At 41.5% G+C, this 57,671-nt stretch carries 48 protein-coding genes (2 of these 48 only partly in view); 7 read left to right on the top strand and 41 right to left on the bottom strand.

Going from position 1 to position 57,671, the window contains the following annotated elements:
• A protein-coding gene (locus tag MKX34_RS15700) for a glycerophosphodiester phosphodiesterase (RefSeq protein WP_052097044.1) crosses the window boundary here: on the bottom strand, positions 1-353 show its 5' portion. It extends 547 nt beyond the left edge of the window; the window shows 353 of its 900 coding nt (coding positions 1-353); it begins with the start codon at positions 351-353; the stop codon falls past the left edge of the window.
• Between the two features lie 326 nt (positions 354-679).
• Here MKX34_RS15700 and MKX34_RS15695 point away from each other — a divergent pair, with 326 nt between their 5' ends.
• Entirely contained in the window at positions 680-1,654 is a 975-nt protein-coding gene (locus tag MKX34_RS15695; protein WP_076141220.1) for a glycoside hydrolase family 43 protein, read from the top strand.
• Between the two features lie 49 nt (positions 1,655-1,703).
• The gene (locus tag MKX34_RS15690; RefSeq protein ID WP_076296684.1) at positions 1,704-2,846 is read left to right on the top strand and encodes a glycosyl hydrolase family 8; all 1,143 of its coding nucleotides are present in this window, start codon (positions 1,704-1,706) and stop codon (positions 2,844-2,846) included.
• 83 nt (positions 2,847-2,929) lie between these two features.
• Here MKX34_RS15690 and araA read toward each other — a convergent pair whose 3' ends face one another.
• The 3 genes from araA to MKX34_RS15675 are packed head-to-tail and all read right to left on the bottom strand — an operon-like array spanning position 2,930 to position 6,706.
• Positions 2,930-4,354 carry an L-arabinose isomerase gene (gene araA / locus MKX34_RS15685; RefSeq protein WP_038571054.1) on the bottom strand — a complete coding sequence of 475 codons (1,425 nt, stop codon included), beginning with the start codon at positions 4,352-4,354 and terminating at the stop codon, positions 2,930-2,932.
• A gap of 32 nt (positions 4,355-4,386) precedes the next feature.
• Positions 4,387-5,082 (bottom strand): L-ribulose-5-phosphate 4-epimerase, encoded by a 696-nt coding sequence (locus MKX34_RS15680; RefSeq protein ID WP_036677359.1) that lies wholly within the window; start codon positions 5,080-5,082, stop codon positions 4,387-4,389.
• A gap of 16 nt (positions 5,083-5,098) precedes the next feature.
• Positions 5,099-6,706 carry an FGGY-family carbohydrate kinase gene (locus MKX34_RS15675; protein ID WP_076296685.1) on the bottom strand — a complete coding sequence of 536 codons (1,608 nt, stop codon included), beginning with the start codon at positions 6,704-6,706 and terminating at the stop codon, positions 5,099-5,101.
• Between the two features lie 308 nt (positions 6,707-7,014).
• On the opposite strand from MKX34_RS15675, the gene MKX34_RS15670 reads away from it, so the two are divergent.
• Positions 7,015-8,097, top strand: a complete 1,083-nt coding sequence (locus MKX34_RS15670; protein WP_036677364.1) for a GntR family transcriptional regulator — start codon at positions 7,015-7,017, stop codon at positions 8,095-8,097.
• A gap of 255 nt (positions 8,098-8,352) precedes the next feature.
• Here MKX34_RS15670 and MKX34_RS15665 read toward each other — a convergent pair whose 3' ends face one another.
• From MKX34_RS15665 to MKX34_RS15640, 6 genes are all read right to left on the bottom strand, one after another.
• Entirely contained in the window at positions 8,353-8,946 is a 594-nt protein-coding gene (locus MKX34_RS15665; protein WP_038571047.1) for an AAA family ATPase, read from the bottom strand.
• 68 nt (positions 8,947-9,014) lie between these two features.
• Complete coding sequence (locus tag MKX34_RS15660) at positions 9,015-9,923, bottom strand: ABC transporter substrate-binding protein (RefSeq protein WP_076105699.1); 909 nt, start codon at positions 9,921-9,923, stop codon at positions 9,015-9,017.
• Between the two features lie 130 nt (positions 9,924-10,053).
• Positions 10,054-11,028, bottom strand: coding sequence for an AraC family transcriptional regulator (locus MKX34_RS15655; RefSeq protein ID WP_076105698.1), 975 nt, complete (start codon positions 11,026-11,028; stop codon positions 10,054-10,056).
• A 176-nt stretch (positions 11,029-11,204) separates the two neighbouring features.
• Entirely contained in the window at positions 11,205-12,110 is a 906-nt protein-coding gene (locus MKX34_RS15650; RefSeq protein WP_256717622.1) for a hypothetical protein, read from the bottom strand.
• Positions 12,107-12,763, bottom strand: coding sequence for a sigma-70 family RNA polymerase sigma factor (locus tag MKX34_RS15645; RefSeq protein WP_339205348.1), 657 nt, complete (start codon positions 12,761-12,763; stop codon positions 12,107-12,109). Before MKX34_RS15645 ends, MKX34_RS15650 begins: the two co-directional genes overlap by 4 nt.
• A 74-nt stretch (positions 12,764-12,837) precedes the next feature.
• Positions 12,838-13,512: a hypothetical protein gene (locus MKX34_RS15640; protein WP_232061357.1), complete on the bottom strand. Its 675-nt coding sequence runs from the start codon at positions 13,510-13,512 to the stop codon at positions 12,838-12,840.
• A gap of 176 nt (positions 13,513-13,688) precedes the next feature.
• On the opposite strand from MKX34_RS15640, the gene MKX34_RS15635 reads away from it, so the two are divergent.
• Positions 13,689-14,468, top strand: a complete 780-nt coding sequence (locus tag MKX34_RS15635) for a GNAT family N-acetyltransferase (RefSeq protein WP_036677469.1) — start codon at positions 13,689-13,691, stop codon at positions 14,466-14,468.
• Positions 14,469-14,565: 97 nt separating this feature from the next.
• Here MKX34_RS15635 and MKX34_RS15630 read toward each other — a convergent pair whose 3' ends face one another.
• The 3 genes from MKX34_RS15630 to MKX34_RS15620 all read right to left on the bottom strand — a co-directional run bounded on the left by MKX34_RS15630 (position 14,566) and on the right by MKX34_RS15620 (position 19,510).
• Complete coding sequence (locus tag MKX34_RS15630; RefSeq protein WP_076296686.1) at positions 14,566-16,476, bottom strand: alpha/beta fold hydrolase; 1,911 nt, start codon at positions 16,474-16,476, stop codon at positions 14,566-14,568.
• A 135-nt stretch (positions 16,477-16,611) separates the two neighbouring features.
• The gene (gene dhaK, locus MKX34_RS15625) at positions 16,612-18,372 is read right to left on the bottom strand and encodes a dihydroxyacetone kinase subunit DhaK (protein ID WP_076105696.1); all 1,761 of its coding nucleotides are present in this window, start codon (positions 18,370-18,372) and stop codon (positions 16,612-16,614) included.
• A gap of 1 nt (position 18,373) precedes the next feature.
• Complete coding sequence (locus MKX34_RS15620; protein WP_076099237.1) at positions 18,374-19,510, bottom strand: glycerol dehydrogenase; 1,137 nt, start codon at positions 19,508-19,510, stop codon at positions 18,374-18,376.
• Between the two features lie 203 nt (positions 19,511-19,713).
• On the opposite strand from MKX34_RS15620, the gene MKX34_RS15615 reads away from it, so the two are divergent.
• On the top strand, positions 19,714-20,772 hold the full coding sequence (locus MKX34_RS15615) for a PocR ligand-binding domain-containing protein (RefSeq protein ID WP_036677374.1): 1,059 nt from the start codon (positions 19,714-19,716) through the stop codon (positions 20,770-20,772).
• 24 nt (positions 20,773-20,796) lie between these two features.
• Here MKX34_RS15615 and MKX34_RS15610 read toward each other — a convergent pair whose 3' ends face one another.
• The 3 genes from MKX34_RS15610 to MKX34_RS15600 all read right to left on the bottom strand — a co-directional run bounded on the left by MKX34_RS15610 (position 20,797) and on the right by MKX34_RS15600 (position 24,925).
• A complete protein-coding gene (locus MKX34_RS15610) occupies positions 20,797-21,681 on the bottom strand; it encodes a VanZ family protein (protein WP_339205344.1) in 885 nt (294 codons plus the stop codon).
• A 204-nt stretch (positions 21,682-21,885) separates the two neighbouring features.
• Positions 21,886-23,844: an RICIN domain-containing protein gene (locus tag MKX34_RS15605; RefSeq protein ID WP_076296688.1), complete on the bottom strand. Its 1,959-nt coding sequence runs from the start codon at positions 23,842-23,844 to the stop codon at positions 21,886-21,888.
• A 229-nt stretch (positions 23,845-24,073) separates the two neighbouring features.
• A complete protein-coding gene (locus MKX34_RS15600) occupies positions 24,074-24,925 on the bottom strand; it encodes an aldo/keto reductase (RefSeq protein WP_076296689.1) in 852 nt (283 codons plus the stop codon).
• A gap of 123 nt (positions 24,926-25,048) precedes the next feature.
• Here MKX34_RS15600 and MKX34_RS15595 point away from each other — a divergent pair, with 123 nt between their 5' ends.
• A complete protein-coding gene (locus MKX34_RS15595) occupies positions 25,049-25,450 on the top strand; it encodes a MerR family transcriptional regulator (RefSeq protein ID WP_036677847.1) in 402 nt (133 codons plus the stop codon).
• A gap of 91 nt (positions 25,451-25,541) precedes the next feature.
• Here MKX34_RS15595 and MKX34_RS15590 read toward each other — a convergent pair whose 3' ends face one another.
• Positions 25,542-25,934: a MerR family transcriptional regulator gene (locus MKX34_RS15590; RefSeq protein ID WP_036677848.1), complete on the bottom strand. Its 393-nt coding sequence runs from the start codon at positions 25,932-25,934 to the stop codon at positions 25,542-25,544.
• Between the two features lie 234 nt (positions 25,935-26,168).
• On the opposite strand from MKX34_RS15590, the gene MKX34_RS15585 reads away from it, so the two are divergent.
• Entirely contained in the window at positions 26,169-26,564 is a 396-nt protein-coding gene (locus tag MKX34_RS15585) for a cupin domain-containing protein (protein ID WP_076296690.1), read from the top strand.
• Positions 26,565-26,632: 68 nt separating this feature from the next.
• Here MKX34_RS15585 and MKX34_RS15580 read toward each other — a convergent pair whose 3' ends face one another.
• The 24 genes from MKX34_RS15580 to MKX34_RS15465 form a co-directional block, all read right to left on the bottom strand.
• The gene (locus MKX34_RS15580) at positions 26,633-29,797 is read right to left on the bottom strand and encodes an ATP-binding cassette domain-containing protein (protein ID WP_076296691.1); all 3,165 of its coding nucleotides are present in this window, start codon (positions 29,795-29,797) and stop codon (positions 26,633-26,635) included.
• 102 nt (positions 29,798-29,899) lie between these two features.
• Positions 29,900-30,316, bottom strand: coding sequence for an SRPBCC domain-containing protein (locus tag MKX34_RS15575; RefSeq protein ID WP_036677852.1), 417 nt, complete (start codon positions 30,314-30,316; stop codon positions 29,900-29,902).
• A gap of 2 nt (positions 30,317-30,318) precedes the next feature.
• Positions 30,319-30,639, bottom strand: coding sequence for a metalloregulator ArsR/SmtB family transcription factor (locus MKX34_RS15570; RefSeq protein ID WP_036677853.1), 321 nt, complete (start codon positions 30,637-30,639; stop codon positions 30,319-30,321).
• Between the two features lie 217 nt (positions 30,640-30,856).
• Positions 30,857-32,362 (bottom strand): family 1 glycosylhydrolase, encoded by a 1,506-nt coding sequence (locus MKX34_RS15565; RefSeq protein ID WP_076105687.1) that lies wholly within the window; start codon positions 32,360-32,362, stop codon positions 30,857-30,859.
• 41 nt (positions 32,363-32,403) lie between these two features.
• Positions 32,404-33,717 carry a PTS cellobiose transporter subunit IIC gene (gene celB / locus MKX34_RS15560; protein WP_076133308.1) on the bottom strand — a complete coding sequence of 438 codons (1,314 nt, stop codon included), beginning with the start codon at positions 33,715-33,717 and terminating at the stop codon, positions 32,404-32,406.
• Between the two features lie 51 nt (positions 33,718-33,768).
• Complete coding sequence (locus MKX34_RS15555; RefSeq protein WP_076105685.1) at positions 33,769-34,092, bottom strand: PTS lactose/cellobiose transporter subunit IIA; 324 nt, start codon at positions 34,090-34,092, stop codon at positions 33,769-33,771.
• 41 nt (positions 34,093-34,133) lie between these two features.
• Positions 34,134-34,451, bottom strand: a complete 318-nt coding sequence (locus tag MKX34_RS15550; protein ID WP_076105684.1) for a PTS sugar transporter subunit IIB — start codon at positions 34,449-34,451, stop codon at positions 34,134-34,136.
• Between the two features lie 126 nt (positions 34,452-34,577).
• Positions 34,578-36,500, bottom strand: coding sequence for a BglG family transcription antiterminator (locus MKX34_RS15545; RefSeq protein WP_256717623.1), 1,923 nt, complete (start codon positions 36,498-36,500; stop codon positions 34,578-34,580).
• A gap of 219 nt (positions 36,501-36,719) precedes the next feature.
• On the bottom strand, positions 36,720-37,610 hold the full coding sequence (locus tag MKX34_RS15540; protein WP_076144137.1) for a hypothetical protein: 891 nt from the start codon (positions 37,608-37,610) through the stop codon (positions 36,720-36,722).
• Between the two features lie 213 nt (positions 37,611-37,823).
• Positions 37,824-38,744 carry a metal ABC transporter substrate-binding protein gene (locus tag MKX34_RS15535; protein ID WP_076296693.1) on the bottom strand — a complete coding sequence of 307 codons (921 nt, stop codon included), beginning with the start codon at positions 38,742-38,744 and terminating at the stop codon, positions 37,824-37,826.
• Positions 38,741-39,583 (bottom strand): metal ABC transporter permease, encoded by an 843-nt coding sequence (locus MKX34_RS15530; protein WP_076099248.1) that lies wholly within the window; start codon positions 39,581-39,583, stop codon positions 38,741-38,743. Before MKX34_RS15530 ends, MKX34_RS15535 begins: the two co-directional genes overlap by 4 nt.
• Positions 39,576-40,319, bottom strand: a complete 744-nt coding sequence (locus tag MKX34_RS15525) for a metal ABC transporter ATP-binding protein (RefSeq protein ID WP_280513481.1) — start codon at positions 40,317-40,319, stop codon at positions 39,576-39,578. Before MKX34_RS15525 ends, MKX34_RS15530 begins: the two co-directional genes overlap by 8 nt.
• 239 nt (positions 40,320-40,558) lie before the next feature.
• Positions 40,559-42,361: an alpha-L-fucosidase gene (locus MKX34_RS15520; RefSeq protein ID WP_076296694.1), complete on the bottom strand. Its 1,803-nt coding sequence runs from the start codon at positions 42,359-42,361 to the stop codon at positions 40,559-40,561.
• Positions 42,355-43,521, bottom strand: a complete 1,167-nt coding sequence (locus MKX34_RS15515; protein WP_076296695.1) for a glycoside hydrolase family 88 protein — start codon at positions 43,519-43,521, stop codon at positions 42,355-42,357. The genes MKX34_RS15520 and MKX34_RS15515 overlap by 7 nt, the downstream gene beginning before the upstream one ends.
• Before the next feature lie 47 nt (positions 43,522-43,568).
• Entirely contained in the window at positions 43,569-44,600 is a 1,032-nt protein-coding gene (locus MKX34_RS15510; protein WP_179089293.1) for a glycoside hydrolase family protein, read from the bottom strand.
• A 16-nt stretch (positions 44,601-44,616) separates the two neighbouring features.
• Positions 44,617-45,816, bottom strand: coding sequence for a glucuronate isomerase (locus tag MKX34_RS15505; RefSeq protein ID WP_076272548.1), 1,200 nt, complete (start codon positions 45,814-45,816; stop codon positions 44,617-44,619).
• A gap of 59 nt (positions 45,817-45,875) precedes the next feature.
• Entirely contained in the window at positions 45,876-47,438 is a 1,563-nt protein-coding gene (locus tag MKX34_RS15500; protein ID WP_076296696.1) for an extracellular solute-binding protein, read from the bottom strand.
• A gap of 209 nt (positions 47,439-47,647) precedes the next feature.
• A complete protein-coding gene (locus MKX34_RS15495) occupies positions 47,648-49,474 on the bottom strand; it encodes a sensor histidine kinase (RefSeq protein ID WP_076296697.1) in 1,827 nt (608 codons plus the stop codon).
• Complete coding sequence (locus MKX34_RS15490; RefSeq protein ID WP_076099254.1) at positions 49,474-50,499, bottom strand: response regulator; 1,026 nt, start codon at positions 50,497-50,499, stop codon at positions 49,474-49,476. The genes MKX34_RS15495 and MKX34_RS15490 overlap by 1 nt, the downstream gene beginning before the upstream one ends.
• 171 nt (positions 50,500-50,670) lie before the next feature.
• On the bottom strand, positions 50,671-51,534 hold the full coding sequence (locus MKX34_RS15485; RefSeq protein ID WP_036677879.1) for a carbohydrate ABC transporter permease: 864 nt from the start codon (positions 51,532-51,534) through the stop codon (positions 50,671-50,673).
• Between the two features lie 18 nt (positions 51,535-51,552).
• Positions 51,553-52,446: an ABC transporter permease subunit gene (locus MKX34_RS15480; RefSeq protein ID WP_051491014.1), complete on the bottom strand. Its 894-nt coding sequence runs from the start codon at positions 52,444-52,446 to the stop codon at positions 51,553-51,555.
• Between the two features lie 179 nt (positions 52,447-52,625).
• Positions 52,626-54,986 carry a glycoside hydrolase family 95 protein gene (locus MKX34_RS15475; RefSeq protein WP_256717624.1) on the bottom strand — a complete coding sequence of 787 codons (2,361 nt, stop codon included), beginning with the start codon at positions 54,984-54,986 and terminating at the stop codon, positions 52,626-52,628.
• 170 nt (positions 54,987-55,156) lie between these two features.
• Positions 55,157-56,971 (bottom strand): hypothetical protein, encoded by a 1,815-nt coding sequence (locus MKX34_RS15470; RefSeq protein WP_339205337.1) that lies wholly within the window; start codon positions 56,969-56,971, stop codon positions 55,157-55,159.
• Between the two features lie 237 nt (positions 56,972-57,208).
• Positions 57,209-57,671: the 3' end of an aldo/keto reductase gene (locus MKX34_RS15465; protein WP_076296700.1), read on the bottom strand. Its footprint extends 521 nt past the window's final position; only the last 463 of its 984 coding nucleotides appear in the window; its start codon lies off the right edge, out of view — the gene reads right to left on this strand; it ends in the stop codon at positions 57,209-57,211.

The raw sequence follows: 57,671 nt of genomic DNA, 5'->3' as shown, positions 1-57,671 counted from the left end.
TTTGAGATCTGCTCTAAAGTAAAATCCTTTACATACCCTTTAGCATTCGTGGTGCGATTTACGGTCCCATCATGAATAACAACAGGAACATGATCTTTTGTTAACTGAATGTCTAACTCGATATAATCGGTCTTCATATCAATAGCTAGTTCGAATGCAGGTATTGTATTCTCAGGAGCATATCCTGAAGCACCACGGTGAGCGATTGTATATACTTTATCCGCAGGCATGATAATTTCCTTTACTTTAATGCGAATCCAGGGGGAATAAGCATACAAAGAGGTGAACAATAAGATTAACAAAAGCACATGTATACCTATAAAGTAGATTCTAGAATTTTGAATTTTTTGCATTAAGCTGACCTCATCTTTTAATAAATATAATGTAGAATACTTGGTGACTTTCGCTCTAACATTCATTCTTGTGTAAAATTATGATTTATATTCCCTTATGTTAATCCCACCTCAATGTATTTGTAAGGTCAAAGCTTGGAGATTTCTATTGTACCAGATTATCTAGAGAAAATATTGCGAGGCAGCATAAATGGGAAAGGGTCTGCAAGGTCAAGAAGCAACATCTAAACTTTGTGGGGTATAAACTATAGTTGCTATATATACAGAGTCCTAAAGTTCTTATACCATTAACTTTGTAAGCGATTAACTTTATAGGAGGAAATGACTTGACAAAGCCAGTGCAACCCAATGAACCTCTCGTAACTCATATTTATACTGCGGATCCTTCTGCTCATGTATTTGAAGGCAAGATTTATATTTATCCCTCTCATGACCTGGATCACGATATGATCTCTAATGACAACGGTGACCAATATAATATGGAGGATTACCATGTTCTGTCTATTGATGGAGATGGCTCCCCTTGTATCGACCACGGTGAAGTACTTCATGTGAAGGATGTTTCATGGGCTAAACAGCAAATGTGGGCTCCGGATGCAGCATACAAAAACAATACCTACTATTTGTTTTTCCCAGCCCGAGACCATGATGATATTTTCCGAATCGGGGTTGCCACCTCAACTTCACCTTCCGGACCCTTTACACCTGAACCGAACTACATTCCCGGCAGTTATAGCATTGATCCCGCTGTTTTCGTTGATGATAATGGCAAATCATATATATACTTTGGGGGTCTTTGGGGCGGTCAACTTGAAAAATGGCAAACCGGCTCATTTGTTGCGAATGCCGAGGGACCGGCTGAAACGGCACCAGCTCTTGGACCTATCGTAGCGGAGCTGAGCGAGGACATGCTGAGCTTTGAAGGTGCGCCTAGAGAAATATCCATCATCGATACGAACGGAAATGCGATTCTTGCTGGAGATGAAGAGAGAAGATATTTTGAAGGTCCATGGGTTCATAAATATAACGGTTATTATTATCTTTCTTATTCCACGGGAACTACCCATAATATTGTATACGCTATCAGTAAAGATCCGCTTGGGCCTTTTGTATATCAAGGAAAAATACTTACACCCGTCCTGGGCTGGACAACACACCATTCTATTGTTCAGTTTAAAGAGAAGTGGTATTTATTTTATCATGATAGTTCTTTATCTGGTGGTGCTGACAACAAGCGATCTGTAAAATATACGGAGCTGAAATACAACGATGATGGCACCATTCAAACCATCCATCCTTAGTTTTTATTGAAATGGAGTGCATGCTGGAGTGCACAGGAGGGGAAATATCATGCCAATGACACAACAAGGTGCTTTTTATACGGGGAAATATCGCAATTTATTTAAGGAGTTTGGCTTTTCTGAAGATGAAATCAACGCTAAACTCGAAGAAACTTGGAGTGATTTGTTTTACGGAGATCCGAACGTACGAATCTACTATCCGCTGGACGAGGATAAAAGCTATATTCTGGATACAGGTAATCTGGATGTTAGGTCTGAAGGAATGTCCTACGGGATGATGATGGCTGTTCAAATGAATAAAAAAGATGAGTTTGATCGTTTATGGAACTTCTCTAAGACGTTTATGCAGCACAAAGAAGGCCGTTATGCCGATTACTTTGCTTGGCACTGCAAGCCTGACGGTACAAGAATTTCACAAGGACCCGCACCGGACGGGGAAGAGTTTTTCGCCATGGCTTTGTTTTTTGCCTCAAAACGTTGGGGGAACGGTCCGGCACCTTATAATTATTCCGAGCAGGCTCGAATAATATTGCGTGCTTGTGTACATAAAACTGAAACAGGCGCTGGTGACTCAATGTGGGACGCGGAAACGAAACTGATTAAATTCGTACCGGAATCCACCTTCAGTGATCCATCTTACCATCTCCCCCATTTCTATGATTTGTTCGCTTTGTGGGCTGATGAAGGTGACCATATATTTTGGCGAGAAGCGGCGGAAGCCAGCCGCACATATCTACACACTACATGCCATCCTATAACTGGTCTCGCTCCCGAATATGCCAATTTTAACGGCACCCCGGCAGAACCCCAGCCTCATGGTGATTTCAGCCATTTTTTCAGTGATGCTTACCGGGTTGCGGCTAATATCGGTCTGGACTGGGTATGGTTCCAAAAGGACAGCTGGCAGGTCAATCAATGTAACCGAATTCAAGCTTTTTTTAGGAATATCGAAGTTTCCAATTACCGGCGGTACACCATTGAGGGACAGGCATTCGACGAACCGGCGCTGCATCCAGTAGGCCTTTTGGCGACCAATGCCATGGCTTCGCTTGCTTCGGATGGCCCGGAGGCAGAGCATTTTGTCCGTTTGTTTTGGGATACACCTTTGCGAACTGGACAAAGTCGTTATTATGATAACTGTCTGTACTTCTTTAGTTTATTGGCCCTAAGTGGAAACTATCGCATTTATTGAAGTATATCGAACAAAACAATAGGACTCCATTCCTCGAAAAGGTCGAGGAATGGAGTCCTATTAATCGTAATAAAGCTTTGCTATTATTTAATTACTACATATTCCAAGTTAACAAGTTTTGCGTAAGCAATAATTTGGTCTGTTGTAAGAGTTAAAGAAACAACGGTGTGGTGACCGCCACCATTTTCGATCCAAGCTTTTACCCCGTCTTGGAAGTTTGGTTTAACATTCCAAAGCACACGAGCTACTGGAAGGTTTGGAGCTGGAACAGTTGGTTCAAAAGCAGTCACTTCATTGATCAAAAGTTTGTAATGCGTACCGAAGTCAGCCATGGAAACCACTACACCGTCTCCTGCTTTACCGTCAAATACTAAACGGGCTGGATCGTCTTTGCCACCAATACCTAGTGGAGACACGATGATTTTTGGTTTGTTGCTTGCCAAAGTTGGATCTACTTCAAGCATATGGGATTGAAGAATAGATTCTTGTCCAACCGTCAATTCATAAGTGTAATCTTCCATAAAGCCAGTGGATTGGTTATGGCTCATCACTTTAAGCAAGCGGTCGAGAGCTGCAGTCTTCCAGTCTCCTTCTCCAGCAAAACCATATCCTTGTGCCATCAAACGTTGAACAGCAAGTCCTGGAAGTTGTTTCATTCCATGTAAATCTTCGAAGTTTGAGGTGAAGGCATTGTAGCCACCTTGATCAAGGAAACGTTTGATAGCAATTTCATAGCTTGCTTGAACTCTTACGCTAGCTTCCCATGCTTCTTTGCTGTTAGTGCCATAGTCGAATTCATACAGCTCTGCATATTCAGCAAACAAACCATCGATTTCTTCTTCTTTAACTTCATTAATGACTTGAACCAGGTCACCAATACCAAAGTAGTCAACCGTCCAGCCAAATTGAATTTGGGCTTCAACTTTATCTCCTTCAGTTACACCAACGTTACGCATGTTGTCACCAAAACGAGCAACTTTGATATTGAAGCTTTCGTTATAAGCAACAGCTACGTCCATCCATTCTGCAATTTGCTTTTGAACTTCAGGGCGTTCCCAATAGCCTACAACCACTTTGTTTTGTTTGTTCAAACGGGCGTTAATAAAACCATATTCACGGTCACCATGAGCTGCTTGGTTTAGATTCATGAAGTCCATATCAATTGTTGCCCATGGAATACTTTCATTATATTGCGTAGCTAGATGAAGCAAAGGTTTTTGCAGCATTTTTGTTCCGCGGATCCACATTTTTGCAGGTGAGAAAGTATGCATCCAAGTGATGACACCGGCAACTTCGTCACGATAGTTAACTTCTTTCATAATGTTGGTGATTTTATCTGCGCTGACAGCTAAATCCTGCAATACTAGTGGGTAAGGCAAAACTCCGCTTTTATTCAAAGCATCTGTCATCGTTTGTGCGTGCGCTTTAACTTCAGCCAATGCTTCTTCCCCATAAAGATGTTGCGAACCTACGACAAACCAAAATTCTTTTGCTACTGCTGTTGACATATTCATCCTCTTTTCATCATTTTGTAGTTTGATTATTTTTGACCGTAATAAGCGTCTTTCCCATGTTTGCGCAAGTAATGTTTATCTAGAATACGTTGTGGCAATTCTTCCGCAAAATGGTTCAACTCTCTAGCAAATAAATTCATTTTTGATACTTCATCCAACACTACGCTGTTCATTACAGCGGATTTTGCATTTTTTCCCCAAGTAAAGGGTCCGTGGCCTTTAAGCAAAACACCGGGAACCGCCATAATATCTATCCCGCGTTGTTCAAAGGTTTCGATGATTACATTACCTGTTTCCGCTTCGTAACCCCGATCGATTTCCTCTTGCGTCAAGAAACGCGCACAAGGAATGGAGCCATAGAATGTATCAGCGTGCGTAGTTCCCATTACAGGAACGTCAAGTCCTGCTTGTGCCCAGATAGTTGCCCAAGTGGAATGTGTATGCACGATTCCGCCAATTTCGGAGTAATGTTTATAAAGTACTGCGTGAGTAGGTGTATCGGAGGAAGGTCTCATTTCCCCTTCAACCACATTGCCATCCAGATCAACGACTACCATATCGCTGGCTTTCATTGTTTCATAATCTACACCACTAGGTTTGATTACGAATAATCCACTTTCGCGATCAATTGCACTCACATTTCCCCATGTATACTTGATAAGTCCATGTTTCGGCAATTCCAGATTGGCTTGAAAAACCTCTTCTTTAAGTTGTTCTAACATCTTGGTCCCTCCATTCTCAGACTAAATTATCAACAGCGGATTGCTCAATCGCCAGACCTTTTTTATAACGTTCGATAAAGGTTTCAAACCCTTTAATGTCGGTTGCATCGGGATGAATTTCTTCTCCCTTTACATCTTTGAACACTTTTTGATCGAGGAAGTCTTCCAAGCTTTCTTCCTGATTTTTGTTCATCATGTATGAGGCTAGAATAGCCATTCCCCATGCGCCGCCTTCTCCAGCAGTCGACATTACGGAAACAGGAACATTCAGTGAAGCTGCCATCATTCTTTGGCCAACAACCGGAGTCTTAAATATACCGCCGTGTCCTAAAATACTATCTATGGCTACATTCTCTTCTTTCGTCAAAATGTCCATTCCAATTTTCAAAGCACCAAAGGCGCTGAACAAATGTGCACGCATAAAGTTAGCCAGATTAAATTTGCTCTCAGGCGAACGTACAAATAGCGGACGGCCTTCTTCTAACCCCGTAATGTTCTCACCCGAGAAATAACCGTAACTGAGCAATCCACCCGCATCTGCGTCTGCTTCCAAAGCCTTATTCAGCAGTACGCTGTACAATTTATCAGCTTCTACCTTTTGCCCCATTGCTTCATAGAACTCACGGAATAATCCGAGCCAGGCGTTAAGGTCACTTGAACAGTTATTAGCATGAACCATACCTACCGGACTTCCGTCTGGTGTAGTCACCATATCAATTTCCGGATAAACCTTGGAAAGATCTTTTTCCAATACGATCATGGCAAAAACAGAGGTTCCTACGGAGACATTTCCGGTACGTTTTCTTACACTATTGGTAGCAACCATACCGGTTCCTGCATCCCCTTCTGGAGGGCTAAGCGGAATCCCAGCTTGTAATTGCAATGATGGATCCAGAATTTTGGCTCCTGCTTCGGTTAATAGACCCGCTTGCTCACCGGCAACATACACCTTAGGAAGAAGATCGCTGGTCTTCAGCGAATAACCTTTGCCAGCAATAAGCTCATCAAACTGTTGTATCATGGATTCATTATAATTCCCTATGGATTCATCAATCGGGAACATACCTGAAGCATCCCCAACACCAAGTGCTTTGTTGCCGGTCAATAACCAATGAATGTATCCTGCCAACGTCGTAACAAACCGAATCTCCGGCACATGTTCTTCTTTGTTTAAGATCGCCTGATAAAGATGAGCAATACTCCAACGTTCCGGGATATTGAATTTAAATACATCCGTCAATTCTTTGGCTGCCTTACCAGTTGTTGCATTACGCCAAGTCCGGAACGGAACGAGCAATTGATCCTGTTCGTCAAAAGCCATATATCCATGCATCATTGCAGAAAACCCGATTGAACCAACGGTTTGGAGGGTGATTCCGTAATTTTGTTGAACTTCTTGCTTCATCTCACGATAAGCATCCTGTAGACCTTTGATAATATCTTCTAGGCTGTACGTCCAAAAGCCGTCTTTCAATTGATTTTCCCATTCATAACTTCCAGAAGCGATCGTTTGAAAACTATGATCAATAAGTACTGCTTTAATACGCGTGGATCCAAATTCAATCCCTAGCGAAGTTTCTCCCTTATTGATTGCTTCTTCGATGCTTAATCGATTCGATATCACGTTAGTCACCTCTCTGACAGCGCTTTTTTAATATAAAAGAATTCGCTTTCTTAATTAACAGCTTTAGTATAAATTTTTGTACGTACATTTGTCAATAAAATAGTTATATATACATACAAATATGGAGATGATAATAATTTAACTCCGTACTTAGTTTGTTTATGATGATCTAAAGGTACGAAATATTTACATTTTTTCATAAAAAAAGAGCCCCTTTATATTTAATTCGTAGTCATGCTATAATTTGTACATACAACTTAACGAAATGAACGAATCAAAAAGCGAACAAGTATGGAAAGAGGAATTACATGAAACCAAAGTATCAAGTGATTATAGAGGATATAAAAAGCAAGATCCTTTCAGGAGATTACAATGTAGGCGAACAAATTCCTACGGAGTCTGCCTTGCAGTCCTTGTACGAGGTTAGCAGACAGACTGTTAGAAAAGCCATTTTAGAGCTATCCAACGAAGGATTCCTCCGCAGCGAAAAAGGTTCTGGCACGTATGTCAGCAACCAATATCGCACAAAGACCGGCGGGAGTTCACATAAGAAGACGATCGGTGTAATTACGACGTATATCTCTGACTACATCTTCCCTTCTATTATCCGGGGGATTGAAAGCCGAATGAATGAGGATAACTATTCTCTATTATTGGCTAGTACCAATAACGATGTTGCGCAAGAAAAAAAAGCTCTCGAAATGATGTTGTCCTACGGCGTAGATGGTTTAATTATTGAACCTACGAAAAGTAATCTGTATAATCCCAATATTGCGTATTATCTGTCGTTTAAGGAGCAAGATATTCCACTCATTATGATTAATGCTTTTTATGAGGAAATAGAGCTCCCCTTCCTTTGTCTTGACGATGTGCAGTCCAGTTATCTGGCAACAAAAGAATTGATTTCCAAAGGCCACTCTCAAATTGGACTTATCGCAAAAATGGATGATTTACAAGGCAAATATCGAATGAAGGGTTATATCAAAGCCCTCGAAGAAGCTAAATTGCGGTTTTATCCAGAGCAAATATTTTCGTTCAACACCGAGACCAAACAAACCTTAGCTACGAACTTGAAGGATTTCCTAAATAAAAATAGAGATACCCTCTCTGCGATTGTCTGCTACAACGACGAGGTTGGTTTGGAAGTGGTCAATGCTTGCAGACAGCTGAACATTTCTATACCAGAGGAATTATCAATTATTGGCCAGGACAACTCCTATATTGCCCAAAATGCGAACATCAAACTGACCACTTTAACGCATCCCCAAGAAACTATGGGCCGTGATGCAGCGGATTGGGTCATTAAAAAATTACAAGGAAAAAAGGATCTTCCCAACAATACTTATTATCAACCTGTGTTAATTGAAGGAGAAACAGTAGTCGAGAGATAGAATAAATTCTGAGGGATTTGTGTTTATCTTCATATATAAATGTAATAACCCACCAGTTGTGACTGGTGGGTTATTTGCAACTGTTATCTTAGTATTCTTTAAAGGTTCGATTCTTGTTTTGAAGTCAACAGTACAGAAGAAGCAAACTGTTTCACAAGCTTGCCGGGATTTATCCCGTATTTATCCCGAAATCCCTCGGCAGCCCGAGGGGTGATAGCCCCAAGGCTTGAATATGGTGTTATCTGGATACACCATCTAGGAAACACTAACATTTCTTTTACTTAATTTCTTAAATACCGAGTATTCCTTATTGGACTTAATAAAACTTAATATCTTTTCAGCACATTCTAATGAATTCATCTCTTCCGTATTTACTTCGAGGTCATATTCTTCAAAGCAATATACTTTGCTAAACTGTGAAGCTGCTAGTCCAATCATTCTATCTCCTCTTGTTTGCTCTCTTCTTATGAGTTCTTCTTTCGAGCATATTACACCTATAAATAACGTAGGGTGATCGAAAAATTGATCAAGAAACACATTAAACCTCTTATCGTTGTCGATTACGGTATCTACTATTACATTAAAACCAAATTCTGATAACAATTTAATTGTCGAATGGTACACTGAGAATATGGAATCATCCAATATTTGGGAAACGACTTGATGATCTATTTCTCTTGTAGGTTCATCTGGAAATTTATTATTAATAAAATCATTGTAATTATTAAAAAAATCATCAATTGATAAATGATAAAAAGGAATCTCTTTCTGTTTTATCAGTTCAGTCGATATGGAGGTCTTTCCGGAACTTGAAGTTCCATTTAGAAAAACTAATATCCCTTGCTTCAATTTAATCATCCCTTCAAATAATAATCATTGCAACTCAGAGATTATTCGAGAAAAGATTAAATTATCCTTTACTGTTTGATATGTTCCTTGATTTGTTCGGCTATTTGCTCCAACAATGCTTCTTTTCCTAAAGCAAAGAAAGCCTCATTATAATTTTGTCTGCTTGTCATACGATATATATTATTCGATTTTACAGCTTTCAGATTGCTCCAGACCTTGCTTTGGTCAAGAACATTCTGGTCATTATCGGATAATAAAATGATATGGTCTGGATTAAAGGTGGACAGTGCTTCTAGACTTGTCACTTTCCCTCCCCATGGATCTGGCTCCGGTGTACCTGGCGCGATGGGTAATCCTAGATCATTAAAAATCATATCCGCAATACCTGTGCGGGAATAGATGCGTATTTCTTTCTCTGTAGCTTCGATTACCGCAAACGTCTCTTCCTTGGTTATCTCAGTGATTTGATCATGTAGTAGTAGAGCACGTTGATCATAGACCTTCAACCACGCTTCCATTTCCGCTTTCTTATCAAGCACCTCCGCAACAAATGCAAATCGCTCTCTAAAAGCGTTAAAGCCATAAGGCACCCTCACTGTTGGAGCAATCATATTTAGTTGATCATAGATTTTTTCTTGGGTAGGTCCTGCCAGTATCAAATCAGGGCTTGCTGCAATGATCGCTTCTAAGTTGACTTCCGTCTGAAACCATCCAGCGGGAGTTACATCAGGCAGTTCTTTTTTGAGAATAGGAGTGATTTCTAATGAATTAGCCATATCTGTATTCCCAGTAATAACAGGTTTATATCCAAGCACCAGAAGTTCTTCCGTTGAGCCGGATACATCGGCAATTCTAACCGGATTCACCGGTAATTCAACATCTCCTTTAGCCTCCTGACCTGAATTCCCACACCCGTACAGCATCACCATCATGATTAAGGCGATTCCGGCAAAAGAGATCCGTTTTAAACTGAACATTTTTTCCAACCCTCTCCAATCTATTGATAATCATTCTCACTTCTAGCAAGTCCGATCATACACTCTGCTGATAGGACAGAACTACCGGCAGAGGGATTGAATAACGGTTTGGCGGATATTTATTTAATTTTTATCGTTTTTTAATTACTTCTGAAGGATTAATTCCATATTGCTTCCGAAAAGCTTCGGCAAAATGACTAAAGTTGTTGTAACCTACCATCGTCGCTGTTTGGCTGACACTAATATCCCCGGTACTTATGATTTCCCAAGCTTTTTCTAAACGTTTGTTCCGTAAATATGCAAATACAGTTGTTCCGTACTCTTCCTTAAATCCAACTTTTAATTTGTATTCGTTAATGCCTGCCAGCTTGGACAATTCGATTAGCGAAGGTGGGTTTGCCATGTGGTCAAGGATGATATCCCTGGCTTTCCGAATGTTTTCTCGGTCACTACGTGATAAATGCAAACTGCGTTTAATATGCTTCTGCTCAAAAAGAAAAACGTCAAAATATACAGATAAGAGTTCTAATGCCTTCCCCTCTAAGTACAACCGGCGCATGGAGGTATGATATGGACAGTCTCTCAATTGCACCAATAATCGGGTGGTTTCTGGAAGAATAGGCATACGGAACATTCGAAAAGCACGTGAATCTAACAGTCCGGATAAGCTGCGAGCATGTGAAGAGCCTTGATCCTCCATCCATGAATCAAATAGTGTAACTGGTACACCTATGGACAATAAACGGATAGGTTCAGCACTGCGATAGTGAAATTCCGCCTGGAAATCCTGCATGAACTGCAATGAACAACTATCGGGCATTAACTCATGGCTAGTATCTGTAACATGAACTTCCCCGCTCCCCTGCAGACAAAAGCTTAACTCAATCATTGCTGCTTCGGATTGAACCTGAACTAGGCGATCATCAGCAAAACGGTAATCACTATCAACAATTTCGATCCCGGAGGGTGTGATCACTCTATCGACGTATCCTTGGGTACTGGATTGTTTAAAATATCTCCTCTCTGTAGTGCCCCTCATAGACGGAGCCTCAAACAAAGCATCGAAATACCCGTTATAGATGTTATGAATAGATGAACTTGTCATTCTGTTATACACTCAGCAGGTAAGCTGCACTCCGTAATCCCAATAATATGTTTTATCATGAGCAGATCACCTTTTCTCTTCTATTAAATGATAACGATTATCATTTAGATCATTATATGCAAGATATTGGATAACCTGCAATGTACAGTTTGTAAGGATCACTTATCTCCGCCTCCTCAGTAAAGCGGTAGCACCTCTTGTGTCAGCCCTGAAAAGAGGTAGCTGGTTTGATCAAAAAAGGCATCAGGCAAATAATAATAAGCATCGCCCATGGACACCACTTTTAATTCGGGAATGATATATATGGCGATATAAGTCCCGTCTTTTAGGTTGAACTGTAATTGATATGATTTCCCTTGGGATTGCGCCGCTGCAAGAGCTTCATATTCCTTATTGCTTAGCTCTGTTTTTTTTGCGCTGTACAAACCTTCGATAATGGACTCAACAATAGGATGATCAGTGATAGTCTTTTGCACGTCATTCCCCACATGATTCAGAATATAGATATCTTTTGCATGCTCCTTCAGATTAGCCAGATCTAAATACTCCTTCGCGCTCATTGCAGAATCGTCTACCTTCGCCACAATTTCAGCTAGATAATAATATTGCTCATCCTTAACTGCAATACGAAAATGGGATGGGTATGTTGGGATTTCATACAGCTTTCCACCAATAGCGAACGTAGCGGCATAATCCTTTTCCGCATTCTTATCCCCGTCTTTCTTTCCGGGCTCTTGGTTGAGATCAAACTCTAATGCACCAAGCGATTTGTCAGGCTCCATACCTGTGAACTTAAACTGAGCGCCATCTGCTACGAATGCATAACGGTATCCATTGTAATTCAGAATTTTGCGAACCCCTGTGGGAGACGAGACTGGTGTCTGCTGCGATATTTGTGGTGAATTAGGCAACGGCGTCTGCGGAAATTTATAAACGGCCACACCTAACACCAATGCAGCACAAGCTGCGAATGAGCCCCACTTTACATAAGTTTTTTTATTAGTGCGTCTCGCGGAGTTGGCTTTTTCTATCAAATTTTCGTCTATGTAACCGATTGTTTTGAAGAGCTCTTTATTATTCAAAGGAAATAACCCTCTTTCTGAAGATATATTTGGAGTTTTTTGCGTGTTCTGAAAAGAATTGATTTGGTTTTGCTTTCACTGATTGAGAAGCGTGCGGCAATATCGGCCAAAGAATCAGAATACCAGTAACGCCTCAAAAAAATATTCCGCTGATCTTCCTTAATGTTGTGTAGAAATTTGCTTATAGATTCGGCTATTTGTGCTTCCTCGTATTGGGTTTCAACGTTGTCTGAAGAGGATAAACAATCGTTTAATTCATCAAGAATCGTATCGAATTTTTTATTCCGTTTTTTAGCCATGTAATAATCATATTTGTTCAAAGCAATATTTCGTGTGATTCTCCCCAGAAAAGAGGACAGCTTTGCAGGAGACTTCGGCGGTATTGCTTCCCATGCACCAAGAAAGGTATCGTTAACACATTCTTCCGAATCTTCAGCATTAGACAAAATGTTATGAGCGATCCGAGTACAATAATTTCTATATTTTTTCGATGTTTCTTCTACTGCCCTTTCATTACGTGCAAAATACAATTGTATGATTTCACTATCTTCCACTCCATCACTTCCGTTCGATTTGATTAAGCATTCACTTATAAAGTAGGAAAAGAAGTGTTTAGGTTGCATAAAAATATAATTTTCTATAAGCTTCGGCATTCAACGCTGATAATATGACATAAAAATACAAATATCCCCTCATCCTAAAGGATAAGGGGAAGTTATAATATCATCTAATTTTTAATTAATTCTACTTCCTTCATTGGAGCCTTTGTCTTACGGAGCATCATCCAGATCCCCCCCAGACAAAATAAAACACTACACCCCATGCCAAACAACGCACTGGCGTTTAATGCCTGAGGTGAGCCTTTCATCGTAAGCACAGCCATTTGAGTGACAACAATGGAGACTACGGCATCAGTAAAGCTAATCATTTTTAATGTTGATATAATGGGATTGTTGAGATGACGGTTAACAATGTTTCCATGAATGGCAAAACCAAGTTTTGTAAAAGCGATCAGTGCTACCAGATATACAATGTAACCTTCATAAACCAAAGCGTCCCCGACTAGATAAATCCGCAGGCAGACCAACAGATATGAAACACCTAGAAGACAAAGAAAAACACCGCCACGCTTATAAACATAAAGCTCCATGGAATACCTTTGCTGTGGTGAACTGACTTTTTTAGCTAATGTATATTTATGAAGCACCTGTCCTTTGGCTATACAAAGAATCAGATAATAAAGTGCATTTGTGATGAACCATCCGGACAATAGATATAACCCAAGAATTAATTTGCCTATACCAATAAAAGCATTGATGACTAGGGAAGCGGCGTTGAACATGGCGGTTCGATCTTGCGGATTTCCGAAGTACCGAACTAAGATTGCCTTAATATATATCATCCTCTCAAGAAAACCTTCATATCTCATTTTATGTTTCTAAGGGGACAATAGTATCATACTTGGCTCAACCCAGCAATAAAGCAATTAAAGTTCTGATTTATGATATATTAGAAAAGGTTGTGCTAATTCGGCAAGAGGAAATAGCAACAGCAATTGTTAATGGAGGCAGGTCGTATATGTATAGAAAATTAACAGCAGCAGAGTTGGATGTTATTTTAAGCTCGATTAATAAGGAACAGCATTTTTTATATTATTCATACCTTACTTTTCGCAGACAAAACACAGTGCATTACGGTCAGTATTCTGACCAGGGCGAGTTGCTTGGAGTATTAGCCTTTTTAAGTGGCCTTCCGTTTAATGCTTTTTCTGTATATCCAGTTCAGCAATCCTTTTGTCTCAGCTCAATGTTGGCGTTCATGAAAGATGAATTACATCTACATAACCATGCGGTGGGTAGCTTTATTATTAACGAACAAGAGCTGCAGGTCTTTGCTTCTCAGCTTGAGTTCTACAGCCCTCCCCAAAAATTGCTTCTAATGAAACATATTCATGAAGATGTTCTACCAACAGCGGACAAGCATGTTATGCACTTAGGACCTGCTCATTTCCAGCGAATTGAAGCAAAGATGAACGAGCTGCAAACCATGGCTTTTTCAAAAGAAGAATTACAGAATCCGTTCTATGGTGTGATGGCACAAGACGAGCTGATTGCTGTAGGAGGATACCACATATATAGTGAGGATTACGTTGAACTAGGAAATATCGGAACAGATGTGGCCTGGAGAAGAAATGGTTATGGAAAAAAAGTCTGTGCAGAGCTAACACGCCAAGGACATGCCATTTCAGCTAACGTATATTTGAATGTTTTTGAGGAGAATGTAGGAGCCATTTCTCTATATCAATCGCTGGGATATGAACTCATTTGCCAACAATACATCGTTGAATTTATTATTTAATCTAAAAACGTACTGCATTAGCTGCAGTACGTTTTTTCTATCTAAACCTCTTACGCCGTAGGCATATTCTTCGTAGAAGAATAGATTAAAGCATCTCTCAAAATGTAAATGTATTGGCTGCGCCCATCATCACTATAATCATACAATTCACCATGGCTCCCAGCCATATTTTTCCTGTGCACTTAAAGAGGTAACGCGAAATATAAGCTGCAATAAAAAGCTGGAAAACGAGAGGGAAAAGGACTAGTATTCTGAGCCAATCTTGATTTTGCCAAAAAGTTACGCCTGTTGAAAATAACGTTCCGTATTGTACCCCAATGAGCACTAGAATTCCAAGCACACCGCCTGTCCCGCTAATGAGCAGATCCCTCCATTCTTTCTGCCCTTCAACTGGGGTGGTAGAGTTCACGGCAATTGACTGTGCAACATAAAATATAAAGAAGAAAAGCATATAACGTAAGCCAATTAATAATTGATTCGGAGTGAATACTTTAATTGCCAGTACCCATAAGCGGAAGTCTGTCTGAAAGAAATAATCTGCAAATGCAACCAAAGCATAGAATCCAGTGAATATACATACCGCAAGTGCAAAAGTCTTCAGCAGTTCTTTCAAATTTGTTTTTATTCCCCAGCTTTCAGAGTGCTCATTATAATTTTTTCCTGATAAACGAGTGGTTAGCCAGAATAACAATAGACCCACAAGGCCGTTAAAGATCGCCCAGATTAAAATAAAGTTCATGGCGGTTTGTGGAAATAAACTACGAGGCTGAAGGATATTCTGTCCAGCTATAATACTCCAGCGACTGATCGGAAGGTATGATATTGCGGAAATTACCCAACTCATTATCCAAGAGCCCCAAAAAAGAATCTTGCTTTTTCTGGTCTTAGGCTCCGGTAACTTGGCAGGAGTAGGTTGAATTAGACTATTGAAACAAGGAAGCTTGAGGAGCAATACCGCAAAGGGGACAATAAATAAAAAGGATCCTAACAAGCCGATAAAGTTAAAGATCTCTTTCCATAACCATAATTGGTTGCCGGCAGATAACGGATTATTGATTTGAAACGCTTTCGTAAAAAAGTCAACTAAATAACCAGTGCTCGCCACCGAAAAGTGTTGCCAAGGGTGGATCTCCGCTGGATTGTACACGACGCGCAAGGTTTGATCAGCTGCATTACCGTAATATTTGCCGATTTCCACAGCGTTTATCTTTTGATTCTCCGGCATTACTGAATTTATAGCAGCTAGTGATTCTGGGGCATCGCCCGAAAGATCAGCATTCCCTCTCGCAAATCCGGATCCGCCTTCATCATATTTGCCTACATTGATGCCTACATTGGCATGGATGTTTTGAAAAGTCTCATCGGTAGACTGTTCGACCTGAGAAACAATGAAAGCGGATGCAACTTTATTCAAAGCATCAGCCTTGGCTTCTTCACTTACCGTAATAATTGCGCCTTCTTCTGAAGAGGGATCTTTCGCCGCTTCGAGCTCTGCCAAATAAAGTTGGCCATAATACTGCAGTGTACTCCAGGTAATCATTCCACCCATAGAATGACCACTAATGCCGATTTTTGTAGAGTCTACATAATCAAGACTGGATGATGCATATTCCACTAAAGGAATCATCCCATTATTCTCTGACATTATCGTTGGGAAAAATGGCATATCAGGAGAGCTCGAGCCTCCATGCCATAAGAAATCCATTGCAATCACAGCAATTCCCCGACGGGAAAGTTCGATTGCGGTACTATCCTGCATCTCTTTATTGTTTAAAAAACCGTGACTAGTAATGACGAGTGGAACTTTATGCTCTGCATTTGCTGAGACAGGCCTGAACAGATTTCCCTCAATCCAAGTACCATTATCGGACGGAATCTTAAACTTACTAATCTGGACCTTGCCGAAATCTGTTTGCAAGAAAGAAGCTCCCACACAACTGATCAAAACCATGGATAAAGCGACACATAAAAATTTCAATGCTAATCTCGTAGACAGAAACTTTTTCATCTGGTCTCCCCCCCAAAAAAAGTATCAAATCAAAATGTGTAACACAAAATGGGCAAAAAAAATAACCTGAATCCGAAAAATTCATTAGTAGACCCCATGAGTAGATATCCCTCGGATTCAGGTTATGTGTGATTCTTATTTCATTGCTTTTGCAAGCTCTGTGAAAATAACCCCAAGTGCATGAGCACCCGCATCCGGATAACCGATGCTGCGTTCCCCTACTGTGCCGGCTCTTCCCATACGGGCAACGATTTCTATAGTATTTTTAGAACCTTGGACAGCTGCTTCCGCTGCTTTACTTGCCGCCACTTTGATATCGTCGCCTTGTTCTGCACTTTGGGTCCAGGCATCTGCAAACGGTACAAGCGCATCAATCAATGTCTTGTCTCCGACAACAGCCCCTCTGCCAAAAGATCTTTCACCCGTATCTTGAATCCCTTTGACAACAGCTTGCATCATATCAGCAAACTCCTGAATGGTCAGCTCTTCCTTCTGTTGAACATTTTTGCTCGCTGCGCGGAAGCCTGATCCCCAGATCGGTCCGGATGCTCCGCCGCAATATTCCATAATGACCATGGAGCAGGCGTCAAGAAACTCACCGATATTAGTGAGATGATGAGCTAAAATATCTTCCCACTCGACTTTCAGCTGTTTAAAGCCCTTAGCTACACTCATCCCGAAATCTCCGTCTCCAGCGTGGGAGTCAAGCTCACAGAACGGAACTTCATTCTCAATAATAACCTGGCTCATTTGATCGAGCAGATAGACGATATTTTGCAAAGTAAACCGATTGTTCTTAATCACCGCTGCAGCAGCATCCGTATTATTCTTAAAGGATACATTGCTGTCTGCTTTCTCTTCCTGGATTACTTCAGTATAATTCACAGGCTCAAAGGGGCCTTTAATCGACAAGGCTGGTGTATCACAAGGCGCAGATAACCATTTCTTCAGCGTCTCATCCAGCTTCATTATCGTCACCGATGCACCTGCCATGTCAATGCTGGTCATGTAGTTACCAACAAACACTTTAAACACTTGTTTATTCTTAGCAGTTAATTCGCGGATGACAGAATTGTTCAGCAAATATAACTCTTGCAGCGGGGTGCCGCCAAATCCATTAATTAATACGGCTACTTCCTCCTGCTTCTGATCATTCATTTGGAAGTTGTCTAGCAAAGAGGTAACCATTCGCTGTGCTAATTCATCTGCGGGTACAATTTTCTCCCTGCGTATTCCAGGTTCTCCATGGATCCCAACCCCGTATTCCATCTCGTTCTCTTCAATATGAAATGTCGGAGTACCTTTGGCAGGTACGGTACAAGAGGTATAGGCGAAGCCTATGCTGCGCACATGATCAATTGCATGTTGCGCCGCTTCTTTCACTTCTGCTAAAGACAATCCAGCTTCTGCTGCTGCTCCGGCTACCTTATGAACAAGCACTGTTCCGGCTACGCCTCTTCTCCCTACTGTATAAAGACTGTCTTCAACGGCAATGTCGTCGTCTACTTTGACATAATCCACTTCGATACCATCTTCAGTTGCTAGATGGGCCGCATTTTTAAAGTTCATGATGTCACCGCTATAATTCTTGATAATAAGCAACGAACCTTTGGTGCTTGCTGTGCGGCGAATCGCTTGATAAACCTGGATTTGGGATGGAGAAGCAAACACATCACCGCATACAGCTGCATCCAGCATCCCGGTTCCTACGAACCCGGCATGAGCCGGTTCATGCCCGCTTCCGCCACCACTGATCAGGGTAACTTTATCTTGATTAATCTCTTTCTTAGAAATCACTTTAAATTTCGGATCGAAATCCAGCTCGGGATGCGCCAAGACAAGCCCGTTACACATTTCCCTAACCAGAGTCTCCGGCTTGTTTATTATTTTTTTCATCTTAAAGCTCCTTACTTGATTTATATTGACGGCCTAATTGATCGGCTGCCATAATTGCTGATGCAACCGCATCCTCCGTAATTGGGAACGGCATCGAATGGATAGATTCCTCAGCAATGCAAGCTTTTTTAGCAACCTCAAGCAGTTCCTCATAGGTTACATGCTCAACACCAATATCCGCTAAGCAAACTGGGAGACCAATCGAAAGACAGAAGTCCAACACTTCTTTTAATTCAGTCCGGTCTGCGTTTTCAAGAACCAGTTGAGCAATCGTGCTGAAGGCTACCTTTTCACCATGATAATAATGATGAGTTCCTTCCAAAGCAGTTAACCCATTATGAATCGCATGAATCGCTGCCAAACCACCGCTTTCAAACCCAAGACCCGATAAAAGAATATTCGTCTCGATTATATTCTCCAAAGCTGGGGTTACGATATTCAGATCGCAAGCCTGCTTCGCCTTGAATCCATTCTCAAGCAATGTCTCATAGCAGAGCTTTGCAAGTCCCAACGCTGTTACTGTCCCTTTAGCTTCACCGCAAACCCCTTCACGAACTCCGCAAGGTAAACCTGCATTCACATTGGAATACGAATTTGCAGTAGCTCTTGCTTCAAAATAGGTTGAAAGTGCATCTCCCATGCCTGCCACAAGAAATCTTGTAGGTGCATTGGCAATAACTGTTGTATCAATCATGACTACACTCGGGCTTTGCTTGAAATAAGCATAATCATCAAATTCACCTTCCGGAGTATAGAGCACCGCTGAGTGGCTTGTCGGAGCATCAGTTGCTGCTATCGTTGGAACGATAATCAGTGCTTCTCCTTCAGCTACACATTTTGCCGTATCAATCGCCTTACCTCCACCCAAGCCAATCGTACATGCACATTGATGCTCCTTGGCTAGCGCTTGTAATCTGGCGACTTCTTGTCTTGAGCATTCCCCGTGGAAGCCGCTTTCAACAAGAGTTATATTAAATTTCTGTTTAGTTGACTCCAGTTTGTCTTTCACACGTGTTACATCATCTGGATGGGCAATTAACAAAGCAGAATCACCAAAGGTTTTTACGAAGTAACCTAAGTTCAATAATTCATTCTCACCTTGTACATATTTCGTCGGACTGATAAATGCTCTTCTCATTTTTCGTTCCTCCTCAGTTGTTTATAGTTATCATTATAGATTGCTCTAATTTAAGAAACATGAAACAATAAAAGCTTATTAAAGCGTTTTCTTATCGTATTTTTTTGTCATAATCGTGAAAAATCGAACTTTCATGTCATTGTGTTGAATTATTCTGTATAATGTTCATTAAGATTCTATAACTTACATAGGAGAATTTTGTGATGTCAAAATCCCGGTTCAATCTAGAAGAAATTATTGATTTGAAGAAATGGGAAAAGCTCCAGGATTCCTTATCTCTTGTAACCAAAATGGCTATTCTTACTGTTGATTACAAGGGTGTTCCCGTGACCAAGCACAGCTATTGTCAGCCTTTCTGTCAAGGTGTGCGCCAGGACTCCCATCTCTCTCAATATTGTCAAAAATGTGATGCCCGCGCTGGAATTGAAGCGGTTCGCCAGAACAAACCGTTTATTTATTTATGTCATTTCAATATTATAGATATCGCGATTCCAATCATTATAGATAATCAATACCTAGGTGCAATTATGGCCGGACAGCTCAAGCTTCGTGAACCTGACGCGCCACAACTGGAGCAGATTGTCTCTCGGCCACCGAATGTGGAGACGAACATGAAGTTTCAAACACTCAAAGAGGATTACCTGGCACTGCCTGTTTTATCCTACGATGAAGTAACAAAGTGTGTTGAGCTGCTGCTGCAGTTAAGTACCTATATCGTGGAGGAAGCCATTCAAAAGCATACTACCGTGGATTTGTACAAAAAGGTTCTGACCACCAATATAGAAGAACCCGCTTCTGCCGAAGCTATGGACGAATCAGACCGTACGTACCGAAAAATCCAATCCATACAGCAGGAGTTATCCGGGGCGTTGATCGAGACCAAATTAAAAAATGGTGTTCAAAAGTTCGTCTCAGCGAATTCTGTGCTTCAGCCTGCTTTTAATTACATTTATACACATAAAAATGAGAATTTCAGCCTCAAAGAAATGGCTAAGCTTTGTCATATCAGCCCCAGTTATTTCAGCCGTATTTTCACTAAAGAAACTGGAGAGAATTTCTCCGTCTTCATTGCCAGACTCAAGATTGAATGGGCTAAGCAACTGCTGGAATCCACGGATTCCCCGATCAATCAAGTCAGTGATGATTTGGGCTTTTGCGACACGGGCTATTTCATTAAAACCTTCAAAAAATACGAGAACCTCACCCCGGCTGTATATCGGAATATGTATATGAGGCGATCAGCAAAAGAAACCCTCCGTTAATAAAATTAGCGAAGGGTTAGTTCCTCATTCCCACCAATGCTTCATTTCACTAAATCCTACATCCCATAACTTCACATTCCCTTTAAGGATAAAGGTTATTTCTTTTACGGTAACTAATGCCGTATTGTTGAGTTCAGCTTGGGAACTATATTGTTCACTGGATTGAAGGATCACGTTGCCATCAGCTATAATCATTAGTTCACTGCTAGAATTTTCATTTTCCGGGAATCCAAAGCTGAAATATAACGATACCTCTTTTTTATCACCCAAAGTATAGGTGTATTTTTTAATTTCTTCACCTTCACTGCTGTATAAATTCATTTTTGGTATTATATTTTCACCAGCGATAGTGAAACTGGGAAGATTATGCGTGATAGGCATGCTTCCCGTAAGCTTTTCCAACGTTTGTAATCCCTGCACAGGTCTTTCACTTTTCTTCAGAGTTAAATCAATGATCTCAGAGATTCCCATGATTCCAACCAATAGCACAACAACAGATAATGTCGAAGTAAAAAGCGATCTCCTGGTGATTTCCGGGGAAAATCCAATCTTATATGCACAAAATCCGATCATTGCCCCTAACGTATTGGAGATGACATCGGCTACATCAAAGGAACCTAAAAAAGTTAAAGCTTGAAGAGTTTCCAGCCCAAAAATTGTTAAGATAAACAAACAAATAAACTTCTTAAAATGTGTACGATACAGCAAAGGGAATAATACGCCAAAAGGAATAAAAGCAGCGATGTTCCCAAAGTCATAAACCCAAGAAAAGGATAGGTCAAAGAGATCAGGAAAAAGAAGCGGAACACTTTCAGGAATCAACATAAACGTGTATTCATACTGGCTTGTTGCATGCTCAACTCTATTGAAAGCAAAAAACAAAAAATATAAGATCAACAGTGTATACAAAATAATTCCTATAATAAGGATCTTCCGTAATTTCACTCCCATAATAACTTCACAATTCCCTCCATATGTCGATGGAAATAGTATATCTCTCCAAGGTGACATTCCCGTGACACTGAAGGTGACGATTTAGTCATTCAAGGCTTATTTCGATAAAAAAGCCATCACCCTTAGTTTAAGGCCGATGACTTTTTGATACATGATATTTTATCTATTCGTGACTAGTTTCCAGTGCTGGCTAGCAGAACCTGTATTATTTGCTTGAATAATATTTGCACCCTCTGTCGTTGAACCCTGATCTACTGCCAGAACTTTTCCACTGTTACGATTAATAATATTGTAAAACTCACCTGAGGACTCCAAAGTCCACTGCTGGTCATTCGATCCGTTATCATTCCATTGAACACTTTGAGCACCGTTAGCTAATGAACTTCCTAAAATGCCCAGGTTTTTACGACTATTAGTATTGACCAGTTTCGTATAACAATCAGCTGTGCTGACTACAAACCAATTTTGGTCATATGATGAAATTCCGCTGGTCCACTGAACCGCCTTCCCTCCATCTGCCATCGAACCCTGATAGATACCCAACACTTTACCACTGTTCTCATTAACCAATCGATAACTGTCCACCATAATATGTCCTTCATCTGGAACCAACTCCCACAGCTGATCAGTGCTGCCTGCATCAGCCCGCTGTATAACTTGGGCACCCTCTTCAGTAGAACCCTGCGCTATACCTAACGTCTGACCACTGTTACGGTTAACAATCTTGTAGTAGTTACCAGAGGCTTGTAAAGTCCACTGCTGGTCATCGGAATTGTTTTCAGTCCATAATACGGCTTTGGCTCCTTCTGTTGTTGATCCTTCTAATATTCCGGCGACCTTACCACTCTTTGCATTCACAATGGATTTGTAACCGTTAGGAGCATAACCACTTTCCGCAGTGGAAATGAGCCAATATTGATCCAAGGAATTAGTCCCACTGCTCCATTGCACGAGCGGATTGCCATTCGCAGTTCCGCCTTCCAATACACCTAAAGCCTTCCCACTCTTCACATTAATTAATTTGTAGTAACCTACGGACATATCACCGTATTTCACCGTGTTTTTCCCACTAAAAAATCCGGCTTGTGGGATAAATAAGCGGCCATTGCTAAGCGGCAGTAGTTGGCGGTTATACCCTGCGTCTACGGGTGGATTATATGGAACCCAGCTGCCGGATGCATCCACTCTAGAAGAGTTGATCAGCACTTCTTTTTTTCCTGCAACGTTTAATACGAGTCTCCCATCTCCCAAAGCAGAAATATAGGGACTTCCTCCGTACCCTACAAGAGTTCCTACTTCAGTTGGATTCCAGCTCTCAGGATCTGCTGAAATTTTCAAATAATTGGGCACGCCCGGGTATCCGACCATCTCATAGGTCATTGCGTAATTACCATTGCCCAGCTTAGCGATTGTAGGCATTCCTGGACGTAATTTACTGTCTGCAAATGCCACATCAGCTACCACAGGTCCCCAGTTCGTGCCCTCCAACGTAGTCTGATGAACTAACTTCTGGGCATGAGCAGGATCACGTTCATCTGAATAATAAACAATGAGTTTGTTGTTGTGAACCAAAAAGAAAGGCTCCCAAATGGGATCGTAACCAATATCGTTTCGTCCACCTTCAGCAATGGTGCTTACATATGTCCATGTTCTACCTAAATCATTGCTTTTATATAATTCCAACTTGGTAGCTGCTTTGTTGCTTGGCACAGAATTTCCTGCAAGAAGCATAGTACCCGCAGGCATGTTACCTATAGATTGGGGGAGTTCAAACAATTCAGGGCAATTTAACATTCCCCAACCGTTTTGATTATCCTCCACTTCTCCAACCTGATTCCAAGTGACACCATTGTCAACGCTTTCATAAATAGGGAAAACAGGTGTGGTATTAGAGGTTTGTTCAAATGTAGCATACATTTTATTATTGTTGATGCCACTATATTTAAGCTGGATTGCCCTAGGTGATAAAGCCCCATAGGATGGTGAATCTGCTGGTGGTACATATAAGACATTAGGTCCGAAAGCGTTTACAATATTGCCATCAAAGCTAATCCCTGTGCCAACCACTGTCACTAAAACCAACAAAAAAGTCAAAACCTTTCTCAGTTCTCTTCTCAAAAGTAATTTCTCCTTTACTCTGGGATTTTTTAAACGAATACAGCTTCAATATAATTAATAAACGGATAAATGAGAATGTAATATCTCGACCGGATCATGCAATATGATTACTCAAGTAGATTATCATCCCCTCAATAAAGTTTTGGAGTTAGATCTGGTTTATAAAATAAGGGTGCCCCTTAGCCTTTTCATGGCTTTTAGGGCACCCCTTGGATGTGCTATACAAATGTTAAATGTCAAATTTATGTTTGGCGAGTCCTTCTACGATTTGGGGATCATTATGCGAGAAGAAAACACTCTGTTTCGTATCTAATTTAGCTATTGTCTCTAAATCTTCTTGGTTTAATTCGAAGTCAAAAATATTAAAATTTTCGATGATCCGTTCTTTATGCGTAGACTTTGGAATAGCACTCACGCCTCTTTGAGTTAACCAACGTAAAACTACCTGAGCAACGGATTTCTGATATTTTTCAGCGATAGAAACTAATACTTCATTATTGAAAAGGTTGTTTCGTCCTTCCGCAAAAGGTCCCCATGACTCGATCTGCACATTCTTCTCTTTCATATAATTCGCACTTTCGATTTGCTGCTGAAAAGGATGTGTTTCAATCTGGTTGATTGCAGGTGTAATTTCATTGTGGCTAATCAAATCAATTAGACGATCCATTTGAAAATTGCTGACTCCAATCGCCTTGATCTTACCCTCACGGTACAATTCCTCCATAGCACGCCAGGAACCATATACATCACCAAATGGCTGATGAATTAAATATAAATCTAAATAATCCACTTGTAATCGATCGAGCGATTTGGCAAAGGCTTTCTTAGTACGCTCATAACCGGCATCCTGAATCCAAAGTTTAGTAGTAATAAATATTTCTTCTCTTGGTACACCACTGCGTTTGATGGCTCTACCGACGGCTTCTTCATTTTGGTAAGCTGCTGCAGTATCAATCAGGCGATAGCCTGCCATAATAGCTTCATAAACGCTCTGCTCGCATTCGCTAGCATCATTCATTTGATAGACACCAAAACCAAGGATAGGCATCACTACACCATTGTTCAGAGTTACTGTTTGCATATGAAATCCTCCTATTTACATGTTCTGTGATTAAGATTACAATAATTAGCCTAACAGGTTCGAGTAACACGAAGTCAAGCGATGCTGAGTTCTTTTCGCATCCATTTTCAAGGAGGAATTACAATGTATACTGTGAAGGAAGTTGCCAAACTACTGGGTTTGACTGAACATACCATCCGTTATTATACGGATAAGGGTTTAGTTCCAACGATACAACGGGACAAAAATAACATTCGTCTTTTTGATGATGACTCCATTAATTGGCTAACAGGTGTAAAATATCTCAAACAATGTGGGATGTCAGTAGAAGACATTAAAAGCTATGTAGACTTGTGTTTACTAGGCGATTCTACCATCCACGATCGTTATCAAATCATAATGGAGTATAAAGCCGCTGCTGCAGCTCAGTTGGAAGAGGCCAAACTTAAAGTCAAATATATGGAAGACAAAGCCAATCATTATCTAGATATTATCAATCAGGTAATCCCGGATGACACGAATCCAGCTAAATGGACAAAATCATGAACAAGAGGCAGATGAACAACTTTTGATTATCAAAGGTTGTTCATCTGCCTCTTAACTTGTTAGGAATCTACTTTTCTTCTTGATGTGATATCTATTCATTGTGATAAAGGACGAATTCGTATTTATTCCCCGTTAGTTGATCATTATAAAATACAATTTTACGGTTCAGTATATCTAAGTTTTGTTGCAATGCCTTAATTTCTTGTTCCACTTGTTGCTTACGCTGTTCAAGTAAATTTTTCCGTTCAGGAATTGTCTCGTCCCCCATAGCCCGCCACTCGGTATATTGCTTCAATTCTGCCATCGTCATTCCTGAATCTTTTAAATGAAGTAAAAATTGAACCCAACCTATATCCTGATCTGTATATTCGCGTAAATTATTGTCACTTCGATGTGGAGTAAGTAATCCTTCCATTTCGTAATATCTGAGCGTGCTCTTGTTAACACCGACGATTTCTGCAAATTCTCCAATGGAATAAGGCATGATCCCCACCTCCATTTCTAATTTTGTTTCTATCCAAAGGATATACTTAAACTAATAAAAAACCAAATGTCGGAGTATGAATCCATTTTTATGGCTTGCCTTAAAGTGTACTTTAAGGTCTATACTTCATTTTGAAGCAGTTAATTTCGTTTTATGTAGGGTGGCCTAAAGCTTGGTCGGCATTTAATATTGCCAAAGAAATTTATAAAAATTAAACGAAAGAGGTTTTTTATTATGGCTAATGAGCAACTAAGCAACAGTACTATCTTTCCACTCGGACAAAAGGTTGAAGCTAATTTTATAGGAGATGCATACTTGCAGATGATTTATACTGACGCGACACCTTTGAATGCGCCTATTGGGAACGTAACCTTTGCCCCGGGAGCTCGCAATAACTGGCACTCCCATAAAATCGGACAAGTATTATTAGTTATCGGTGGTGAGGGTTGGTATCAAGAAGAAGGCAAACCAGCTCAATTCCTCCAAACCGGGGATGTTGTGAATATTCCAGCGAACGTAAAACATTGGCATGGTGCTACAAAAGACAGCTGGTTTGTTCACTTAGCCATTTCACCCGGAGAAACAGAATGGTTAGAACCTGTTGATGGTAAGCTTTATAATCAATTGTAAAAAAACGCATCGGGTCTATGGACTCGATGCGTTACTTTTCTATATCGTCTTTTTGAGAAAACTAAACTCTATTGCTCAAGAAATTGGTAAACTGCCATCATCTCTTGTTTATTCAACTCACGAATACGATTGAAAATTGGAATATCAGCTACAGCCTCAATGTTTAAGCTTTTAGAAACAACGTCACTTATTTTACCCGTTAGCCAAGTTTGCACATCTATACCTTCAACGACTTCCTTACGCCCTTCATCATTGATGCCACTCGCATAACAACTTACACAAGGAATCGTTAATTTATATACGCCATCATGAAGTCCATCTTCCGAAATAACTTTTTTCCCTTTACAGAATGGACATGGATGGCTTGCTTTAATCTTATTAATTAAGGTGACGATTTTTTTGTAACCAAACGCTTCATAGACATAAGTCAGCTTTTTATATTTTCCATTAGTGAAATACTTATCTATGATATTTTCTCTTGTTTCGTGGATATTGGCAAAATCACAGATCGTAATCCGGTTTTTCCTGCTGATGGATTCGATACTGCTGCTAATGCTGTCCCAGAATGGCAAGGCATTTTGTAACACCATTTCATATTGCGCAAAACTTCCTAACTCTAGTTCAAGCATTTTTAGAGCGACTTGTGATTCCCTGGGTAATAGAGAGACCTCTTCTGTCAAAACCATATCTCCGCCCACGATGGCTTTCATTTTTTCTAGTACCTGTAATTCACCAACGGTGCTAATGACTTGATCAAGGGGCATCCCAATAATCTCGCGAATATCAGTGTCGCCGAATTTAAGCTTTTTATGATGATTTAACACCGTTCCTTGACAGATTGGACAAGTAATCATTTTTTTGGACGCTTTAATATGCTCTTTAATAATTGATTTCGAAATGACCATATAGTTCCCGATAATGGTATTAAAGCCTTCCCAAGTTCTCGAGGCTTTAGCTGCTTTATCATAGAAGGATTTTTCCCAATACCCGTATAAAAAGGTGTGCTTTTCAGCTTCTGTCATCTCATTATAACTTTTGCTTATATCTTGTCCGAGCTCATTCTTTAACTCATCAAAGATGAATTTTATTTTTGGTAATTGATAGAATTTCAGAATCTCCATCGCATCTGGATGTAATGAGCCGTCCCAAAAGGGTACGGTCTTGTCCTGAAGAACAATATCAAAATCAAATTCTTCAATCACACGGCGGCCCTTACAGCTTGGACAATGATTGTCTGATTGATAGAAATCAAAGCTTTTTGTATCCTTATTAGTGGGATGCGCTGCCACAATATGGTTGATCAAGCCACCCATTTCATAAAGGAAAGTAAACTGACTATACAAGTGTCGTTCCAGATCAATGGCGATGACAGGTGCAATCGTATCCGATTCATATTCACCATAAATCAGGCGGGCCATGGAGGATAAGCTTTTTAATATGCCACCTTTATAGATGTTCTCTGCATTTTTAAAATAGGCGATCTGATCTTCTTTTAAATAGTCAATTCCATTTTGTTGCTGGAGTGTTGAAGAAATGTGCGCAGGCGCCACGCTATCTGCACTGTTTTGTTGACGATAATAATCATCATGACTGAGAACATCAAGATGCTCCACAGGTGCAAGCTGTCTTTTGCCAAAATCAACGATAAAATCAGAGTTATCTAACATATAAGAATTATGTTCAATCATGATTATGGAGACAGATTCATCCTGCAAAATGTCCCTAATGCTGTCAATGAATTGATTTAAAATATTTTGTGATAAACCTTTGGAAGGCTCGTCAAAAATAAAAAGTGTATGTGGATTTCTTGAGCCCGCAAACAGCTCAGAAACTAAATGGACACATTGAAATTCACCCGTGGATAAGGACTGTGTTTTTCGCTCCAACGTCAAATAACCAAGTCCAAGCTTGATCAATAAGCTTAGTCTTTTATGAGCAATGTCCTCATTTGGCAGTTCAACAATAATATCTTCAATCGAGCGCTCAAAAATATCATCAATATCCTCACTGTATTTTGTCAGTTTCCTTTTAATATCAAGAAAAGTGGCAACGGTCGAGCGACTGGTAATCGACTGATTTCGATCTTGCCCTACGATCACCAGCTTATCTTTGGAATAACGCTTTAGAAAATCTTTGACCATACATTCATTAACCAGCGTAGATTTACCACATCCGGACTCACCTGTAAAAGTTACCAGCCTATTTTGGGGAATCTGAATCTCGGCCATTTGAATATTACGACAATAAAGATCATGAAATTGATAATATTCTGCAGGTGCTGCCTGATTTAGTTCTTTATTGATGGGCTCAGGACGTGGTGATTCCTCAACAATTTTCCCGCCATATTTGCCACTGCCAGGTCCAAAGAACAAGTGTTTATCCGCTGTGTCCAGCACCGTGTCAGAATGGTCAATGAGCCAAATTTGATTTTTATATCCCAATTGTTTAATCTCCGCTAAAATCTTCAATAGGGTTTGGTGATCGAGACCCACGGAGATTTCATCAATGATAATCACGGTATTTTCACTTGTTGCCATAAATTCTGCCAAGTAAAGTCGTGTTAATTCTCCGCCTGACAATGTACCCATAATACGATTTAATGTTAAATAACCAATATTCATATTGATTATATTTTTCAGGATTTGTTGTTTACCCTCACTTATCTTAAGCTTTTCTGCTAGTTTAAAAATGGTTTCGATGCTAAAGTCGTTTAGATCGGAAATACTCTGTGCTTGATCCGATAATTCAATTTTATATTGTTCAGCTGCTTGATTGTAGCGTTTTCCTTGACACTTTTTACACTCGATATTTTTTGTAGTTCCACGCCCCTTACAATCAGGACACCAACCTAATTCATTATTAAATGAAAAAACCTCTGGAGAGAGATTATATTGTTCAGCAAGAGTGACACGGATTTCAGTAAACACACCTGTATGTGTGCCAATGGTTGACCGAGGATTTGAAGATATGGATGACCTACCAAGAAAAAGAACAAGGGGCATTGCTTCCATTTTGATCGCACTGAAATTAGTCTCCATAATATTGGGGAATAAATACTGGTATTCAGCTTTTGGCAATAAGGAAACGAGACGTTTTTTTGATTCTTCCCCAATCGTTTGACAAAAAGTTGTTTTACCAGATCCAGACAAACCAGCAATTCCTAACGACTCATCCACTGGCAGTACCGTTTCTAATCTGTTAATATTGTTCGCAATTAAATGATTTATTTTCATAGTAAGCTCATCTCATCTCCATTCTCTTCATCTAGTATTGCCATGATATATTCCATTAAAAAGGGCACTTTCCCTGTTCCAGAAAAGCGCCCTATTCTTGAATTACAATTCTGCTAATACCTTTTCGAGCTGACCACCCATATTTGTCCAGGCATATTTAGCACCTTCGATGGCTCCTTGGCGGGCTTTCGTCTCTTCACTAAATCCTGATTGATCTAGATGGAGATTAACCTTCCCCTCTGAATCTTGACTCACAGTCCAAGTAACAGTAGTACTTTCTCCCGCACTATTCCAAGTATAAGATAACGTATGAGGCTCATCCACGACGAGTACTTCGCTATCTACAATTCCATCCCACCATTCATTTGGCTCAGCACGGAATTGAAATTTATGACCAACGACGGGTTTAAAATCATTACTCCAGATCCATTTCGCAAGCGTATCCGAATCCGTTAAAGCATTCCATACCTTCTCGATCGAACTTGTAAATTGAAAATCTAATGATACATCTGGTTTCATAGTTATTCCTCCAATATAAGTTTTAATTTATCAATTCTTTGCTTCCAGAATCCTTCATAAAAAGATACCCAATCTTGAATTTCTTTCAAAGGATTGGCATTCAACCGATACCTCGTCTCTCTGCCAACCTTTCGAACAATTACGAGACCAGCATCTTTAAGTATATTTAAATGCTTCGAAACGGCTGTACGACCCATTTCAAAATGAATCGTTATCTCATACAGAGGTAATTCATCAACATCAGCCAGAATTTGAAGAAGTTTTCGTCTTGTTGGATCCGCAACAGCGTCATAAACATCCCTCACTTGACTATTGTCGCTCACAACCACCCCCACCTTTTCCGTAATATTTCCTGTAATGTCACCGAGTATCCATCAATATTACCTAATAGGACACCATTTGGTGTCTGATTGATTATAAGACACCAAATGGTCACATGTCAACAATCCAGTGAAAAAAAGCATTACCAAAAGCAAGTCCCGCTTAGGACTGCTCCTGATAATGCCTCCAGATGAATCATTTCGTTTTACGATTTAATAATCAATCTAATTGTTCTCCATTAGTAGCGATAACATTTTTGTACCAATAAAATGATTTTTTCTTCGAACGTTTAAACGACCCGTTTCCTTTATCATCCAGATCGACGTGAATAAAGCCATAACGCTTTTTCATTTCACCCGTTCCAGCAGAAACAATGTCTATGCAGCCCCAAGGTGTGTAACCTATCAGATCCACATGATCAATTTCGATAGCGTTTTTTATTTCTTTGATATGATTTTTTAAGTAGTCGATACGTTCATCATCATTGATACTACCATCTTCTTCAACCTTATCTATGTTGCCCATTCCATTTTCAACAATAAACAGAGGTTTTTGATAGCGATCATATAGCTCATTTAATACAAAACGCAGACCTTTTGCATCGATTGGCCAACCCCACGGTGTTGCTTTAAGATACGGGTTAGGCGAACCTTGTTGTCCACCAGTTGTTGTTGTGTTAGGTGAAAAACGATCAAATACAGTTGTACGGTAATAAGAAAACGCTAGAAAATCGGAAGTATACTGCCTTAGGATCTCTTCATCACCAAACTCTGTTTTTAACTCGAAATTATATTCATCAAAAATGGCTTGGGCATAATTTGGATAATAGCCTCGTAAAATTACATCTGAGAAAATTAACGCTTTTCTTCTGAATTCATAGGCCCCAAATACATCATCTGGATGACATGTTGCTGGATAGATCCCTGATAATGCCAACATAGCTCCCATCTTAAAGTCAGGATTAATCGTTCGTGCCAGTTTATTAGCTAAAGCCGAAGCAACCATAAGATGATGGATAGATTGTAATTTGTCACCTGCATCAGCGAGGGGAGTTTCGCCTTGATTAGAATGGGTTCCTTCCTTGATATTATTTGAAGCTAACCCCAAAGTCCAATAGCCTCCAAGCACATTCACTTCATTAATAGTGACCCAATATTTCACTTTGTTTTTCCAACGCACAAATATAGTTTCGGCGAATCTTAAATAGAAATCAATTAGCTTACGGTTGGTCCAGCCACCATACTTATCAGCCAGATTAAGAGGCATATCAAAATGCAATAATGTTACCAGAGGTTCAATGCCGTATTTCAGCAATTCATCTATAACATTGTCATAAAACTCCAGTCCCTTTTCATTAGCTATTTCATCATCACCATTTGGAAAAATTCGCGTCCAAGAAATGGATAATCGATAAACTTTAAATCCCATCTCCGCAAATAAAGCAATATCTTCTTTGTAATGATGGTAGAAATCCGTCGCATTATGACTTGGGTAATAATATCCTTCTTTTAAAATGCCTTTAGCTCCGATTGGTATGCAGGCACCTTGTCCAATTACTCCTTCGCGGCCATCGGGAAATTGATAAAATATTTTGCGCGGAGAATCTTTTGTGCCATCAGTCATCAGATCAGAAACGGCTAATCCTCGACCTCCTTCATTGTAACCACCTTCATATTGATTAGCTGCAGTTGCACCACCCCATAAAAATCCCTGTGGAAATCCCATGCTGTTACCTCCTTCTTTTTACTCAATCTAATTTTTTGCTACTACGCTAAAACGCTTTCAGTTTCATTACTACGATTATCCTGTTCTTCTTTATATTTCTGATTATCTAAAACTTTGAAGAACGGGAAGTAGATAAGAATCGCTACCACGAAATTAACCAGCTGCAAGACAATTCCCGAGATACTTTGCGTTACTAAATATCCTGAAATAAATATCGGCGTTGTTGGAGGTGGCAATGCTCCGATTGGTTTGGCCACGATTCCTAAAGACATGGATAGATATGCGAGCAGAACAGTAACGATTGGAGTGATGAGAAACGGAACTAACATAATCGGATTCAATACAATCGGTAGTCCGAATAGAACGGGTTCATTAATGTTGAATAAGCTTGGTCCAATACCTATTCGTCCTATTTGCTTCATCTGCTTACTTTTGGAGAACAGGAACATTAAAACAACTAGACTTAGCGTGGTACCTGCGCCACCTATCCAGATAAAGAATTTGAATTCTGCAGTAGCGATATTCTCAAGAGGCATGCCTGCAGAGAGTGCAGAGGCATTGGCTGCTGACAGCTGAAGCCAGACGGGCAACATAATGGTGCTGCCGATAATAGAAGAACCGTGCAGACCTACAGCCCACAATAAATTGGCAAGTAAGAAAACAATAATTGTTCCTACTAAGCTTGTCCCAACAGCAGTTAAAGGTTCTTGAAGAAGTTGTGCCACAATTTTGTGAACGCTCTCAAAAGAGGTGAAGTTCTCAACGAGCAAACGAATCGCGACAACGCTCATGACTGCTACAAACCCCGGAATTAGGGCTGTAAAAGATCTCGCAACTGTTGGCGGAACTCCGTCCGGCATTTTGATAACAATATCCTTTTGGACAATCTTGCGGAATATTTCTGTTGTCAAAACGGCAATGATCAATCCTACGAACAATCCTTGGCTAGTGAAATAAACAACATTCACCGCTGTGGTAGTCACATTATCTACCGTAAAGGTTGAATTAGGTGTGATAATAAAGAACGAACATAAGGCTACTATCCCAGACGATAGCGGATCGACTTTATAACTCTCTGCTAATCGGTATGCCACGCCAATAGTAGCAATTAAAGCAATTAGGTTAAATGTGCCACCGTAGGGATACAACAAGGCAGTTTTGATACCTGGATGAGCAGTTAAATAATCTAAATAGGCTGGAATGGGCAGATAAGCTAGTATTAAGAATACTGAACCAATAATTATAAATGGGATAGTCAAGACCATCGCATCACGGAGTGCAGATAAGTGCCTTTGTGCAGCTATTTTCCCCGCAACAGGCATTACCTTTTCTTCTAAGAAGTCCGTTATTTTCATATGTGCTACACTTTCCTTTCTTGAAAGGGGTATTTTGCAGCGTTAATTTATTTATTTCGCACGCTTATATAGTTCAATCATTTCTGTAACAAGCAGAGAAATGGTTTCTACACTCATTAGTTGATCTTCAGCATGAACAAGAATCAGTGAGAATTGAAGTTGTTCTCCATTTGCTTCTCTTTTGATTAATGATTTATGCATTTTATGGCCTTCTCTAAAAAATTGCTTTGATTCTTCTAACTTTTCTTCCGCTCCTTTAAAATCCCCCTCTTTTGCTGCATAAAGGGCCTCCATTACTGAGCTTTTAGCTGCGCCAACGTTGCTTATGATGTTAAATGCTACAGTATAGTATTCCTCTTTCACTTCATCTACCATTACTTACCGCTCCCTTCGTCTCTCTCTATTTGCTTAATTGCTTATTTGCTCTCAATTATCTTTAATGCTTGTTCTAGTACTTTTTCCCCGTTCATCATACCGTAATGCAGCATATCAATCGCTTCAATCGGAATATTTTTACCGACCAGTTTAGCTTCTAATTGTTTTTTCATAAATTTCACTTGAGGACCTAATAGGATGACGTCTACGTTTTTTTCTTGTAACGTAAGTTCAATTTCAGTAACTGGTTTCGCGAAAATATTAGCTTGTATTCCTTTTTCCTCAGCGGTCTTTTGCATTTTAGTTACTAATAAACTTGTACTCATCCCTGCATTACACGCTAACATAATTGTATTCATTATTGTTCTCCCCCTTAAATACTGTTGTATTTACTAACAACCTCAGTTTATCGCTAAACAGCTTTCTTTTTAAGCGAACCTTTTTCCAAAAACAATAGGAAACGTTTGCAGTGTAAAAACGCAGATTCATTTCAGTAACTCTAAGATTTCTTCCGCAGAATCTTTAACAAGAATTTGCTCAACGATCTCTTTATCTTCAATAAGCGAACCAAGTTTCTTATACATGCTATCTAGATCGCCACTATTTCCTTCTTTTATATTTAACAGACATATTAACTGCACCATCTGCTTATCATTCCAACGAATAGGCCGCTTTAACGTACATAACGTCCAAAAGGTTTCTTTCGTTACGGGAGTAGTTGGATGTGGAATGGCCACCAGATTACCAAAGCTTGTTGGAGCCAGTACCTCCCTTTCTAATACTAAAGATTCATAATGGTCGGGAACAAGACCTTGCTTAATCAGCTCACTACTTAAAAAATGAATAACACTTTCCTTTGTTGTTAATTCTTTTTTCACGAATATCCGGTAAGGATCAAGATAAATATGAGCTTCTCCCGGCTGTTCTGAAGAAGATAAGAGATTCCTGATCTGATCCAGATCCGTATCGTCTAGAAAGGTTTTTACTACATGGACAGGTATTCCTATATTTTCCTTGATAGGGATTGTACTGATGACTAAATCAATCGAGGATAGATCGGTTTCTGCTAATTTATAATAGCTAATTGTATTTACAATATGAATCTTGTTTTCGAATAGATTGATTAAACGGTAATAGAGTAATTTTGCACTTCCGACACCTGAGGCACATACAAGAATAACTTTTTTGACCTTTTTATTTTTACTTTTCATTCTTTCTAAAGCAGCACCAATGTGTAAAGCAATAAAAGCCACCTCATGTTCCCCAACTTCTAAATCTAAAAAGTTGTTAATACACTTGCTGGCTATAAGAGCTCCTTCAAAAGCCGCCGGAAAATTTATTTTAATTTCTTTTAACAAAGGATTTCGAATATTCATTTTATACCTGATTCTGTTCATCGCAGGCCTGATATGAAGGGTCAGAGCTTGAATAAATTCAACGTCACCATTAAAATCCCAATTAGATTCGTTTTTTAATCTATTCAGTATACATCTTACAATGGTTCCCACTTCATCCAGCTTACTGTACTCTGACAAACTTTCTTTTGGAAGCAACTTCGTACCCACCAAATGGATAATAACATAGTTGATCTCCGAATCAGGAAACTCTAGTCCGGTAAAGTCTTCTATTTCTTTAACAATTTCTTGGCTCACTATTTTTTCAAAAGGATAATCTTCTTTTAGATGTACTGAAGGATTATCAATTAGAAAGCCCTCTTCAATTCTCTTGCAAGCTATAATTAAATGGATGGCTAGGTTATCTAAAGAAATATCAGATATTTCGATTTTGTAGTTGTTTACTTTATCAACGATTATTTCTTTTACTTTTTTGTATGTATCTTTATCAAATAAACTAGAGCTCACGTGAGTTGGATCGAGTTCTTCTTCTCTTTTGTATAAATAATTGGACAAACATATTCGTTTCATAAATTCATCCCCCTCTATATACAAGCCGTAATGGGGGCGGTTTACTATACTCAGGTTGTAATTTTCTAGTATTTTACGCACTTCTTTTAAATCATTTTGTATTGTGGATTTAGAAACAAACATCTCATCTTCAATCGTCGCTAATTTGATATAGTTATTTTTCAACAAAAAACGGTTCAACAAATAAAAGACCCTATTGTCTTGTTCAGAAAAGTCAATCGTAGTATAACTGATCTTATCACTTGTTAAATCACCAAATTCCTGATGAAATAGATTTATATCAGTAATTTTTGCTGCGAAGCCTTTCCCACGAATCAATTCTATTTTCAGGCCTAATACGGAAGATATATTTTGTAGTTCCTTTAAATCATTACGGATCGTTCGATCGCTAACATTCAGTTCTTTAGAAATCCATGCAGCTGTGACAGGTTGATTAGAATTAATTAAATATAAAAGTATTTCTTTTTGCCTTTTTGAAAACAATTCTATCCCTCTTTCTTATCCAGAGTATGAATATGAGCTAATATTAACTGAAGCATACATTTACATACATTTGCTCATTTTTTATATCGGTTACAATATCACTTCCTAAGAAAATTAGATAGTGTTCTTACAGTACCAAACGAAACAGGCGTCCTCATTTAAGAAGACACCTGTTTGAATTTCAGCTAGGTTATCGAGTCATAGGCAATGATTTTGCGGTTAACTCAACTTCTGCTGTAGTATAATTGCTAGTTCTTCTGCTGAATCCCACACAATAGGACGAATATCCTTAAGCTGTACAAAAAGTTTATCCGCCTCAATACTGTTTACGGTCCATAATACGGGTATGTTTAAACCAAGTGCATATCCCGCTGAGAAATACACCTCTGGGGATTGTCCCGTTAAATCTGCGATAATCAGTTTGCTATCTGCGATTTGTTCCAACTCGTATTTTTCACCACTCTGAGTTTTCGTATGTGTTAATAAGCGCGGAAGAAAACCACACTGCTCTATTTTGGGCAATAACTTCTCCAGCCATGTTGTAGACAAATTCTCTTCATCCGACACGAGCACGAGACAAGGTTTTAGTTTCTTACCTCCAGCGCTTTCCGCAGCTTCATTCCAGCCGGTTTCAGTAAGCTTAAAGGTCATGCCTTCCCTGATCAGAAGCTGATCACTTATCAACTTGTCTATGATATATACCAGCTCTTGCAGATTGGGAGAATACGTCAAGTTATAGCTGCTAGAGAGGGGTTGAATGACAACCGCTTCCCCCGGGCCTTCAGAATGTCTATATAAATATTGCAGTAGACGGTTTCCTTTATCTTCAATGCTCACAGGTATTTTGGGTGAATTTACAATGGACTCTAAATCATCAGCAGATATAGTGACCTTTTCATCACAATCAGTCAGCTCACGTATGTAAGCCGATACTACATGCAGCATATCGCGTTTCTTTTGATGCGGGAGTGAATTAATGGGTTCGTAGCTGTCTCTACGTAGACTATAAAACCCGCCTGGTGAACAAGAACAGCCTATATATCTATCGTTATCGCCTTCTGGTTCAATGGAAACAATCTCATCACAGAACAAACAGTGTTTCTTAATCATGACAACTTTTCACCTCTTATTAAGTGTTAGCCTCTACCTTACCAAGATTTTTTTGAAAAGTAGACAAGAAGATATTTCCTGTAGCAGGTTATCCCAAGGCGTAAACGTAATATTTTGAGGCTCCATAGAAGCATTTATACAATAAAAAACCGACATAGGAATCAGCTGTAAACTGAACCTTCTGTCGGTTGATATAAGCTTTGAGCCAGGCATTTAGGATTGAGATAAACCTTCTATAACTTTATCAATATTCCATTTGATCATCTTAATGTATGTGTCGCCCTCTTCGCCTTTCTTAGCTAAAGAATCGGTGAAAATCTTAGAATGTATCGGTACTCCCGTTTCATTTGCGATAGTTTCCATTGTTTTTGGATTTACGCTAGTTTCCAGAAATAATGCAGGCACTTGATTTTCATCAATGATCTTAATTATGTTTTTCATTTGCTCTGGCGTTCCTTGACTATCCGTATTGATCTCCCAGATAAAAGCCGATTCAAATCCGTAAGCTTTAGAAAAATATTTGAATGCTCCTTCACTGGTAACAAGGATACGTTTCTCTTGTGGAATTTTTTCGACTGCTTCTTTTGCATATTGATCCAATTCATTCAGTTTCTTAACATATTCTGATTGATTATTAAGATAAAATTCTTTGTTGTCGGGATCTTTTTCGATTACACGTTTTGTGATGATATCTACATATTTTATTGAATTCTGTATATCCAGCCAGGCATGAGGATCTACCTGAGTTTCTTTGCCTTTTTCTGTTAGATACATTGGAGATACTTCATCTGAGACTGCAAAAGCAACATCCCTTTTATTAGTCACATCTAGAAGATCTTGAAACCACCCCTTACCTGTTTCTAGGTTCAAACCGTTATAAAACACTAAATCTGCGCTAGAAACCTTACTTGTATCCTTGGGTAATGGATCGTACATATGCGGATCTGTTCCGATGGGTACCATACTGTAAACTTCAGCTTTCTCCCCTACAATGTTTTCGGTCATATCAGCGATAATGGAGTATGTTGCAACAATCTGCAGCTTATCATGGTCTGCATCTCCTTCACTAACCTTTGAGCATGCGGTAAGAAGTACGATAAACATTGTCAAAGAGAGTATTTTTATGGTCTTCATCCTTGTTTCAACCCTTTCCTGAAAAAATTATTTTTTGGTGAGATTATAAATGAAATTCCGAACATACTTACGCCGACCAGAACAATCGTCGCACTTGTAGGTAAATTGAATTTAAAGCTTACAATTACACCTATAATCCCGGATACAGCGCCGATTGTAGAAGCTAGGATAATCATGTGGAACAGCTTATTCGTCCAGAGATAGGATGTAGCAGCCGGAATAACCAGCATTGCAATCACAAGCACAATTCCTACTTGAGATAACGAAGATACGGTAACTACAGATAGGAGCATCATCAATAAATAATGATAGAACCCTGTTTTTAACCCATAGGCTTTGGAAACAACCGGATCAAATGAACTCATTAAAAGCTCTTTATACAGCAATGAAATGATGGCAATAACAACAAGCATAATAATAAAGGATTGCATTAACTCCGACTGTGGGACGGCCAGAATATTACCAAATAGAATGTGAGTTAGATCAAGCCCGCTTTTGGCGAAAGTAATTAGGACAATGCCTAGCGCAAAAAATGAGCTGAGAATAATGCCGATAGAGGTGTCACTTTTAATATTGCTGCGACTTGTAATAAATTGAATGAGAACTGCTGCTAATAGTCCAAATAGTGAAGCTCCAAGAAGAATGTTGATGCCTAGGATATAAGATAACGCCACCCCGGGTAACACCGCATGTGATAACGCATCTCCCATTAATGACATCTTTCTAAGTACAATAAAGCTTCCTAAAACCCCTGATACAATTCCAAGAATGATAGCAGATAATCCCGCGTTAAGTGCATATATTGGAATGTTTAATACCCCTGAGAAATAATCAATCATGATCTGTCGCCCCCATCCCTTTGATCACCAGATTACCTAAGGAGGCACCATAGGCGCTGAGGATATTCTCTGGCGTAAAGGTGTCTTTAACATCACCAAAAGCAATTAATTTCTTATTGAGAATGATGACTTTGTCAAAATATTCTTCGACCTCATGCAAATCGTGATGAACGATGAGTATGGTTTTTCCTTCTTCGCGAAGTTGTTTTAACAGCTTTACAATGATTTTCTCACTGACTAAATCTATGCCTACAAAAGGTTCATCTAAAAAAAATACATTTGCTTGTTGTGCAAGCGCCCTGGCGATAAAAACTCTTTGGAGTTGTCCCCCGGACAGATTGCTAATTTGTTTATTCGCAAGATCACTTATATCCACCATCGCCATACATTCCTCGACTTTTTGCCGCTCTGTTTTTCCGGGACGCTGGAAGATTCGCAAATTTGGGTAAGTTCCAGTCAGCACTGTATCCCTCACCGTGATTGGAAAAGAAAGATCAATGTCATTTTTTTGCGGCACATATGCGATCTTCCGTTTGTACTCTGAAATATCTTTTCCCTCCACCATAACTGATCCTGTTCTCTTCTTTATCACCTCTAACAAAGACTTGATAAATGTAGATTTCCCGGCACCATTTGGTCCGATAATTCCGATTGCATACCCAAAGGGAATATCAATATTTACATTTTCTAGTGCAGAATTACCGAAATAATCTACGTTTAGGTTTCTGATTTCAATCATAAAAAAAACTCCTTATCTCTGTTAAGTTCATATGTAGCACTGTTCTGTTCACCCGGTTAATTTATTTCCTAATAGAAACAATGATTCCTTTGGTTCAATTTGTTTCCCTCGGTAAACATTTATTCTTATATACAATATATTTACCCAAGGGCAATATGTCAACAACAATCCTTAAATCAACAAAAAAAAGAACCCAAGTGATTTGAGTTCTTTTTCATTATTACAATATAAAAATATCATAGTTGCAGTAGTTTTAAACATCTAGGCTGCATCAAATAACCCCCTGTAATAAGCTCTGCCTGCAATTGAATCGTATATTCTCCTGCCGTGGGGAGATACAGTTCACCTACTTGAAAGCTTTGAAAATTATTAACCTCAACGGTAGAAATAACTTTAGCTTGCAAAATTTGATCCGCAGCCTTGATGAGGTAGACTCCGCCACCGCCATTCTCTCCTTCTTCGCTGCGATATGCGATACTAACTTGAAATCTTACCGGACCTAATGTCCGGACATGCCAAACTGTGGTATCCTCTCTATCCTTCCAGTCCAACAAATTATCATGGTCTTTTTTTCCTGTATCGTAACGGAGGGTTGGACCAAAGATCTCGCTTTCAAATACCCCCAATTCTAGTAAGGTATCTTCTCCAAAGTCCAATAATCGGACTGGATTACCTTCTACAGGTTCTGCACAGACAATTGCGATGACCAGCGGCATGTTGTTAGAATTTTCGGCAAAGTTCGGTAAGCTGGGGAGTTCGACTTCCAGATCCTGCTCAGATAGCTTTGTGAAAAACAGCTCCTCCCCTCCATCTAAAGCAAATACCTTTTGAACAGCGGTCTTCAGACCGGGAACGATTAGCTTATTTCTCTTCTTAAGATCGAAAACATGCAGATATAATGTGTTTCCTTTCAAAGTGCATCTACCCCAAGACGGTTTGGCTGTGGGCGATTCTCCAGCACCGTAAATGCTATCCCCATTGGTATTTAACCAATCTCCTACTTCAAGCAAAATGGATTCGGATACTGGATCCCATTCCCCTGTCGCTGTTGGGCCGATATTGATAACCAGATTCCCATTTTTGCTTACAACATCGATGATCTGGCGGATGATAGTTACAGGGGATTTCCAATGGTGATCGGATCTCTTATACCCCCATGAGTCATTTAACGTAATAATATTCTCCCAGTACTTACCAAGGTTACGAGTCGTAAGTTGATTATCAGATGTATTTGAATAATCTCCAAGTGGAGCTTTCCAAACTCTGCTATTGACCAAACAATCTGGCTGAAGTGCATGAACCGCCGCCAAAAACTCTTCTCCTTGCTCACGGGTCAGTTTGCCTCCGCAATCAAACCACATTAAACCAACTTTTCCGTAGTCCGTCAGCAGCTCACGGACTTGAGGGATTGATTTGCTGTGCAAATATCGTTCAAAGCGGGTGTGCTTATCGGTATCATTTAACCAAGTTTGAACGTCATCATAAGCGCCGATATTCAGTGGATAATCCCAGGTATTCCCTTGAGAGTCTGGATCATGCCAATCCATCGCATGGGAGTAGTAAATTCCGAGTACCATTTCTTCCGCACGACATGCCTCCATTAGTTCCCGAAGGGGGTCACGGCCCAATGAGGTGTGCTTACTGATCGAATATTGGGATACACTCGAGTCATACATCGCGAAACCGTCGTGATGTTTAGCTGTAAAGATGATATATTTTAGGCCAGCACGCTTGGCAGTCCGCACCCACTTCATTGCATCAAAAGCTGATGGACTGAACGCTGCGGCCATTTCCTCATATTCAGCAACTGGGATCTTCGCGCGTAGCATAATATGCTCACTGTAAGAAGCTTGTATTTCTTTTCCCTTCCATTCACCCGCAGGCAGGGCATAAGGTCCCCAGTGAATAAACAAGCCGAGCCTGGCTTCCTGCCACCATTCCATACGCCGAGCCTGTTCATTGTCTATCGGAGTTTCGACGGACTGTATACTATACGGATCATCGAGAAGGTTTTCTGTTGTTTTTCCGTTTCTTACCATAACTGAAGAACGGTTCCGCGGAGTTTAGATACAGCCTCGACAAAGAAATAATCGCCATAGATCAGTGGCGTATCAATGTGCACACCCCCTGGGAGATTGGATGTTCCAGAAAGAATCAATCCTTCCTCTTCCGGAATGTCCCAAGTCCCATAATTCTCATAAAGTGAGCGAACGATTTGTTCTGCGGCTCGCAGGTAAAAAGAGGCTTCCGTCTGTGGTACGATCTTTGCCAGCTCGATCAAGCCACATGCCGCACATGCACCAGCAGAGGTATCACGCGGCTTTTCGCCTGCATCAGGTGCCCTGAAATCCCAGTGAGGTACATGATCCTCCGGAAGATTAGCCAAGAAGAAGTGCGCAGCTCTTTTAGCTCCCGATAGAAACTTGTTCTCTCCGGTATAGTGATAAGACAAAGTAAGACCGTAAATCATCCATGCGCTGCCCCGTGCCCAAGCGGATTCTTCCGCATAACCTTGGCCGGACATAGCGCCTATTTTTTCTCCTGATTCCGGGTTGAACTGCAGAATATGATAACTTGATCCATCCGGACGTAAAAAATGCTCCACTACCGTTTCCGCATGCGCAGCGGCGATATGCCGGAAACGCGGATCCTCTGTAACTTCCGATGCCCAGTATAATAAGGGCAGATTCATTACAGTATCAATGATGGACCATCCCGCCCGGTTTATCTTCTCCGTGTCATGCCAGGCTCTGATAAATGACCCTTTCAGGTTAAAGCGGCTGGCCAGTTGAGCGGCAGCCATCAACCCGCGCTGCTTGGAGCGTTCATTACCAGTCACGCGGTAATTGGCCAAAGCTGAGAGTGTCCATATAAAACCGGCATCATGATGTACGGAAAGAGCATAAAGAGGTTCATCCAGTTTCTCTTCAATTTGCTCGGCGATTTCTTGCAGCGCCGGATAATTCCCCTCTGCGGCAATCTGCCACAAAATACCCGGCCAGAACCCTGCTGTCCACCACGATGGACGCATGTTGTCGTATACTCCACTCACGGAAGCATGCGGAAAACTAACGCCAATTCGCTTACTAGTCTTTTCCACTTTATTTACAATTTGTTGCCATGCGCTATCCGCCCATTCCAGAGTTGACTCCGAAATTACCAGTTCGCGAGTTTGTTGAGTTGGTAGTACATCTCCCATTTTAGTACCTCCTGTTAACATTGATGATATTTATGAAATTCAACCTCTTAAAGCGTTGTCCTTAGTGGAATGACCATATTCCAAGTGTGCTTCGCATTTCGGAACCCTCCCGGTCCATCTGCTACCGCAGCGAATAAATGGGTAGGAACCCCTTCCTGAAATAATAGGAACGGCCGTTCAAAGCTGCCCATCCACTGCTCAGTGCCGTCCTCCCAGAGAACCCGTCGGGAATACGATTGAGTTGAATCAACCAGCTGCCAGTCGGTTCCATTCTTAGAAGATGCAAATATCCCACCGTGCTTTTCTCCACACATCCGGCCATCCATATCCTTGGCGATCATTTGGTACCCGTCCGCGGTCCGCCAGATAAATGGATCTTCAATATGAGACCGCTCTGGTGGAAACAGCGGTGCGTTGTTAATTACTTTATATGGCCCTTCGTCCTTAGATGAACCGGCAATGCCAAGCGTCATCTGTCCATAGGAATTGCCTTCGTATTTGCGGGCTTTATATACCAATAGCAAGGAGCCATCTTCGCGGATACAAGGAGCCGGATTGGATGTGAGGAAGCTGTCGAACCTGCCCGGACGTGTAGGCAGAATAGGTGCATCCATCCTTGTCCATGGTCCGAATACACTGTCGGCTACAGCTAGGCCAACACGTTTGTTGGCACGAGCGGCAATCACCCGATAGTCGTCAAGTTCCACTGTTTCATTAGGCTGCGGCTCAGCGAATGGATGAGTTGAGCCCATATAATACAACAGAAACTTATCGCCATAACGAAGGATATGCGGATTATGGGCGCTTCGTCCGTCCCAGTATTCCGCTCCCCTTGCGGGTAGTACGGTTTCTTCGTACGTATAGGGTCCTTCCGCGTTATCGGCAGATGCGCGGACAATTTCTGAGCGAAGTAACCATCCCGGATGCATCGGCAGCCACTTCGGCCAACGGGATGCGAATAAATGAAAACGCCCATCCTCGCCACGCACAGCTGATCCGCACCACACCCACCAGTCCTCCATACGGAATCCTCCGTTCAAAGGAGCAGGCAACATTCGGTCCATTAATGAAAAAGTCATTTTCTCCCTCCATGGCTTATTGCTTAACATCCGTTAGTCTATAACGTTTAGCAGCACTGCCATGCAGCCATTCCGCAGCAATATCCAGCGCCTCATCCCGACTGATCCAGCCTTCCGCTATTTGACTTTCCAAAAAGCGCGCAAGTATTTTTTTAACGATCAGCAGCTTGCCATATGTCCATTCGATACAGCGCGCATCCGAGACAATGAGCGAACACTTGAGCGGGGCGAGTGCCTCCAACCGATACTGCATGCTCTGCAAATAGGTACTGGGTCTGAAGTTATACCACCACATCCCGCCTACATGAACGTTAGGGAAATTCCATGCAGCCTGCACAACATCCAGGTTATTTAATTCCGAAGCCACCACCAGCTCAAACGGAATGGAATACCGTTCGAATAAACCGTACAGTTTAACAATCCGTAGCGAATCGTTAACTGGCGCAGCTGATGTATTACACCATCTGCGTTCGACGCCGAGAAACAGCTGCAAGAACATTCCTCTTGCTTGCAGTTCCGAACAAATATGATGAAAGAGCAGCATCATGATTTCATCCGGTCCAGTTACGTTGCTAAGATTGTAAACATCATGAGCTTTGGCTTCAAAAGCTGGCAACGTAGTCATGATTCCTGGACAGCCCATAGTCTGATAAGACTGCAGCTGCTCGCTAATAAATTTTTTCGCTTGAGCATAAGCAGCCTCCCGGCTGGGATCATAGGAATCTGCAATATTCTTTGCCAGCTCAGGCAGCCAAGAGTCAATTCGAGGAATCAGTAGAGCATTTTCCCTCATGTGTGCAAAGTTGGCATGCTCCGGACGGTTTACAATAAACCGCTGCACATGCAGACGGTCAGCTACGTTCTGCGCCCAGCCGGGATCGTGACTTTGCTGTTTAATCGTTATATCCGCTTTGAACACCGACTCTGAATCTGTGATGGAGATACCGTACAGATCTTTCATGATTGCTGTAAAAGCACGATTCATCATCGTATTACGGGAAGCGTGGTAGGCGCTAACAAAAGAGTCAGCCCGTTTCCCTTTCGAAAGTTGGTCCGCATTCGCCGGATATCCTGCTGACTGAAGCTCTTGGTTCAACCAGAAATAATCGGCTATTTCCCAGAAGTCAGCCGCGTTTAGCTTATCGCCGACGAGATGGGTATGTGTATCGATTACAGGCAGACGCATGATTTCATCACACAATGAAGTTTGACTCATCGTTCTCCCTCCTAACTGGCAGGAAGCCCTTCGAATGAAGAGGCTTCCTGAGAATCTATCTATTTACGACTTTGCTGATTAAAGATTCCCTCATTATTTTTGTAGCGTTCTGTTGCTTCTTTTAAGATTTCTACGCCGCCTTTTTGCTTATATTCCTCGATGACTTTTGGGAAATCGCTAATCGGTTCTTTGCCATAAATCATTTTGACCATATGGTCTATGATCAATTTTGGTGCCTGATCGGGACGTTTGGAGGCAAGATCAGGGAACTTGCTAAAAGACTCCAGATCAGGTACAAATCCAATGCCCCCTAAGCCTTCTTTGCTCAGCGTTTCATCCAATGCTTTCAAGACATCTTTACCACCCGAAAGCAGCTCAGTTCGTTCGCGGTTGATCGTTCCGTCCCCTACCCAGCGCAGCTGTGTGCGGAATTTCTCTTCATCTTGGGCAGCCTTGTTCTCTGGCAGCTTATAATCAACTTTTCCGTCTTTTACCGTGTAATTCTCGCCTTCAATCCCAAAACTATAGAAATTACTTGCTTCCGGGGTCTGCATCCATTCAAACATTTGAATAATCCGGGCAGCCTTTTCTTTACTGACCTTATTGTTGATATACAGTGAGGTATTGACCGAACTATACAAGCCATATCCTTTTTGTCCATTGTCACCGGTTGGCGACGAGATAATATCCACTTTCGCTTCCGGATTGGATGCGGCGATTTGGGTCCGGAAATCCAGTAGATTTTGCGCGTTAGCTGTCCAGATTCCTGCATTGCCTGCAGCAATATTTTCGCCATACTGCGCCGTCTGAATTGTTGCAAAATCCTTTTGAATGAGGCCTTCGTCATACATCGTTTTGTATACGTTCAGTGCTTTTTCCATATTCTCGGAATTATAAAATTTGGGTACGATCTCTCCATTATCCTCTGTAAACTGATAGCCAAGCGCGTCATATGCACCGAATGCGATATCTGCATATTTGAAGTTCTCACGCATCTGATAAGGCGCGCTCACACCGAGTTTCTTAAAAGCGCGTAGCACATTCAAGAAATCTTCAATCGTTACAGGTACCGGGAGACCGGTTTTCTCCAATAAATCTGTTCGGATAAAGGTGGCACGTCGAGACGGATTGCTGAGCCAAGTCGGAATGCCATATATTTTTCCGTCGTAGCTGACTTCATCCCATGCTTCCTGCGGGACAACCTTCATCAAGTTAGGCGCATTCTCCTTCAGCAGATCATCTAGCGGCATAAAAACACCAGCCTGAACCGATCCAGCCATCGATTTATCTGTAGCCCCTCCGACATTTTGAACCACATCCGGAATATCACCGCCTGCGAACATAACAGCCATTTTGGAATCAAAGTCCTTCAAAGGAATTAACTTAATGTCTAAATCGACATTCGCCCGTTTTTCCAACTCCTTGACCCACTTATCGGTGTTAATGTCTTTAGAACTTTCCGTGTAAGCGTTTCCGCTTGTGTTTAACGAAATACTAAATTTAAGCGGTTTTGATTCGCCTGCTGCATCGGCGTTACCGTCCGATGTTTCATTGCTTCCGCATCCTGCGACGAGACTTGAGACAAGCGCCGTGGATAGGATCAGACTAACCCATTTTTTCATCTGGATAATCCCCCTTATTAGTATAAAAAGGTATTTGGTTTACCTGTACCCATCATAAAGCTGTATCATCAGCTCTCCCATGGGGTGGATTATTGTGGGATGTGTTTTTTTGTGATCGGTTGTCGTTATAAAAAAAGGCCATCCCCAAAAGTCCGCGGCTCGGACCTCAGGACAGCCTTTTGATCCTCGTTCTCTTCGGCGAGCAGCGCCTATGCGTTAAGCACTTGATGTTCCTTCCTTCCGGAAATCGGCATTCTCATGATCATGCGTGTTCCCCATTCTGGACTGCTTTCTACGTCAACACCGAATTCTTCTCCGAAGACAAGCTGAATCCGGCGATGAACATTTTGCACACCAATGCCGCCTGGGCTTCCTTTACCTTCCTCCACATCGGCGAGTCGATTTTCGCTCAGTTTAAGGCGAAGTTCTTCAAGCCGCTCCGGGGTCATTCCGCTGCCATTATCCGTAATGCTGACCCAGAAGATATCGCCATCCTCTCCAGCATCAATCGTAATCGTGTGATAATCTTCAACACCATAACGAAAGGCGTGCTGGAACACATTTTCCACAAGTGGCTGTAAGGTCAAACGGACCATTTTGCGCAGAAGCATTTCAGGCTTTATCCGCACATCGATGTCAAACGGTCTTCCGATCCGGTGATTGATAATGACCATATAATGGATGACATGCTTCAGCTCATTGGCCACGGTTATCTCTTCAAGATTGGTGCGCACCGAATAATGCAGCATGTAGGACAGGGCTCCGACAATTTCTGATATTTCATCTGAATCCTGAATTACTGCATAGCAGACCACCGTTTCGAGCGTATTATATAAAAAATGGGGGTTGATCTGTAACTGTAAGGATTGGAATTCGGCCTTCTGCCGCTCGGCTTCCACTTCCTTGTTCTTCAGTTCTGATTGATAAACGGTGTCCACAAGCTCTGACAGGCGCGTTACCATCAGATTGTAACGAACGATAAGCCCAGTGACCTCATCCTGGCTTTTCGGAAGGGAGATTAATTCCCAATTTCCTTTTTCGGTCTGGCTCATTCCTTTCATCAGTATACGGATTGGTGTAGTAACAGACTTACCAAATCGGCTTGCCAGAAACAGCGCTATCATAAATGTCAAAATCGCGACAGCAATAATATAATTCCGGATGGTAATTAGCGGCTTTTGCAGCTGAGTGTCTGGAATGGATACAACCAGATGCCAACCGGAATATTCCGCATTACGGCTGATATAAGATTTTTCCACTCCCTCTGCCGAGCTGCGGAACATCGCATCTCCTGCTAGCTCAATTTGCTTGCCAAGACTATCGGGAATCAACGTCCCTACTTTGTTTTGATCGTTATGATATTGAATCCTGCCTTCGCCATCTACAATAAAAAAATAGCTTTCGGGACCAAGATCGATCCCTTTCCATAACGTGGAGAGCTCCTCCGCTTTGACTTCGATGCCTACAAATCCTTTCATCTCTGGTGACTGAAGGCCACGAATGCTGCGGATTAAGGTCAACATCGGCGTTTGATCCCCACGGATACTGTAATTGATTACATTCAACTGTCCACTGACATCTGTATGTTCTTTGAAATACCTGATCTGTCTTGCGGTGTCTTCCTGTGTAAAAGATGGCGCTGAACCGCCATTATAATAATAAAGCGCATTCCCGGAATACCCGATAATATATAAGGCTTCAATCTCAGGATTGCGAATCCATACTGGTTCGACAATTGCATCGCGAATATCGGTCGTGTAGCGGTAATTTTCATATTCCTCACGGTCTGATGATAGGTCAATATATCTTTTAACTCTCAAATCCGTTAGTAGCGCCACGGTCGACCGTTGATAGGATGAAATATAGAGATTGGTATGATGAACTGCATTATTTACGATTTGAATCATCTGGTTTTCAGTACTTGCCTGCAATTGCTTGGCAGAAATGCTGTAGAAGGAAATCCCCAGCGCTGACAGGGAAAGTAAGATGACAATGGTAAAATAAAATAGCAGCTTCCGGCTGAGGGTTGCTCTCATTATTCAATGCCAAACGAAGCACGGTATTCCGAAGGTGACACACCCACGAGATTTTTAAACGTCTTCGTAAAATGGGGATAATCCTCGTAACCTACATGAATCGAGATATCACTGATTGTCATGGTAGGTACGGCAAGAAGTCTGCGCGCTTCCTCCATTCTTCTTCGGATCCGGTAGTGTACGAAGGTTTCCCCCGTCATTTTTTTGAATAATGCGCTGAAGTAGGTGCGGGCAAGTCCCACCCGTTTGGCTACTTCTTCTAACGACACATCCTCAGCCAAATGTTTATCAATGAAAGCTTTTGCTTCTTCAACCGGGTCCTTATAGTTGCCTTTGCGAGTAAGTTGCAGCTCCGCAAGTATACCGTTTATTATCGCGACAAATGCTAACATCGTTTCTTTTTTCGTATTGGCGGCTTTCACATCTCCACAGCACCGGGACTGAGGCTTCCAGCCTCGGCGTTCCAAGCGATCTACGATCATTTGTAGACAATCATTCAGGACTGCATCCATGCTAAAGACGTTCAACCCTTCAAATAAACCGGATGTTTCTCTGTCATCAAGCAGACGGTTTGTCTCATCACGTTGCAGCAGCCAGATATGTTGTTCCAGCTGTTCGGCCCAATCCACGTATTTATGAACAGGAATAATGTTGCCTGTCATTCCGGATATAAGTTCTCTCAGCATATCATGCACATCCTGCTGGAGAACCGGCTTTAACAAATATCGCTTAACGCCGTATGCCATTGCTCGTTGAGCATATTGAAAGTCATTGTACCCGGAAATGACTGCCACCTGGACATGACTGTAATCACGGTGAATTCGTTCACATAAATCAAGGCCATCCATCCGCTTCATGCGCAAATCTGTCAGTACTAAATGCGGTTCTAGCTTTTGGATAGTTTCTAAGGCTGCTTCGCCATCGTCGGCTGTATAAATCGCGGTGAATGAGACCGGATAACGCTGGACCATCTTCACCAATCCTTTTTGAATGACAGGCTCATCTTCTACAATCAATACTCGCACTTGTATCAAATCCCTTCCGGAATGGAATCAGAATCAGTTGTCTTCTGGTATGAAATTGATTTGAAGTTGCGATCATTGGCAACGCTTCCATTTTTGAGTTTGGATTATATCTTACCATATTTTGATAAGCAGATGGCTGTTTCTTTTAAAGGATGATGCAAGCTGGTTGATTTAAGACTTAATAGATCCGATTAACATCCCTTTGATAAAATACTTTTGCAGAAACGGATACACGATAATAATCGGTATGACGGAGACGACAATAACTGCCATTTGCACACCTGCCGGAGATACTTCATTTACGTTTTCTAATAAGCTGCCCGCTTGCCCAAGGTCGTTACTCAGTACGATTTCCCGAAGCCGCAACTGAAGTGGATAAAGCGCTCGTGTATTGATAAAATACAACGCCGATGAATAAGAATTCCAATGGGATACCGCGTAGAACAAGCCCATAGTTGCCATAACAGGTTTGGACAAAGGAAGGATGACGCTCCACATCGTGCGCAGCTCTCCCGCTCCATCCATTCGCGCGCTGTCTATCAGCTCAGTAGGCAGGGCTGAGAAAAAAGAACGCATGATGAACAGGTTATATGCACTGATGGCCGATGGGATGATTAATACCCATAAAGAGTCGATCAAGTGCAAGTTTTTGATGACCATATAGTTCGGTATGAGCGGAGCGTGAAATATCATCGTAATTAGGATTAAAATCAGAACTCCTTTGCGCATCGAATATTCGGATCTGGATAAAGGATAGGCCAGTGATGCAGTTAAAATCAGATTAATAACTGTTCCGACAACTGTAATAAATATACTTACCATGAAAGCTCTCCAGATGGAGGTATCCCCAAGAATAACTTGATAATTCATAAGCGTCCAATCTACAGGGAATAGCTTAACCTCGCCTGCATTAATGGCATGAGTGCTGCTAAATGATTTGGCGAGCACATGCAGCAGAGGGAAGACCATCAAGCACCCGACCAGCATCAGAAATATATAGTTAAAAACGTCAAACAGGCGACCTTTATTTTTCATTTACTCTTCGACTCCTTTCTAGTAAAGTCCATCCCCTGATGCTTTTTTGCTAAGCGTATTCCCGATCATGACTAGCAACAGTCCGACGACCGATTTAAAGAGGCCTATAGCTGTTGTATAGCTGTATTGCTGATCAATAAGACCCACTCGGTATATATACGTATCGAGAATATCTCCATTGGTCTCATTAAGCGAATTGATAAATACAAACACTCGCTCGAAGCCAAAATCAAGGAAGTTTCCGATATGAAGCAGGAACATAATCATGATGGTGGGCAAGATCGTCGGGATCGTAATGGATAAGGTTTGTTTCCACCGATTTGCTCCGTCAATCCGGGCCGCCTCGTACAGCTCAGGATTCACAGCAGCGAGTGCGGCTAAATAAACAATAGTTCCCCATCCACTGTCTTTCCATATGCCTGTTCCAACCAGGATGGTACGAATATACGAGTCCTCGCCCAGAAAATAAACGGAGTCGAGCCCAAAAGCATTTAAGATCTGGTTCACGATACCTGTCGTTGGGGACAAAATGCCGATCATAATCCCCCCAATAATGACCCATGAGAGAAAATGGGGCAAATAAACGACGGTCTGCAAAATCCGTTTATAGAAAGCTTTTCTCACTTCATTAAGAAGGAGGGCGAATATTATGGGAACCGGAAACGCAAAGACCATATCATATAGGCCGATCAGGATAGTATTTTCAAGAATTCTCAAAAACTCTGGATAGGTGAACATCCGCCGGAACTGATCAAGGCCAACCCAAGGACTGCCTGTAAAACCTTTGAATATGTTGTAGTTTTGAAAGGCCATGATGGAACCCGCCAAGGGTAAGTATTTAAATACGATAAAAAAAATAATGCCCGGCAATGAAATGAGATATAGCGCCTTATATTTGCGCAAATTGGTCATTCGTCTTTGGAATGGGGAAAGATCTGGCCTGCTCGCTGGCAATGCGGCTGGCACTTGTTGTGGCATAAATATCGCTCCTTTGTTTGCAGTTTGGATTTTGTTGTATGGCTAATGTTAATCCAATATCCAGGTCTTCAAAATGGAGATTTTTCGGCTTGCCTGTGTTTTATTACGATTGACTATTGTGCACAAATCTTGCGGGACTTCCCTGCAACTGAAGAAAAAGTATATTCAAATCCCTGACCATCGCTAATAAGAGATTGTTCTGGCAGATCAAGCGGAACAGCAGACCAAATTCGATATTCAGCGGTTAACGTAGAGTGAATCGTCGCTTCATCAAACTTTCCTTGGCTCCAAGAAAGATCAACGATAAAACCACCTCTTGCTCTCATTCCCCTTATGCTGCCTGAAGCCCACTCCTTAGGAAGGGCAGGTAATAGTCGAAGTTCTCCTCGGTGGGATTGCAGCAGCATTTCTGCTACGCCTGCTGCTCCACCAAAGTTTCCGTCTATTTGAAAGGGTGGATGGCAGTCTAAAAGATTCGAATACGTGGAGGAGGCTAAGAGATTAAGTAAATGCTCGTAGGCTTCTGCACCCATACCGAGACGGGCATAAAAGTTGACGATCCATGCCCTGCTCCAGCCGGTATGGCCTCCACCTCCGTCAAGACGGCGTTCAAGCGTTCGCCGGGCTGCTGCGGCAAGCTCAGGGGTGTGCCTCATGTCAATCTGTTCACCCGGATGTAATGCGAACAACTGAGAAATATGCCGGTGACCTGCGTCTTGCTCTTCGTAGTCAAACAGCCATTCCTTAATCTGTCCATGACTGCCCACACTCGGCTGTGGAATGTGTTCAAGCGTCTCATGTAGTTCAGAGAGAAACATTGTATCTTCTTCTCCGATAATTAATGCCGCTTCCGAACAGGCGGATAGCAATGTATATGCGATTTGCAAATCCATGGATGGTCCCATACAGAGGCTGCCGTTGCTTCCGTCCGAAAGAAGGAAGCGGTTTTCAGGGGAGACCGAAGGCCCAGTAATCCGTACACCACCCTCCTCTACCATGTAATCAAGCAGAAAAATCGCTGCTTCCTTCATCACTGGATAGGCCCTTTCCTTGAGAAAAGACAGGTTCAGTCCAAACCGGTAGTGTTCCCACAAATGAAGGCATAACCAAGCAGCACCCATTGGCCAGACCGTACAGGTAATTAGGATGCCTTCAGGTCGGGTTTCCGCCCATAAGTTAGTGTTATGATGAGCAACAAAACCGCGACAGCCATACATTTCTTTTGCCGTTTCTTGACCGTTCAACTGCATCCGTTCGATCAGATCAAACAGCGGTTCATGGCATTCAGCCATATTTAGGACTTCGGCAGGCCAGTAATTCATCTGGAGGTTAATATTAATTGTATATTTTGATTCCCATGGCGGGGTAAAGCTATCATTCCATATGCCTTGCAGATTAGCAGGCAACGTACCTGGTCGAGAACTGGAAAGCAATAGGTAGCGCCCATACTGCACATATAGTGCAACTAGTCCTGGATCACCAAACTCATTGGAATTGCTTCTTTCATCTTTTGCTTGCTGTAACCGCAGTAATCGTTTATCGGTAGGAAGCTCGGCGTACGGGTCGCCATCCCTTGTTAAATCGATTGAAAATCGAGCAAACCGGGACTTGTATTCCTCCTTATGCCGCTTTATTAGAGTTGCAAAAGACTGAGCCGTGGCTTGATCCAATTGCTCCAGACAGGCTTTTTCAGGTTGATCCACACGAAAGGTACTCTGCGCTGCCAGCATAAGGGTGACGGAGTCTGCTCCCTCAATAGAGATGAAATCCCCTATGAGCCTCTGGCGGCCTCCTTGTTGAACTGCCCTTAGTGCTGTGCAAAAGCGAACACCATCCGCTCCGCATTCCCCATTCATTAGAACTGTGTTTGCAGGACCAGTACTACAGCCGGTATCGAACGGACGACGCATAAGATTCGCAGCCAACGTGATCTTGCCAAGTCTGTCAGCTGTCAATCGGACTACTAATACACCGTCCGGTTCACTTACAAAATATTGCCTGTAATAGCGAACCCCGCCACAACGGTACGACACCGTAACAACCGCTTGCTCCAAATCGAGCTCCCGCTCGTATTCTTCAATAACCTCACTAGAATCCAGAAACTTCAAAATCAAATCGCCAAGTGGCTGGTACGGCTGTTCATATTTTGGTGAAGCAGTCATAGCCATTCGAGCCAAATGTTCTGCCTCCGCCTGCCTGCCGTCTTTCAGCATTTGCCGAATCTCCGTCAAATACGGCTGAGCTGCAGGATTAGCTGCGCGTCCAGGGCCGCCGTACCAGATTGAATCTTCGTTAAGCTGGATTTTATCTTGGCCGATCATACCAGACACCATCGCCCCAAGGCGCCCGTTTCCTATGGGAAGAGCCTCATTCCAATTTGACGCCGGGCTTGTATACCATAATCGAAGACGTTCTGATTCCCGCATGGTTGCCGATAATGCCACCTCTTGTTTCGCTCGTCTTCTTTCACTCAACTCTTGTTCACCTGGCCTTTCCTATTTTCAGGTCATATCATTCGTCAGTAACTCCACTTCTTATGCTACTCTTGATTCTGATGTCTCTCCATGGCATAGATTGTTAGGGGTTGTGTTTTTTTATGATCCAAACTAAAAAGGATGCGGAAGATTCCGCACCCTACTGTAAATTATTTTTTTATATTACTGAGCGCATTTCGACCTAAACGTTCCATCAGCTGCTGCTTGTAGAGACTATTAATGACGACATGTTGACCGCAACTGCACCAATATCCATCTTCACGGGGCCGGGGATCATAATCGTTAGGAACCAGTCCGGGTACCTTGCTACCAACATGGCCAATGGCGTAGTTTTGAGCGGTTGGTGGCCGCTGTAAAGTGAGTTCTCCTTGCGTATTCCAGGTTACATAATTCGCGCCTGCCCAGCCATGTCCGCTGCCTAACCACGCCCTATCCCGAATAGAGATGGGAGCTTTGATATTATCGAACAGGCCTCCGACTGACCAGCGATGATGAGGCTCACTGGTGTTATAATTGTTAACAGCTTCCCCATCCAGAAATACATTTGGCCCCGGTACCCAGCTATCGACGGTGAACGCATGCCGCGCCGTCTCTGTATAAATACGTTGAGCGAGATTTAGCTGGCCCATCTGATGTATGACATAACGGCGACCCCCAGTAACCACACTGATCATATCGTACATTTGACAATCCTGAACCGTAATCCATTTGGAATAACGCTTCATTTGAACGAGAGAATAGGACAGATGGTAACCCGTCACATCTCGAACCCAGCCATTCTTCACACTGTTGAATACGACAAAACGCTCAGCATGCTTTTCGTCCGCATAATAAGGATCCGTTGTATCGTTATCCATCTTAATATCTATAATGCTCGGGTCAAAATCGGACTCTACCCTCATATTCTCTACCCCCACCTGCTGAATGCGGGCATGGTCTGTATATTTATAGATCTCTCCGCCGCCCCACTGAAGTTCGATAGCATTCGCTAGTGGGGCATCGACCGTAATCGCATTACCTACAATAGCAGTGATGACTCGGTCAAAATCCAGATTGAACGGTGACCATTGGGTTACGGTTCCACCCGGGCGCTTATATATGTTATCCATGCCAATTTCGTGAATCCAGTTTTTATCACCTATTCTGCGGACTATGATCTGATCGCCTACACGATAAGCATTCCCGTCTTCTACATGGAAAGTGCGCGAGCCTGAGGGTACATACAAATCTGAAATCATCCGTTTCGAGTTGCTGTCCAGCATAAGATCTGCATTTTCACCAATTTCAACTAGATTTCGTTGTTTCGCTCCGGTACCATAGAGAATGGTGCCCTCTTTGTCCTGACCTTCGCCGCGAAGGACGATCCCGCTTGCTTTAATGAATAACGTGCCTCCGATTTCATATCTGCCTTTTTTCAACAGGATCGCTCCGCGGAATCCGTTCTTATCGAGCGGGAGCTTGGCCAACTGGTCAATCGCTACTTGAATACGTTCCGTCGCGTCTCCGTCCAAGGGTAGAACGGTCGACTTAACGGGGATATTCGGGATTTCAACACCGCCACCCCTATAACCCGCATTGGAAAAATCCAAGATCCGATTACCTCGATAATCACCGATATACATCATCATTCCATCGTTACCAAGGAAAGCAATTGGGCTCTGTCCCGCGGGGATGCTCTTTGGATCCAGCACGGTAAAATAATATGAGTCATACTGAGGAGATTTTCCGTCCTGTTTGAGGGTCATTCGCAGTTCATAAGTACCCAGTTGTTCTGCCGTGCCTAACGGTGTCCATTCCATTAACGAGTCTTTGACCATAGGAGTCTCAGGCAAACTATCAACCAGCTTCGTTCTATCAAAAATCAATTCACCGGCAACCCTTCCGTCAACACACGATGTGAAGGAAACCGTCGGATAAACCTCCCTAGGCTTGAGGATAGCTGGTTGACCAATTTCAGTAGTCATGTGCGTATGCTTTAACGTGGAATTAATAATAAAGAGTTCACCTCCTTTTCTATATTCACTCTCACATGTCGGATACATATTACCTTGGCTAAAGAAGAATTAACATGTCATTTTTATTGATTGGAATGTGTTTTCTTATTCACCTATTTAAGCAAACCCTTGCACCCGCATGGTGCTGAGCAACGATTAAGCCAAACTAAAGATAAGATTCTAAAGGCACTAAATAAGGGATGAAAGTTAACTTAGATTTCCTATAACTGGGTGTGGCACATAAGGCTCTTCTAGTCTCGCTATTTCACTTGGCTCCAGCGTCACTGATAACGCTGCAACGGCGTCCTCCAGATGATTAGGTTTGGTTGCACCAATGATAGGCGATGTTACTGGCTCTTTTTGCAGAACCCAAGCAAGCGCTACTTGTGCACGTGGAATCCCCCGCTTAGCCGCAATTTCGGCAACTACCTCAACAACCTTGCGGTCAGCTTCAGCCATTTTTGCATAAAATGCCTTTCCGACTTCGTCTATCTCTGAACGAGCTGTTTGTTCATTCCAATCACGGGTTAGTCGGCCTTTAGCAAGCGGACTCCATGGGATCACACCGATTCCTTCTTCCCGGCAAAGAGGCAACATTTCCCGTTCTTCCTCCCTGTAGAGTAGATTTAAGTAATTTTGCATAGAGACAAATTTAGTCCAACCGTTACGT

It is taken from the genome of Paenibacillus sp. FSL R5-0636, assembly GCF_037974255.1.
Lineage (GTDB): Bacteria > Bacillota > Bacilli > Paenibacillales > Paenibacillaceae > Paenibacillus_AQ > Paenibacillus_AQ odorifer.
The sequence above is the reverse complement of the archived record's forward strand: the minus strand, read 5'-3'. Positions and strand labels throughout refer to the sequence as shown.

Coding starts and splice junctions, on each gene's coding strand:
- MKX34_RS15500 (WP_076296696.1), bottom strand. CDS start 47,438: ATGAAAAAATGGGTTAGTCTGATCCTATCCACGGCGCTTGTCTCAAGT.
- MKX34_RS15590 (WP_036677848.1), bottom strand. CDS start 25,934: ATGCCTTATTCCATTGGAGAATTTGCAGAAATCGTCGGTGTTAACAAG.
- MKX34_RS15635 (WP_036677469.1), top strand. CDS start 13,689: ATGTATAGAAAATTAACAGCAGCAGAGTTGGATGTTATTTTAAGCTCG.
- MKX34_RS15645 (WP_339205348.1), bottom strand. CDS start 12,763: ATGCCGAAGCTTATAGAAAATTATATTTTTATGCAACCTAAACACTTC.
- MKX34_RS15620 (WP_076099237.1), bottom strand. CDS start 19,510: ATGAGAAGAGCATTTATCAGTCCGACGAAATATGTACAAGGTGAGAAT.
- celB (WP_076133308.1), bottom strand. CDS start 33,717: ATGAAAATAACGGACTTCTTAGAAGAAAAGGTAATGCCTGTTGCGGGG.
- MKX34_RS15495 (WP_076296697.1), bottom strand. CDS start 49,474: ATGAGAGCAACCCTCAGCCGGAAGCTGCTATTTTATTTTACCATTGTC.
- MKX34_RS15520 (WP_076296694.1), bottom strand. CDS start 42,361: ATGGTAAGAAACGGAAAAACAACAGAAAACCTTCTCGATGATCCGTAT.
- MKX34_RS15530 (WP_076099248.1), bottom strand. CDS start 39,583: ATGATTGATTATTTCTCAGGGGTATTAAACATTCCAATATATGCACTT.
- MKX34_RS15600 (WP_076296689.1), bottom strand. CDS start 24,925: ATGCAAACAGTAACTCTGAACAATGGTGTAGTGATGCCTATCCTTGGT.
- MKX34_RS15680 (WP_036677359.1), bottom strand. CDS start 5,082: ATGTTAGAACAACTTAAAGAAGAGGTTTTTCAAGCCAATCTGGAATTG.
- MKX34_RS15655 (WP_076105698.1), bottom strand. CDS start 11,028: ATGACAAGTTCATCTATTCATAACATCTATAACGGGTATTTCGATGCT.
- MKX34_RS15630 (WP_076296686.1), bottom strand. CDS start 16,476: ATGAAAAAGTTTCTGTCTACGAGATTAGCATTGAAATTTTTATGTGTC.
- MKX34_RS15505 (WP_076272548.1), bottom strand. CDS start 45,816: ATGAGTCAAACTTCATTGTGTGATGAAATCATGCGTCTGCCTGTAATC.
- MKX34_RS15555 (WP_076105685.1), bottom strand. CDS start 34,092: ATGGTAGATGAAGTGAAAGAGGAATACTATACTGTAGCATTTAACATC.
- MKX34_RS15580 (WP_076296691.1), bottom strand. CDS start 29,797: ATGAAAATAAATCATTTAATTGCGAACAATATTAACAGATTAGAAACG.
- MKX34_RS15690 (WP_076296684.1), top strand. CDS start 1,704: ATGCCAATGACACAACAAGGTGCTTTTTATACGGGGAAATATCGCAAT.
- MKX34_RS15595 (WP_036677847.1), top strand. CDS start 25,049: ATGTATACTGTGAAGGAAGTTGCCAAACTACTGGGTTTGACTGAACAT.
- MKX34_RS15550 (WP_076105684.1), bottom strand. CDS start 34,451: ATGAATACAATTATGTTAGCGTGTAATGCAGGGATGAGTACAAGTTTA.
- MKX34_RS15510 (WP_179089293.1), bottom strand. CDS start 44,600: ATGACTTTTTCATTAATGGACCGAATGTTGCCTGCTCCTTTGAACGGA.
- MKX34_RS15515 (WP_076296695.1), bottom strand. CDS start 43,521: ATGGGAGATGTACTACCAACTCAACAAACTCGCGAACTGGTAATTTCG.
- MKX34_RS15470 (WP_339205337.1), bottom strand. CDS start 56,971: ATGACTACTGAAATTGGTCAACCAGCTATCCTCAAGCCTAGGGAGGTT.
- MKX34_RS15480 (WP_051491014.1), bottom strand. CDS start 52,446: ATGACCAATTTGCGCAAATATAAGGCGCTATATCTCATTTCATTGCCG.
- MKX34_RS15535 (WP_076296693.1), bottom strand. CDS start 38,744: ATGAAGACCATAAAAATACTCTCTTTGACAATGTTTATCGTACTTCTT.
- MKX34_RS15660 (WP_076105699.1), bottom strand. CDS start 9,923: ATGTTCAGTTTAAAACGGATCTCTTTTGCCGGAATCGCCTTAATCATG.
- MKX34_RS15540 (WP_076144137.1), bottom strand. CDS start 37,610: ATGATTAAGAAACACTGTTTGTTCTGTGATGAGATTGTTTCCATTGAA.
- MKX34_RS15565 (WP_076105687.1), bottom strand. CDS start 32,362: ATGGGATTTCCACAGGGATTTTTATGGGGTGGTGCAACTGCAGCTAAT.
- MKX34_RS15615 (WP_036677374.1), top strand. CDS start 19,714: ATGTCAAAATCCCGGTTCAATCTAGAAGAAATTATTGATTTGAAGAAA.
- MKX34_RS15575 (WP_036677852.1), bottom strand. CDS start 30,316: ATGAAACCAGATGTATCATTAGATTTTCAATTTACAAGTTCGATCGAG.
- MKX34_RS15640 (WP_232061357.1), bottom strand. CDS start 13,512: ATGATATATATTAAGGCAATCTTAGTTCGGTACTTCGGAAATCCGCAA.
- araA (WP_038571054.1), bottom strand. CDS start 4,354: ATGTCAACAGCAGTAGCAAAAGAATTTTGGTTTGTCGTAGGTTCGCAA.
- MKX34_RS15585 (WP_076296690.1), top strand. CDS start 26,169: ATGGCTAATGAGCAACTAAGCAACAGTACTATCTTTCCACTCGGACAA.
- dhaK (WP_076105696.1), bottom strand. CDS start 18,372: ATGAAAAAAATAATAAACAAGCCGGAGACTCTGGTTAGGGAAATGTGT.
- MKX34_RS15485 (WP_036677879.1), bottom strand. CDS start 51,534: ATGAAAAATAAAGGTCGCCTGTTTGACGTTTTTAACTATATATTTCTG.
- MKX34_RS15670 (WP_036677364.1), top strand. CDS start 7,015: ATGAAACCAAAGTATCAAGTGATTATAGAGGATATAAAAAGCAAGATC.